This window comes from Arthrobacter sp. 10T44 (assembly GCF_056393885.1).
On record NZ_JBFTGT010000001.1, the window covers coordinates 787,480 to 842,847 of the forward strand.

Below are 55,368 nucleotides of genomic sequence, written 5' to 3' on the forward strand. Positions count from 1 at the left end.
TTGTGGCGCCAACTTCGTCCATTTCGAATTGAATGTGAAACGGAAGTCATTGCAATCTGTAGTCATTGGCAAAGGGAATAGAACCCGTTGCTCCATCACGGTTCCAAAACATAAATAGTGAAGAGGCTCTGTCCACTCTGGCGACCAGAGTTTCTTCATTTTTTGCCGGCGATCCACAAACGAAAGAGGACATGATGACAATCCACAACAACGGCCACCAACTGCACGTCAACGGCAGCTTTGAGATGGAATTCGTGGTTGCCGGCGAGGACGAACACGGTCTTCCGTTGCTCGAGGTAAACATGTATCCGGTCGTCGTTGCAGGGATGCTCGGTGACAACGTCGCCTTTGGGATGGACGGCAAGCACCTGGTGGCTGGACTGACGATTCCGCTTGAGGATACGGGGTTGAGCACCACGGACTTGGACTCGCTGCCGCTTCATGGCGGCTGGGCGACCATCTCCACCGCCCACGGCGAAGGCCTTCGCCCGCAGGATCTGGAGGAAACGTTCGGGCGTCGACCCGCCCTCGTTGTCCTCGAAGCGTTGGCAGACGCCCTGCTCTCCGAGAGTATCAACGTTGACATGAAGGGCAGTCCCTACCGATCGCTGGAACTGTCCGAAGACAACCGTTACGAGGAGGTTCTAGCCATGCACGGGAATTTGCGGAGCCGCATCGAAGCGGAAGAACAGGAACAGGTGACGCATGACGTCTTCAACGCCATGATGAGTCGAGAATTTTTCGCCTAGCGCGAAGCAGTCAAGGCAGCAGACCGCCCGCGTGCGGTCTTTTTTATGCCCGAATCGCATGGATATCGACATCACCGACACACGAAATCAGGAAGCGAATCAAATGAACCACCTTAGTGCCTCCAATATCCGCCCCAATCAGCAGTTTGAGGTACTGACCTCAGCGTCCAAAGCCTGCACCCCAACCCCTGCAGCCAGCTTCGAAGTTGCGGACGCGCGCCGCCCTTCGGCGACGGAGTCCGGTTGGCTGTCTCAAATTAGCGTGTGGCTGAGTACATTAAGGCCAGTCGAAGCCGCTGGCCTCTGTTGGTTCGGCCCCGGGCGATCTATCGCAACTGGACCGAGTCACCGCACCAGACGCAGTAGGCTCCGGTGCATGATTACTTTCGAACGAGCACGGCAGATCGCTCTCGAATCGATCGGTCCGACGTGGGTAACGGACGAATGCGGTGAATATGTCGTTGCCGACTACGGTTTCCAAGACGACCGCGCCTGGTGTCTCGTCGACGGTGGCCGCCGGCTCGTCTTTGACGGTGACTGCAGTTGCCAACTCATCGGCCGAGGCTCCACACTGGTCGACAAGCGAACTGGCGAAGTCACTTCCCTGAATTACCTCGAAGACCCGGAGCGGTTCGACGCCACGATTCAGGTCGGCCAGCATCCTCCCGAAGACTCTGTCGGCTAACAGAAGTCAGCGCCGTCGTCGCGGTGCGGAAAGGTGCTGGTGGGGCTGGCACGACGGCGTTGAAGCACAAGCTTCACGCCGCCGGTCCGCTTGCGGGTAAGCTACAGGACCCAAGATTCAACGCTTCCTAGGGACGTTCACGCGAACGTCATCGGCCTGGACCTCGTCGAGTTCCCACCTCTGGTACTTCGGGTGGTCGGGGTATTTCCAGCGAAGATAGTCCCTGACTACCTTTCCCGGTCGCTGCTCGTTGGTGTAGCCGAGTTCGCGAGCGAGTTCGGCAGGTTTATATGTAGCCACAGCATTGAGTGTAGGTTCTGAAGTGGCGGTCAAGATGGACGGCGAGTCGGCCAGCCTGAAGATTCCTTCGGAAGATCCCTCACCGGACATCGCCGGTGAACGCGTGGGAGCAGTTCCCTCTAAGCCTTGTCTTTGGCCCACCACAGGAACTCTGCAGCGTGCTGCTGGTGTCGGAATCCGTCGCCGAGCAGGGCAATCAGCAAGTCGTTGCTCCACAGGATGAGGCGTCCAATCGTCCAGTCCACCCTCTCGGGATCCGGCAGTTCGAGACCCCAGAGCGAGCGTGCAATCTCCCGCTTCCCGGCCACGCCGGTGTACATGAGAATCGTCAGGAACCGCTCTGGATCGACGACGCACAGCACCTTCGTCAGGAGCGACTCCTTGAAACCCTTCATCGCAGAGGGTGTGGTGCCCTTGATGAGAGCGGTGAGGCGGTCCTCCAGATCGACGGGCGATGTGCCACGAAGCAGATACTCGACTGCATTGCGGACCTGTGCCGCGCCGGCCTCAGCCCCCATATCGTTCCAGGCCTCATTGAAGACGGACATATTCCCTGGGTTGGCGCCCACGTTGGAGTTGGCGAACCCCTTGAGATCCAGAGGATCCGCTTTGGGCAGGCCCTGGGCGCTGAAGACCTGCTGGTACTTGGCCCAGTACGGGGCAACGTTGGGCTCCGGCTCGGGTTCCCTTTTCAGGAACTCCGCCTTGAGTTCGTTCGCCCGTGCGAACTTCTCGGGATCGACGTCCCCGGGCTTTGGGAAACGCTTCTTGATGTCCTCGAGGGTCGGCAGCGGGATCTTCTGCCGCTCCGGTTCCCCGCGGAGCCACTCGTGTCCGCAGTGTCCGCACTGGAGCTTGCGCTCGCTCCCAGTCAGCCGCTCGACCAGCACAACGTGTTCGTCGGTGTCGCAGATGGAACAATCGAGATCAATTGCCATGGGATCTACCTTCCGAACACTCTCAACATGGCCGCAGTTGGGCCACCCACACGGTAACAGCCCTAGCGGCCAAGCCGGCTCAGGACCCAAGCTGGTCCCGGCGGCGACGTAGGGTGGGGGCCTTGGCCGAGTTGCCCACCAGTTCGATGGCTTTCTCATACGCATCACGAGCCTCCCGGACGCGGCCAAGCCTCCGCAGCAGCTCGGCGCGGGTGGCCGGCGATGCCCGGCTCCAGCTCCCGCACGGGCGCTTGAGCTCAAAATTCGGTCCCCCGTAACGTCGTGTCGTGTGAGAGGCGTGACCTCTAGTGTCTGCCATAGTTGGGCCATGACAACACCAGAGCTCCCTGGGGCGGGCTCACAGCAGTCTTCGCCCCACCAGTCACAACAAACACTTCTTACGGAGCCCGGTGGGGCACCAGCGCAGATGCTCCCAGGTCAGCCGACGAAGCCGAAAAAGCCGTTGAACGTCGTCGGTCTCATCGCTCTTATTGCAGCCGTTATCGGCTTCATCTTCGCCTGCATCCCTGGCGCTCTCATCGTGGGATGGATCCTTCTGCCGATCGATGGGCATTGCCGCGTTGATCGCCTCGATCGTGGGAACCATCGTTGGGTTCGCTGTGTTCTTTTCTGTCGTAACCACTTCGGTCCACAACGCCATTGGCAGCGGGGACACCAAAGTCGTCACGCCGTCCAACCAAGCAGGCGCCAACAGTGGAGCAGCACAGGAGACGTCGGCTGCCGATACTGGAACCCGCGAGAATCCATACCCTATCGGCTCGGTTATCGAATCAAAAGACTGGCGCATCGTCATCAACTCGGTCACCCTTAACGCTTCTAAGGCCGTTATCGCGGCCAACCAATTCAATGACCCGCCGGCAAAGGGTTCGGAGTACATGATGGTGAACTACTCCGCGACTTATGTCGGCGACGACGCCGACGGGCAGATGCCTGCCTTCATCTCAGTCGATTACGTCACAGCTGATGGGACGACTGTGGACGGACTCCGCAGCATTGCCGTCCCGCCGAAACCCATCAACACCACGAGCACGCTCTACAAGAACGCCACCGCAACTGGCAACAAGGCCTTCGAAGTGCCGAGCGCAACGGCAGGCAAAGGTGTCCTCGCCGTCCGGCCCGGCATGCTCGCCGACAAGGTCTTCGTAGCCGTCAAATAGGACATTCAGAGGAAAAGTACAAAGCCCCCGGCGGTTCGCCGGGGGCTTTGTCGTGCCAGGGGACCGCATAGTCCCGTTTGCGATCATCGGTTCTTCGATCTAGAGATCACTTGGCCCGAGCACCAGGTTGCCCGTGCCATTCAGCAGCCGAAAGCCCTTCGGAGATCGAACTAGCGAAAACCGAGCGCCCCCGCTTGGTTCACGACCCCAGCTGGTCCCGGCGGCGCCGTAGTGTCGCAGCCTCGGCCGAGTTGCCGGCCAGTTCGATGGCTTTCTCGTACGCCGCCCGCGCCTCCAGGGCGCGGCCCAGCCTCCGCAGCAGCTCCGCGCGGGTGGCGTGGTATGCGTGATACCCGGCCAGGTCGGATTCAAGTCGGTCGACGGCGGCCAAGGCCACCTGCGGCCCGTCCAGTTCCCCCACCGCGACGGCGCGGTTGAGCGCGACGATCGGCGACGGGTCGATGGCCACCAGCTGGTCGTAGAGCGCGACGATCTGTGACCAGTCGGTGTCACGGAAGTCGCGGGCAGAGGTGTGAACGGCGTTGATCGCCGCGAGCAGCTGGTACGGCCCCGGCGCAGCCCCGGACGCCAGGCGCTCCCGCACCAGGCGGTGGCCTTCGGCGATCAGCGCCGCGTCCCAGGTTCCCCGGGCCTGCTCGTCAAGGGTCACCAGCTCGCCGCCTGCCGAGACCCGGGCAGCGCTGCGAGCCTCGGTCAGGAGCATCAGGGCCAGCAGCCCGGCCACCTCGCCGTCGTCGGGCATCAGGCCGCGGAGCAGGCGGGTGAGCCGGATGGCCTCGGCGGTCAGCTCGGAGCGGACGGGGTCGGTGTCGGGTCCCGTCGCCAGATAGCCCTCGTTGAAGACCAGGTAGAGCACGGCGAGCACGCCGGAGACACGCCCCGGCAGGTCCTCGGCGGCCGGCACGCGATACGGGATCCGCGCGGCCTTGATCTTGGCCTTGGCGCGGGTGATCCGCTGCCCCATGGCGCTCTCCTGCACCAGGAAGGCCCGGGCGATCTCCGGCACGGTAAGCCCGCCCACCATCCGCAGGGTCAGGGCCACGCGGGCCGGCAGGGCTAGGGCCGGGTGGCAGCAGGTGAAGATTAGCCGGAGCCGGTCGTCGTCGATGGCGGAGGGAGGTTCGGGAGGGTCGTCGTCGAACACCAACTGGGCCTCCTGGTGTTTGCCGTCGCGTTTGTTCTCGCGCCGGAGCCGGTCGATGGCCTTGCGCTTGGCCGTGGTGGTCAGCCAGGCGCCGGGGTTGGCGGGGACGCCGTCGGACGGCCACCGCTCAACGGCAGTGGCAAACGCCTCGGCCGCCGACTCCTCTGCGAGGTCGAGGTCGCCGAAGCGGCGGGTCAGGGCGGCTACCACCCGGGCCCAGTTCTCCCGGTAGGCCTGGCTGACGGCGCCGCCGATGTCGGCTCCGTTCACAGGAACGGCCGCACCTCGATTTTCCGGTTGCAGGCCTTCGATCCCTCGGCGGCGAGCTTCAGGGCGACGTCGAGATCGGGAGCCTCAATGATCCAGAACCCGGCGAGGTACTCCTTCGACTCCACGAAGGGCCCGTCGGTCATCACCGCGTCCCCGCTGCGGTTGTCTATGACGGTCGCCGTGTCCGGGAATCCGAGGCCGCCGGCGAAGACCCAGTGCCCGTCGGCCTGGAGCTGGTCGTTGAACTCGTCAATGGTCGCCATCTCCTCCGACGGCGCGAGCTCAAGCTTGTCGTTGATCACGGACAGCAAATACTGCATTTTGAGTCATCTCCTGCGGTTTGGGGCACCCCTTCTGGACGCCCGCTCACCCTTACTACGAACAACTCTGCCGCTATTCGACAGGAAATGGCAGCAGCCCGCACCGCGATTTCGCCCCGATCCAGGCGGCCCTAAACCCCACGGCCCGGATGCCGTAGCCTAGGACCCACCCACTCGAAGTGGAAGGACCGGCATTATGAGCTTTACCTCCTCCGGCCGCGCCCAAACCCCCGTCCTGGACATCGGCTACGAGTCCACCGGCGATCCGCGCGGGACGCCGGTGGTCCTGCTGCACGGATTCCCGTACGACGTCCGGGCCTACGACGACGTCGCCGCGATCCTCGCCGGTGAGGGCGCCTTTGTGCTGGCGCCGTACCTTCGCGGCTTCGGCCCGACGCGTTTCCTCGACCCCGCAACGATGCGCTCAGGACAGCAGGCGGCCCTGGCGCAGGATCTGCTCGACTTCCTGGATGCCCTCAACATTGAGAAGGCCGTCGTGGCCGGCTACGACTGGGGCGGCCGGGCGGCTTGCATCGTGGCGGCGCTGGAGCCCGACCGTGTCGCCGGCCTCGTCACCGTCAACGGCTACAACATGCACAACCTTGCCCGGTCCGGCGAGCCGGTGAACCCGGAGTGGGAGCGGAGCTACTGGTATCAGTACTACTTCCACTCGGAGCGCGGGCGCCGCGGGCTGGAACGGAACCGGGACGAACTGTGCGAGCTGCTGTGGCGCACATGGTCGCCGTCCTGGGTCGGGGCACGCGAGGCGTTTCCCGCCAGCGCCCCGAGTCTGCACAACCCCAACTTCGTCGACGTCGTTATCCACTCCTACCGCCACCGCTACGGACTGGCCGACGGCGACCCTCGGTATCAGCGGTTCGAGGACCTGATTGCCCAGGAGCCGAGCATCACCGTTCCCACGGTGGTGCTGGAGAGCGGGGACGACGGCGTCGGCGGCCCGGCGGCGAGCGAGGACCGGGACCATTTCACCGGCCCCTACAGCGAAATCCTGCTGCCGCGCATTGGACACAACGTCCCGCAGGAGGACCCGGGCGCGTTCGCGCAGGCCGTGGTGAGCCTGCTCGATTAGGGCGTATTGACGGGATTCATCAACGAGATCTGCCGTTTGATCTGTTCGAGCTCATCCTCGAGCCGGTCGACGGTGGCGCGGTACTTTCCGAACTCGGCCGCCCGGCGCCTGGCCATCGCGAAACTGATGCCGGCAGCGAGCACGGCCAGCGGGAACGACACCAGCAGGCCCCAGCCGGACACGGCCAGGAAGTCCAGCGCGACGGGAAGGGCGTGCTTGAAGGCCAGAAACTCATTCACCCCGCCCACCACGCTGTTCAGGGCCGAGTCCAGGGGAGCCAGAAATTCGCCCACGACGGGCGTCCCCGCGAACGACGGCGCGCTCAGCGGCTGCTCTCCCCCGGACCAGCGCGGATCACCGAAGTGGTTCAGGATGTAGATTCCGGCCCCCGCGTTGAGGGCCGCGAACAGCAGGACGGAGCCTAGCGCGGTCCAATGCAGCCGGCGCGGACGCCAGAGGCCCGCCGCGAGCGCGAAGACGGCAGCCGCAACCCAGGGGAAGATGCGCAGGTTGTCGAGGCTCATGCCGCCCAGTAAATCCAAGGAAATTGTCCGCCGCTCAAAGTTTGGTTCGCTGCTTGTTCCGATCGCAAGCGAGCTTATCCCAGTCATTGGCCGGCCTCCGACGGCGGGTGTGGCGGCAGCTGACCTACGTCGCCCAGTCGTCGTCCCCGTACGCCCGGCCGCGGAAGTGCGCACGGAGGTACTCCCCGACGACGGCGGCACCCAGGTCCCCGGTGTCAGGCGCCACCACCCGGCCGTCGACCCGCCGGGCCATCCGGGCGACGAAGCGTTCCAGGCCCGGATCATTGCCCAGCCGGAAGAACGTGGCCTGGACGCCGGCGCGGCCCAGCCGGTCCAGCTCGGCGACCGTGACCCGGATGGTCTCCGGGTCCGGCGGATACGAGAACCACGACTCGCCGTCGGACTCCAGGTGCGCGGTGGGTTCGCCGTCGGTCACCACCAGCAGGACCGGCTGCATCGACGGGTGCTGGCGGAAGAACCGGCCGGCCAGCAGCAGCCCGTGGTGCAGGTTGGTGCCCTGTTCCCGGAATGCAGGCAGGGCCGTGAGCTCGCCGATGTCCATGGTCTGCGCGTAGCGTCCGAACGTGATCAGCTGCAGCCGGTCGCCGCGGAACTTGGTGGACACGAGGTGGTGCAGGGCGAGCGCGGTGCGTTTCATCGGCACCCAGCGCCCCTCGGCGGCCATCGAGAAGGAGACGTCCACCAACAGCGCGACGGCGGCCTGCGTGCGTGCCTCCGTTTCGGTGACCTCGATGTCGTCCACGGCCAGGCGCAGGCCGTGGCGCGGGTCGCGGCCGTCGGCGATGGTGCGGCGGATGGCGTTGGTGATGGTGCGGGTGACGTCCCACGGTTCGGCGTTGCCGAACTCCCAGGGCCGGCTGGAGCCGGTCTGCTCGCCCGCCGCCCCGGCCACGCGCGTGTCCCGGCGGCCCTGACGGCCGGAGAGTTGCTTGGCGGTGTCGCGCAGCAGCGACCGGCCGAGCCGCCGCATGGCCTGCGGGGAGAGCTTCAGGTCGCCGTCGGCGCCGCGCTGCAGGAAGCCGCCGTCGTGCATGGCCCGCTCGATCTCCGCCAAAGTGCGGGCGGACACCGCCGCGTCCGGACCGAGCTGGCGGGCCAGGGCGTCCAGGTCCAGGTCGTCCAGGCGGGAGCCGTTGTAGGACTGCGAGAGCTGTTCCGCCAGCTCATCCAGCTCGGCAAGGTCCTGCAGCACGCCGGTGCCGTCGCCGAGGCCCAGCCCTTCCTCGCCCTCGAAGCGTTCGGAGCCGGACCAGTCCTCCCCGGGGCGCAGCGCCTGCAGGTTGGCATCGAGTTGACCCAGCTGTGCCATAAGCTCCGGCGATCCGAACGCCTGGGCGGAAAGCCGCATCAGTTCCTCGCGCTGCTCGGCGGACATGGACTGCATGAGCCGCTGCGCGGCGGCCGCGCGCTGGGCAAGCGCGTCGATTAGCTCCTCGACCGACTGCGGGTTCTCCGGGAAGTGCTGCCCATGGTTGGCCATGAACTCCTGGAAGTCCGCGTCGGTGTCCTCGCCGCGGCGATGCTTGTCGAGAAGTTCGTTGAGGTCGGCCAGCATCTCGGCGACGGCCGCGCGGTCTTCCTCCGTGGCGCCCTCCAGCGCCTCCTTCATCCCGGCGAACCGCTGGTCCAGGATTTCGCGGCCCAGCAGGTCCTTGATCTGCTCGTAGGCCTCGCGGGCGGTGCTGGACTGCCAATCGTAGGAGGCGAGCTCGTTGACCGCCGCCGCCGTGGATTTGGGCAGGTTCTGCAGCTGCATCTCGCGGAAGGCGCGGTCCGTGTCGTCCATCCGCACGTCGCGGGCCAGCTGTTTGCGCTCCTCCAGCACCGCGGTCTCCAGCAGTTTCTGGACCTCGTTGAGGGTGCCGTCCAGCCGGTGCTGGCCCAACAGGTCCCTGCGCCGCTGCTGGACGCGGCCGGCGAGCTCGTCGAGACCTTCCCGGTTCCGGCCGCCGCGGCGCAGGTACTCCTGCAGGGCGTGCCGGGGCGAGTAGCCGGCCATCACGTCCTCGGCGACGGCGTCCAGCGCCTCCGCGAGGTCCACCGGCGGCGCGAGCGGATCGGGCCCGCCCGCGTAGCGGCTGTAGCGGGACCGGTGGTGAGCGGTCATGGGCCCTCCTTAGGTGCCGTTACCCGTAGACGGTCGCCTCGTCGTCGGAGTCCTTGGAGATCCGGCGAGCGAGGTAGAGGCCTTCCAGGGCCAGTTCGACGGCGGCCGCGCGCTGCCCGTCGTTTTCCGCGCCGAGGCGCGCGCCGATGTCGTCGTAGAGGCTGGATCCGTTCAGCGGCGGGAGGTTGTCCAGGAACTCCCGCGCGGTGACCAGTTCCCCGGTGGTCACCGTGGTGTGGCCGTCCAGGGCGGCGACGAGGTCGCCCATGTCGAGGCCGTGGAAGTGCGCCCGGACGGCTTCGGCGGTGGCCATCCGCAGCAGGTGGTCCAGGATGTCCTGTTCCCGGCCTTCCTCCCCGGCTTCAAATTCGATCTTCCCGGCGAGGACTTCCACGGCGGCGTCCAGGTCGATGATCCGGGCGATGGCCTGGTCCTCGCCGCGCACGCTGGCGCGGCGCAGGGCGGCCGCGGCGACGGTTTCGGCGCCGGCGATCGCGAACCGGGCGGACACGCCGGAGGTCTGGTTGATCGCCGGTGACTGCCGCAGCGCCCGGGTGTAGCGGGCCAGGATTTCGAGGATGACGGGCGGGACGCCGGCCACCAGGTGGCCCTCCTGCCGGATGACGGCCACCTCGTCGTCGAGCTCGATCGGGTAGTGGGTGCGGATTTCGGCGCCGAAGCGGTCCCGCAGCGGCGTGATGATCCTGCCGCGGTTCGTGTAGTCCTCCGGGTTGGCGGACGCGACCACCAGGACGTCCAGCGGCAGCCGCAGCACGTAGCCGCGGATCTGGATGTCGCGTTCCTCCATCACGTTGAGCATGGAAACCTGGATCCGCTCGGCGAGGTCCGGGAGTTCGTTGATGGCGATGATGCCGCGGTTGGAGCGCGGCACCAGACCGTAGTGGATGGTTTCCGGGTCGCCCAGACGGCGGCCCTCGGCCACCCGCATCGGGTCGACGTCGCCGATCAGGTCCGCGACGGAGGTGTCCGGCGTCGCGAGCTTCTCGACGTACCGTTCGGAGCGGTGCCGCCATGCCACCCGCAGCCGGTCCCCCTCGGTGAGGACGCGGGCGCGGGAGTGCTCGGTGAGGGGTTCGTAGGGGTGTTCGTTCAGTTCCGAGTCCTCGATCACCGGCGACCACTCGTCCAGCAGCCCGGCCAGGGTCCGCAGCAGCCGGGTCTTGCCCTGGCCGCGTTCGCCGAGCAGGACGACGTCGTGCCCGGCGAGCAGGGCGCGTTCGAGCTGGGGCAGGACGGTGCGGCTGAAGCCGTACATCCCGGGCCACGGGTCGCGGCCGGCGGCGAGCGCGGCGAGCAGGTTGTCGCGGATTTCGCGGCGCAGGTCCTTGTGAACGTGGCCGGAGGCGCGCAGTTCACCAACAGTGAAGATTTCGGGGCGATCACTCACTCCTCCACCGTAGACCTGTACCCGGCGGGGAATCGAGGGATTTGGTGAGATTCCTGCGCACTGGGCGTCTGGGCGGCCTAGGCTGGATCTTGATGACTGCACCCACGTCCGGACCTTCAGCGCAGCCCCCGCCGCAGGGCACGCTTCTGCTTCTGGTGCGCCACGGGGAGACCCCGACGACGGGCATGGTGCTGCCGGGCAGGGCGCCGGGACTGCACCTGTCCGACCGCGGCCGGGCCCAGGCCGAGCGGGTGTCTGAACGGCTCTCCGGCCTGCCGGTGGACGCCCTCTATTCCTCGCCGCTGGAGCGGGCCTGCGAGACGGCGGAGCCGACGGCGGTGCGCACGGGTCTGGCAGTGAAGCACGACAACGGGCTGCTCGAGTGTGATTTCGGCCAGTGGACCGGCGCCGCAATCGCGGACCTGGCGGTCCTGCCGGAGTGGCAGACCGTGCAGCACAGCCCGTCTGCCTTCCGCTTCCCGAATGGTGAGAGCTTTCCGGAGATGCAGGCGCGGATTGTCGGGGCGATGGAGGCGCTGCGGGAGGCCCATGCCGGGGGCGTGGTGGTGTGCTTTTCGCACGCCGATCCGATCAAGGCCGCCGTCGCCCACGCCTTGGGCACGCCGCTGGATCTGTTCCAGCGGATTGTGATCAGCCCGGGCTCGGTCTCGGCCATCACGTTTGTGGACGGCCAGGATCCCGCGGTGCACATGGTGAACTCGACGTCGGAACCGCTCAGCGGCCTGAGGGCGTCATGAATAGGGGCAGTCGGTGTCCGGCCGGGAGCTGAGACTGCTCACCGAGGGCAGCATCGAACTGCTGGGCCTCATCCCGCGCAGCAGCAACCAGACGTTCCTAGTCCAGGTCACCTGCGGCGAGGACATCGGGTACGCGGTCTACAAACCGGAAGCCGGAGAAAGGCCGTTGTCCGACTTCGAACCTGGCCTCTATAAGCGCGAACTTGCCGCCTACCTGCTCAGCGAATCGCTGGGCTGGGGCTTAGTGCCCTTCACCGTCATTCGGGAGGACGCACCCCTGGGCGTCGGGTCGCTGCAGTGGTTCATCGACTGCGACTTCCAGGAGCACTACTTCACCCTGTTCGAAGGCGCCCCCGAGACCCACCGCGAGCTGGCCCGCATCGCGCTGTTCGACTACGTCGCCAACAACACGGACCGCAAAAGCGGCCACGTGCTGCGCGGCGACGATGGCCGAATCTGGGGCATCGACCACGGGCTCTGCTTCTCGGCAGCGTTCAAGCTGCGCACCGTGATCTGGGACTTCGCCGGCGACCCTATCCCCGGTGCCCTGCTGGAGGACATCGCCCCGCTCGCCGAGTTCGTCCCCGCCGAACTGGCGGAACTGCTCGACGACGATGAGGTCACCGCCCTGCAGCGCCGCGTCCAGCGCTTGCTAGTCGCGGGGGTGCTGCCAGTGGACCGCACGGGAATGCGCTACCCGTGGCCGCTCGTGTAAGCACGGCGCCCACGATTTTGCGATGTGCGCTCGGAGACCATGACGTTCTGAAGCCCAGCCGCTCGACCGGACGCTGCCTACAACTTCGTCAGAAAAACTTCAGAACGCACCTGACGACATTGGTCATGGTTCGCGACCCACAGCCAGCGTTGAAGACACAACGGCGGGGCGAGGCGCATGAGAGCGGCGGCGCGACCCGGACGATACATAGCTGACGTCCGTCGCTAGTCGCTCTTCGCCCCCTCGGTTTCAATTCGAAGCTCGACCGCCCGAGCAATGATTTGACGATTTGTCGTGCTTGCACCGAGGATCGCTATCCGGTTGGCGAACTCAGTCTCCCCGAGTTGCACGGCAAGTCTGCCCAGAACCTCATCCGCGAAACTTGAGGAAATCGTGTCGAGATGCGTCATGTTCAGAACAATCTGGGGGACACCTGCACTTAAGTAGTTCATGATTCGTGTCCGGATTTCGCTGCCCTCTTTCCTCGAGCCGATAGAGCTCTCAAGCTCGGCGGCATCGAGTTCGTAGTAACCGTCAACCGTCTCGATGGATTCAAGAAGGTCACTGGATGAAAATCGAGAACCCAAAACCTCACCGATACTTACTTTGGTTTCGCAGTTAAGCTGCCAATCCACAGTTGTGCCGTGGTGAGATTCCAAGTCCAAAAGCGGCCGATGAGCGTCGGAGACAGCCGTGGCAACGGCATGCTCCCTGAAGGTCCAAGTGCCTTTGCCAGAGTGGATACTGAGCGAACCACCATTGAGGTCGACAGACCGGCTGAGACCGAATAGTCCGTTTCCTTGGTTTTGACTGCCCTTACTCGTGATTCCCTGCTGGACTGCCAGCCCAATTGCCTGATCTGCGGTCTTGATGGAGTCGTAGGAAAATCTACCTGCTTTTGCCCCCATTCCCATGGCGCGGTGTATACCGATTCCCGAATCACTCACTGAAATCACGCACTGCCTGGTGACTGTATGGAGCTGCATCATCACGTAACCGCACGAAGCTTGGCTATGTTGAAATACATTGTCGAGAACTTCATAAATACACCAGTTCAAAGTGTCGAATACGCCCTCTTCGCAGGGCATTCGATCCAGGAGGGAACCCATGAAACGCCGGGTGAGCTCGCCCGCTTCCTTCTCATTCCGGTATTTCCAAACAACGTCCGTGAGTTGCGCTGTGTGGTCGGGGTCATCAGCAACGTTCATAGGGTTGAGAACGTGCGCAAGAGAACGTTCATGCCCCACTTTGCCAATGTGGAAGGTATGTCCTCGTTCCTTAAGAAAATCTAGCGCACAAGCAAAAGGAACAGCCCCGTTGGGATAGACCTTGTCTGTATGCTCGAAGTCCAAGCCTATTGATTGCTCGAGTGGCGTAGAAGCTACCCAGGACAGTAGCCTTCTAGCTGAAGCGGGGCCGGACAGGTCCCTAACCGCGAAATCGCGAACCTCCCTAGAGGACCGTCGTTCTGTTGTTTCCGTCAAGTGCGATCCCTCTTGGGTAGTTAGAAATACATATGTGTGTATTGAGAAACTGAGTGTATCCCGAGGCCTACCTCGGCAGCCGGGGAAATTTTGCTCCTTCGCCCGCCCTTTTATGTATAGGCGAACGCTCCAACTGCAGGATCGTCACGGCCGCCAGATGCACTTTCCAGCTGCAAAGGTAAATAATCCGAGCATCCGAGTAACTCCGTCCGATGCGTCGGCGGACAGACTCGGCCTATTCCGCGTGGCCCGACGACTCAGGGCGCAGTCCGAGTCCTGCGATTTCCTAAACACTGGCGGCGGCGAGCTCTCTAGCACCGCGCAAGTCTTTAGAAGCGGTGAACTCCTCGGCCGGGGCGTTTTCCTGATATTCGACGAGTTCGACGTGATGCTCCACTAGGGCTTCCTTGACCGCCGCCGGAGTCGCGTAGAAGTACTCGCGACGCAAGTTGACTAGGTTCACCCGCCGGCCAGAGAAGTGCTGGTGGAGCATGGTTTCGATGCCCACCGCGTCCTTTGAGAAGAAGAGTGCGTGCACGTCAAAGAGGAACGGAACGGAAGCATCTCCGAGTTCGCGCACACGATCCATGGGGTTGAGACGGCGCGTCATGCCGATCTTCACCACTCCGTCCCCGAAGGCTCCCAGGTTGGAGATAACGTACACGTACCCGGCACGGGTGTTCAGAGCGTTGTCTTCGGCGTCGGCAAGCTTCGCCTCGGCTTCGTCCAGCTGTTCCTGTACGCGCTGTACGCCCTCAAGGTCTCCGGATGCCTGGAGCTGGAGAAGCACATTGGCGTAGTGATCGACTTCCTTCTTCTGTTTGGCCTTAAGCGCTTCCCATTCGCGCTGGGCTTTGACCGCCTCACGTGCTTCAGCTCGGGCTTCCGCCTCGAGTTGCTTCTGAATGGCTACGGCCTCCAAGTGCCGGGCAGCGAGCTCGAGCTCCTTCTCGCGGAGAGCGTGGAAGGCGTTAGTGATTTGAAGGCCGATCATGGTGCCACGCTTAGCGATCTGCTCACGTGCCTTCTCAAGACGGGCCGAGGCGGTATGTAGGTTCCCGGCTTTCACCGTCTTAACGCAGTTCTCGGCCTCGGCGTTGTAGGCGCGCAGCAACAGCGCGGAAAGGTCTCGGACGAACTTGGATCCTTCCTTCGTGGAACCGTTGAAGGTGAACCCGGAGACTGTGGTGACCGCGGTCTTCTCACGCAGCTTGTCTTTGATGCGGGCGCGGACAGCCGCCAGCTCATCGGCGAGCTTCACCGAGGTCTCAGCGGGATGCTCGTAGTCGTAGAACCCGATGTTGTGCCGGTCGGCGACCTGCCGGACATCAAGGACTTCGCTTCGGACCGCCACGAGCTCGGCTTTCGCCGCAGCAAGCTCCCGCTCCGCCGTGGCAATGTTGCCCGCCAATTCGGCGACATGGCGTTCCTTGTCCAACGTATCCATGTCCCCAAACCTCTGCAGATCGGCGAGCATCTGAACATTGGCCAGGTACACCTCATCCGCGTACTGCTTCAGTCCGTTCGCTGGCAGTGGCGGGGCGCCGATGCCCGTTCGGTAAGTTTTCTCGGCACTTATCCCGAACCCTTCAGCTGGAGCTCCGAAGGATTTCTTGTACTGCTTCAAGATGTCAAGCAAGACCCACAGCACACCACCCGCCAGGATCAGACTGGCTAGGAACGCCTGAGTCGGAAGGATGGCCATGACGATGAGGCAAGTGGAGGCTAAAGCGATATGCCTCGCGAAGCCGACGGGCTTCTTCTTCGGTTTCTCAGGTTCTTGCGCAGGGCCGGATGACAAGTCAGACATGGTTCCCCCAATAGTCACGTGATTGTTTCTCGTACGGTAGCAGCACACGCAGACAGAAACGCCTTCAACGGCGGTGCGGTTGCTCCGCCCGATGTAACCGCGGCCAGCCGCCGTCGGACGCGAGAATGGCGCCGTTGTCGCCGTCGCGGAGCAGGCATGTCACGGAGGCAGCGACCTGAGCGGTGGTGGCTAGCGAAGAGACTGTGGCGTGCAAGATCGGGCCGGTTTCTTCACCGCGGTTCGGGATCCCTAGTTGGCCTCGATGTTGGTAGGAGAGGCCGAGGGTGACTGCGTTGAAACGCAGAACCCTCGGGCCGGGATCGGGATGCGATGTATGCGGCGCCCCACCGGGCCGTCGCAGCCGAGCCACTCTGGAAGCTGACTAGAGGTATGGGTCCCATCCTTGCAGCTTGCTGTTGAGCAACAGCGCGGCGGTGTCGAACATTCCAGGGTCGTCTACTTCTGATGCAGACGCGACGGTCCTCAAGCGCTCGGTGGTTTGCTGAGTGAGCGACTCTATCTCGCTTGGCCATGGCTTCAGAGATTCGAGCGTGATGTTGAGGGCCTTCGCATAGGAACCAAGGGCGATTTTGCTACTCACGCACGTAGCAGCGTCTATTCCCGCCTGCCTGCTGCTGAGCACGCCAGAGCATCGGTTTGTCCGGAAGTCATCGAAGTTCTCCGTGAGCTGAGGACGGATTTCAGCTACGGCGCTGGCCACTTCTGAGACAGTGCTGGTGGTCTCCGTCGGGGTAGGTGCCTCGGAGGGGGCGCTCGACACCGAAGGCTCCGCTGCCTGGGTGCTTGAGCTGCACCCGGCTAGGGCCAGTGTCAGCATGAGGGTAAGTCCGAGCGATCTTTTCAACAGAATCTTTCTGGCAGGAGAGCGGATAGGGACCGCTTCGAATATTGGATGCCCCTTGATGCAGCACCTGAGATCCAGTTGCTTTGAGCGGCACATGGCAGATTATCGGGGCCCGAGGTTTGACGGATAGCAGACACGCTGACTTTGGAAGCGTTGGCCGTCACACATTACGCCGAGAATCGGCTCCTAAACGGCCGCGAGGCTGAACCTTAGGACGCGGGCCCGTATTGAAGCACGCGGGTTGTCCGCTCGTGGGCTCCGCCTAGCGGCCAAGGGAGAGCGCCCCCTCAAACCTCAGCCACCGGAGCCGCGAACTGCGCCGCGTACAGCGCGGCGTACGCCCCGCCGGCCTCCAGCAGTGACGCGTGTGTCCCCTGTTCCACGATCTGGCCGGCTTCCATCACCAGGATGAGGTCGGCGTCGCGGATGGTGGAGAGCCGGTGCGCGATGACGAACGAGGTCCGGTCGGACCGCAGCGCGCTCATGGCCTTCTGCACCAGTACCTCGGTGCGGGTGTCCACGGAGGACGTCGCCTCGTCCAGGATCAGCACCGAGGGCCGGGCCAGGAACGCCCGGGCAATCGTCAGGAGCTGCTTCTCCCCCGCCGAGACGTTGGCGCCCTCGTCGTCGAGCACGGTGTCGTAGCCCTGCGGCAGGGACTTCACAAACCGGTCCACGTACGTCGCCTTCGCCGCCTCCAGGATCTCCGCCTCCGAAGCATCCGGCCGGCCGTAGGCGATGTTGTCCCGGATGGTCCCGCCGAACAGCCACGTATCCTGCAGCACCATCCCCATCCGCGAGCGCAGCGCGTGCCGGGACATCGCGGCGACGTCCACGCCGTCCAGCGTGATCCGCCCGGCGTCGAGTTCGTAGAAGCGCATCATCAGGTTCACCAGCGTGGTCTTGCCCGCCCCGGTCGGGCCCACAATCGCCACCGTCTGCCCCGGCTCCGCCACCAGGCTCAGCTTGGAAATCAGCGGCTTGTCCGGCGAGTAGGCAAAGGACACGTCCTCGAACACCAGCCGCCCCCGGCCCCCAGAAGGAGCCACGGACGGCACCGGGTCAGGCGACTGCTCCTCGGTGTCCAGCAGCTCGAACACCCGCTCCGCCGACGCCACGCCGGACTGCAGCAGGTTCGCCATCGAGCCCAGCTGGGCCAGCGGCTGGGTGAACTGCCGCGAGTACTGGATGAACGCCTGCACATCGCCCAGCTGCATCGCCCCGGACGCCACCTGCAGCCCGCCCACCACGGCGATCCCCACATAGACCAGGTTCCCGATGAACGTCATGGCCGGCATGATCAGCCCGGAAATGAACTGGGCGCCGAAGCTGGCCTGGTACAGCTCCACGTTCTTCTGCCGGAACGTCTCCTCCACCTCGCGCTGCCGGCCGAACACCTTCACCAGTGCGTGCCCGGTGTAGGTCTCCTCGATCTGGCCGTTCAGTTCGCCGGTGTTCTTCCACTGCGCCACAAACAGCTTCTGCGAGCGCTTGGCGATCACCGTCGTCGTCACCAGGGTCAGCGGAATGGTCACCAGGGCGATGATGGCCAGCGTGGGCGAGAGGATCACCATCATCACCAGCACCCCGGCCACGGTCAGCACCGAGGTCACCGCCTGGCTGATGGACTGCTGCAGGCTCTGGGAGATGTTGTCCACATCGTTGGTCACCCGACTGAGCAGCTCGCCGCGCTGCACGGTGTCGAAATAGCGCAGCGGCAGCCGGTTGATTTTCGCCTCGATCCGCTCGCGCAGCCGGTACACGGTGCGCTGCACCACGCCGTTGAGGATATATGCCTGCATCCACATAAACGCCGAGGCGAGCACATAGAGCACCAGCGCCCACAGCAGCACCGAGGACAGCGCGGCGAAGTCGATCCCGGTCCCGGGCGTCAGCGCCATGGCGCTGAGCATGTCCGCCTTTTGGTTCTCCCCCGCGGCCCGCAGCTGCGCGATCAGCTGGGCCTTGCTCACCCCGGCGGGCAGCTGTTTGGACACGACGCCGGCGAAGATCAGGTTGGTGCCCTCGCCCAGCAGCCGCGGCCCGATCACGGACAGCGTCACGCTGACGACGGCGAGGGCCAGTACCAGCGTCAGCCAGATCCGCTCGGGGCGGAGTTCGCCCAGCAGCCGCTTCGCGGACGGGCCGAAGTTCATCGCCTTCTCCGCCGGGATGTTCATCCCGGCGAACGGGCCGCCGTGGCCGGGGCCGCCGCGCGGGCGCGGGATCCGCAGCGGGGCCTCCTGGGCGGCGCCGGCTCCGCTCCCAGCGCCGGAAGCGGGTGTCCGGGACTCGACCTTGCTCATACCGCCTCCTCCGCCGCGAGCTGGGAATTCACGATCTCGTTGTACGTCGGCGAGGTCTCCAACAGCTCCTCGTGCGTGCCGTGCGCGACGATCCGGCCGTCGTCGAGCACCAAAATCTGGTCCGCGTCCACGATGCTGGAGACCCGCTGGGCGATGATCACCAGCGTCGCGCCGGCAGTGTGCTGCCGGAGCGCCTGGCGGAGCCGGGCGTCCGTGGCGGTGTCCAGCGAGGAGAACGAGTCGTCAAAGATATAGAGCTCGGGGCGTTTCACCAGCGCCCGGGCAATCGCGATCCGCTGCCGCTGCCCGCCAGAGACGTTGGTGCCGCCCTGCGAGATGGGCGCGTCCAGGCCGCCCTCCATCTCCCGGACAAAGTCCTCCGCCTGCGCGATGGACAGCGCCCGCCAGAGCTCGTCCTCGGTGGCGTCGGGCTTGCCGTAGAGCAGGTTGCTGCGGACCGTGCCGGAGAACAGGTAGGGCTTCTGCGGGACCAGGCCGATGTGCCCCCAGAGCAGGTCCGGGTGCAGTTCCCGGACGTCCACGCCATCGATCCGCACCGAGCCGGAGGTGGCGTCGAAGAGCCGCGGCATCAGGTTCACCAGGGTGGTCTTCCCGGACCCCGTGGAGCCGATGATCGCCGTCGTCTGCCCGGCGCGGGCGGTGAAGTCCACGTCCGAGAGGACCGGCGCCTCGGCACCCGGGTAGGCGAACCCGACGTCGCGCATCTCCAGCTCGCCGCGGGCTGCACCGGCGAGGCTGACCGGGTGCTCCGGCGGCCGGACGCTGGATTCGGTGCCCAGCACCGCGCCGATCCGGTCCGCGGAGACGGCGGCGCGCGGGATCATGATCGCCATGAAGGTGGCCATCATGACGGACATCAGGATCTGCATCAGGTAGCTCAGGAACGCGATCATGGTGCCCACCTGCATGGAGCCGTCCTCGATCCGGAACGCGCCGAACCAGATCACGGCCACGGAGGAGACGTTGAGCACCAGCATTACGGTGGGGAACGCGAGCGCCATCAGCCGGCCGGCGCGCAGCGCGGTGTCCGTGACGTCCTCGTTGGCCCGGCCGAAGCGGGCGGTCTCGATGTCCTCGCGGACGAAAGCGCGGACCACGCGGATGCCGGTGAGCTGTTCGCGCAGCACCCGGTTGACCGTGTCGATCCGGGTTTGCATCAGCCGGAACAGCGGCACCATCCGGGTGACGATCAGGCCCACGGCGATGAGCAGCACCGGCACGCTGACCGCGATCAGCCAGGACAGCTGCACGTCCTGCCGCACCGCCATGATGACGCCGCCGATGCTCAGCATGGGCGCGGTGACCATCAGCGTGGCGGACATCAGCACCAGCTGCTGGACCTGCTGGACGTCGTTGGTGGAGCGGGTGATCAGGCTGGGCGCACCGAACCGGGTCACCTCCTGCTCGGAGAACTCCGCCACTCGGGTGAAGATCGCCCCGCGCACGTCCCGGCCCAGCGCCATCGCGGCCTTCGCGCCGAAGTAGACGGCGGCGATGGTGCAGGCGATCTGCAGCAGGGTGACCATCAGCATCACGCCGCCGACGCGCAGGATGTAGTCCGTGTCCCCGCGCGCCACACCCTGGTCGATGATGTCCGCGTTCAGGGTGGGCAGGTACAGCGAGGCGATGGACGCCGCCAGCTGGAAGACGACGACGGCGAGCAGCAGCCGGCGCTGCGGCCTCAGGTATTCGACGAGCAGTTTCCAGAGCATCCGGTCTCCTCGGTCCCTAGTTCACGCACGGTTCGCGCACGGTGATTCGAACGCCAGTTTACGTCCGGAGGCTGGGAGCGGAACCGGTTCCTCTCAGGGCGAATTGGGGGCGTGTCTCAGCCGTCGACGGCGGCGCGGACGTCGTCGTCCGTGTGTCCGCTTTCCTTCTTGCCGAACGGCAGCACCTTGAGCAGCGGGTGCAGGACCGCCATCACGACGAGGCCCCAGACGAGCCCCAGGACGGCCGAGCACAGGGTGTTCACGAGCCAGGCAAGGAAGCCGCCCGCCACCGGGATCCCAGCTACAGGGTGCTCGAGGGCGTGGACCAGATCATAGGGCAGGTGCCAGCCGAGGTCGTGGGCGCCCTGCAGCATGATGTGGCCGCCCACCCACAGCATGGCGCCCGTCCCGACGACGGTGATCGTGGTCAGCACGGCCGGCATCCCCTTGACGAGCAGCTCTCCGAAGCGCTGGGAGCCCGCCGACTCCTTGGTGGTCAGGTGCAGGCCGATGTCGTCCATCTTGACGATGAGCGCGACGGCGCCGTACACGGCGGCCGTGATCGCGATCGCCACGGCGACCAGGATGGAGGCCCGAACCCACAGGGATTCGGCCGCCACCTCGTTCATCGCGATGACCATGATCTCGCAGGAAAGGATGAAGTCGGTGGTGATGGCGCCCTTGGTGACCTTGGCCTCCGCCTCCGGCCCGCGGTCGACCGCCGGGGTGTCTTCCTCGGCGTCGTGCTGTCCGCGGAGCTTGTGCCAGACCTTCTCGGCACCCTCGTAGCAGAGGTAGGTGCCGCCCGCCATGAGGATGAACGGGATGACGCCCGGGATGAAGGCGCTGATGAGCAGCAGCGCCGGCAGGATGATCAGGAGTTTGTTCCGCAGCGAGCCCCAGAAGATCTTCTTGATCATCGGCAGTTCGCGGGACGGGTCCGCCCCGGACACGTACTGAGGGGTGACGGCGGCGTCGTCAATGACCACGCCCGCGGCCTTGGCCCCCGCTTTGGCTGCTCCGGCGGCGACGTCGTCCACCGAGGCGGCCGCAATCTTGGCCAGGGCTGCGATGTCGTCCAGCAGGGCGACCAGGCCGCCGCTCACAGCCCGCGTCCGTACTGTTTGGGGGCGGACGGCTGGACGGGGGTGCCCTGGTCTGGGTGCGTGATCGGCATGCTCAATTATATGAGGGATAGCCCGTCGGCTCTGGATCTCTGCCGGGGCGGCTCGGTAGCGTGATGAGCATGAACATCAGACTTGAGAACGTCGGCATCGCCGTGCGCAGCCTCGACGAGGCGATCGCGTTCTTCACCGACCTCGGTCTGGCGGTCGTTGGGCGGGACACCGTCAGCGGCGAATGGACCGACACCGCCGTCGGGCTTGACGGCAATCACGCCAACATTGCCATGCTCGAAACGACGGACGGCCGTGGCCGCCTCGAGCTCTTTGAATACATCCACCCGGAGGCGATCGAGACGGCGCCCACCCGTCCCAACCAGATCGGCATGCACCGGGTCGCGTTCTCCGTCCCGGACATCGACCAAGCCCTGGAGATCGCCGCGCGGCACGGCTGCTATCCGCTCCGCGGTGTGGCGACCTACAAGGACGTCTACAAACTCACGTACCTCCGCGGCCCCAGCGGCATCCTCGTGATGCTCGCCGAGGAGCTGAAGAAAAGCTGAGGGCCGGGCCAGTGCGCCCGTTCGCCGGACGGGCGCGCAGTCTGGTTCGATGAGCGGATGGAACATTCGCAGTTGAACTTGCCCACTCCGAAGCTCACCGCGGGCGATCGGGTCGCGGTCCTCTCGCCGTCCTTTGCCGCGCCTGGATTCGCCCCTGCCGTGCATGAGCAGGCCATGCGGCGCCTCATTGCGGCCACTGGCCTGGTACCGGCGGAGTTCCCAACGACCCGCAAACTCGGGTCCAGTCCAGAGGAACGGGCGGCGGACATCAATGCGGCGTTCGCCGATCCCGGCATCCGTGCGATTCTCGCGACCATCGGCGGCGACGACCAGATCACGGTCGTGCCGCATCTGGACGCCGCGGCGGCGGAAGCGGATCCGAAGATCTTCATCGGCTACAGCGACAACACCAATCTGCTCAACTGGCTGTGGCCCCTTGGGATACCCGCATATTACGGCGGTTCCACCCAGGTTCACCTCGGCGCCGGGCCGGGTGCGGACGACGTCCACCTCGCTTCCCTGCGCGCGGCGCTGCTCACCGGAGGCGAACTTGAGGTCACCGATCCGGGGGAATCAGAGGACTTCGGGCCGGATTGGCTCGAGCCACGGGCGCTCGTCGAATACGGCGACCGCGAACCCACCGAACCCTGGACGTGGACGGGTCCGGCACGCACCGTCTCCGGTCCCACATGGGGCGGCTGTATCGAAGTCCTCGACCAGCTGGCCATCGCCGACAGGCTGCCCGCCCTCGACGCACTCCGGGGCAGCATCCTGCTCCTCGAAACCAGCGAACTGCTGGCTCCCGCAGACTGGGTTAAGCGGTGGATTCGAGCGCTCGGCGAGCGTGGTGTCTTGGAGGCAGTCGACGGCGTGATGGTCGCCAGGCCACCCGTCAGCAGCCACGGGCAGATCCCGCCCGCCGTCGAACGGGCTCAGTTGCGCGCGGCACAGCGGGATGTGGCCGCCGCCGAAATCGCACGATACAACCCGGACGCCGTCGTCTGCATCGGGGTCCCGTTCGGGCATACCCGGCCACAGTGGATCATCCCCTACGGCGGTCAGATCCAACTCAACGGCGAAGCAAAGACGATCACCGCGAACTATTCCTAAGCGTCGCGGAGCTCGAAAGTCAGCGACCAAGTTGGCTAAACGGCGAAGCCCGCGGTCCGGGCGTTGGATCGCGTTCATCCTCGCCGGAGCGCCGATCCTGACCGTTCTGCTCTGTAGTCCTTGCGCTCCACTCCCGCCCGGAATACCGTCTCGAGAAGCAGGAGCTACCACGAGCGGAAGGCATGCCGTGTTGAAGCAAGTCGCCGAGGGCGTTTGGGTTCACCAGAGCGAGTTCCTGCAGAGCAACTCCGTCATCGTTCAGGGCCGGGCCGGGGTGCTGCTCATCGACCCCGGGATAACGCGCGGCGAAATGGCGGACCTCGCGAACGACCTTCGCGCGTTGGACCAGCCCGTCGTGGCAGGCTTTTCGACGCATCCGCATTGGGACCACGTGCTCTGGCACCCGGACTTCGGCGACGTGCCACGGTACGCCTCGGCCCGCTGCGCGGCACCGATCCAGGAGCTGCTGTCGCAGCCGGGCTGGAAGGACCGCGTAGCCGGCGTGCTGCCGCCGGAGTTCGCCGGGGAGATCCCAATGGAACTTCTGGGCCTTGTCACCGGCCTGCCTGCCGACGCCGCGCAGCTTCCCTGGGACGGCCCCAAAGTCCGGATCATCGAGCATCGGGCCCACGCCGCGGGCCACGCCGCGCTGCTGATCGAGGATCGCGGCCTCCTTGTCGCCGGGGACATGCTTTCCGACATCCAGATGCCGTTCCTCGATCTGAGGGCCGCGGATCCGATCGGTGACTACCTCGCCGCCCTGACGCTCTTCGAGGGCATCGCCGGCGACGTCGCCGCCGTCGTCCCCGGCCACGGCTCAGTCGGGGGAGCCGAGCAGCTGCGGGCGCGACTCCGGCAGGACCGGGCGTATGTGGCGGCGTTGCGGGACGGCGAAGAGCCCGATGACCCGCGGCTCGGTCCGTCGGCTCCCTTGGAATGGCTGGCCGAAGTGCATCAAGGGCAGGTACAACAGCTCGCCCAAAGAACCGGGAAGCCCGAATAGCGGCCCCGCGCTGAGCTACCCGCCGATCACCACGTTCGCCGGCGGTTCGTCCGCGAGCATGAGCTCGATCTGGCGCTGCAGGAGCTTGCCCATCCGCGGGCGCATGGCCGAGGTGGCGCCGCCGATGTGCGGGCTGATGATGACGCCGGGAGTCGCCCACAGCGGGTGGTCCTGCGGCAGCGGTTCGGGGTCGGTGACGTCCAGGGCGGCGCGGATCCGGCCGGAGGCGGTGTGCTTCACCAGGGCTTCGGTGTCCGCGACCGGCCCGCGGGCGACGTTGACCAGCAGCGCGCCGTCGGGCATGGCGGCGAGGAAGGCGTCGTCGATCAGGTGGCGGGTGGAGTCGCTGAGCGGAACCACCACCACCACGATGTCGTGCTCCGGCAGCAGGCTGTGCAGTTCGTCGATGCCGTGGATCTGGCCGCGCGCATCGGACCGCGCCTTGCTGGCCACCCGGGTCACGGTGGTTTCGAAGGCCAGCAGCCGGTCCTCGATCGCCTTGCCGACGCCGCCGTAGCCGACAATCATCACGCGCCGGTCCGCAAGGCTTGCGGTGGGACGGCTCTCCCAGCGGCCCTCCTGCTGGTTTTTCAGCATTCGGGGGAATTCACGCTGGCTGGCCAGAATCAGGGCCAGGGTCAGTTCGGCGGTGGACGCCTCGTGGACGCCCGCGGCATTCGCGAAAACGCGGCCCGCGGGCAGCACCTCTTCGACGCCGTCGTAGCCGATCGACTGGCTCTGCACCAGCCCGGTCTCCACGCCCTCCAGCCCGCGCAGCGCGGACCAGCCGCCCATGTAGGGCGGTACGACGATGTCGATGCTCGGCTGCGGTGCTTCGCCGGACAGGTCCCACTCGAGGACGGTGACATCCGGGTGGGGCTGGAGATATTCACGCAGTGTTGCGTCCGGCAGGCTGACAGTAATTTTCTTCGGCATAGTTGCCAGCCTAGTAGGCCGGCGCGGACGACGGCGGCAGGTGACGGCCGCCGTCGTCGTCCGCGCCCGTGGTGAGTCACGGGCGCTGAGTGTGGACAGCGCCTAGTTCGAGCCAGCTCTGTTCAGCGCCGCTTCCAGCAACTCGATGTCGATCCGGGCATGCGCTAACCCTATGGCTGCCGCCTCGGCTTGGCGCTGCGCGCAAATAGCCTCAACGAGCCGCTCATGATCGGCTAACGCGCGGAGCTCCATTTCGCGCATGCCCTCAGGGAAACCCCAGAGATGGGCTGGCGCCGCGAGCCCGATCTGCGCTTCGAGCTCTAGGAGAATGCGTTTGAGAGTCAGGTTGTGTGACGCTTCCGCGATAGCCGTGTGGAGCCTCGCGTCGGCCTTTTGGGAGGCGGTGCCCGATTCGGCCCCCCGGTAGGCTTCCAGCCGCTCCCTGAGCACAGCAGCGTCAGCGTCGGTCCGGTTCTCTGCCGCGGCCCGGGCGATCGTGCCGTGAAGGTGGACCATGGCCTCGCAGGTGTCGCGCAGCGATTCCCAGCGGGACGAGAGAGTCCTTTGCACTGACGCGTTGGACGCCGCTGTCCATTGTTCCCGGACGAACGAGCCACCTGCACGGCCCCGCTGTGTCGATAGCAAGCCTTGGTCGACGAGACGGCCAATGGCGGCTCGGACCGTCATCCGTCCCACATGCAAGGACTTTGCCAGGTCGCGTTCCGACGGCAAGCGGGCGCCCGGCAAATATTCGCCTACCGCAATCGCCGTGATTAGCCGGTCGGTGATTTCATCGGCCCGGGACATCGCGGCCAGAGGCATGTCCAGCGACCCTTCGGGCCCGTCATCTTTGCTCTTGCCCATGGCACCAACTTATACATATTTGTAAAAGGTCTTGGAATTGGACCATTAGTGCGCAAGGATGATGCTCACGCCCGACCAAAGGATTTTGCGTGACAACCCTCACAACACATAGAGTCCCCTTCCGCCAGTGGGAGACCTGGGTGGCGATCTTCACCCCGGATCTCCCCCTAGCTGGAGCTCTCCCCCTTATCGTGCTTCACGGCGGACCGGGCATGGCTCATAACTACCTGCAGAACCTGGCGGCCCTGACGGAAACCGGCCGCACTGTCATCCTTTACGACCAGTTGGGCTGTGGAAACAGCTCGCATTTACCCGATGCCCCGGCGGATTTCTGGGTTCCGCAGCTGTTTGTCGATGAGTTCCTCAGCCTCCTTGCGCACTTCCAGATCGAGGACTTCCATCTTCTCGGGCAGTCCTGGGGTGGCATGCTGGGCGCGGAAATCGCCGTGCGACAGCCGCCAGGTTTGGCGAGCCTATCCATCTGCAACTCCCCCGCTTCAATGGGGCTGTGGGCGGACGCCGCCACAGATCTCAGGGAGCGGCTGCCCCGAGATGTCCAAGATGCGCTGACGTTCCACGAGAACGCGGGCACGGTAACTTCCCCTGCGTACGCTGCTGCCACCATGGCCTTCTACGAGCGCCATGTTTGCCGCACCACGCCTTTCCCAGCAGATTTCGAGGAGAGCGTGGCTCAGATGGAAGCCGAACCGACGGTCTACCACACAATGAACGGCCCCAACGAGTTCCACGTCATCGGAACACTGCGCAACTGGAGCATCGTCGACCGGTTGGAGCGGGTCACCGCCCCGACGCTGGTGGTAGCCGGTGAACATGACGAAGCAACCCCTGCTACCTGGGCACCTTTCATCGCCAATATTCCAGATGTCACCAGCCACGTCTTCGCCGGGGCAAGCCACTGCTCACACCTCGAACAACCCGAGGCTTTCCGGGCCGTCATCGCAGCCCACCTAGCCCGCCACGACCACCACACCCTTGTCTAGGACCACCACAACCACCTCACTCCCAGAAAGAACTCGATGGCAAACTCATCAAGCCCCCCTGAACTCAGCGCCCAACAGCAGCTCGAAGCCTTCGGCTACAAACAGGAACTCAAACGATCGGTTTCCACCACGGATCTACTGGTCTACGGACTCGTCTTCATGGTGCCGATCGCTCCGTGGGCGATCTTCGGCGTCGTCTACAACGCGGCGGGAGGGATGGTCCCGCTCGTATACGTGATCGGCCTTGTCGCTATGATCTTTACCGCCCTCGCTTATCAGCAAATGGCAAAGTCCATCCCGCTCGCCGGCTCTGTGTTCTCTTACGTAGGACGCGGAATCCATCCCACGGCCGGGTTCTTCGCGGGCTGGGCAATCCTGCTGGACTATCTTCTGGTCCCGACGCTGCTGTACGTATTCGCCGCCGAGTCGATGGTGGGGATCTTCCCCGATTCGCCGCGCTGGCTGTGGGCGCTGATCTTTGTGGCGGTCAACACCGTAGTCAACCTGCTTGGCATCAGCTCCATCAAGCGGATGAACCGCATCTTCCTTGCGATCGAACTCATCTTTGTCGTGATCTTCATCGTCATCGCGGTCAATGCCCTGGCCGGACACACCGTCCCCGGGGCCGAGCTGACAATGAACCCGATCTGGGACGCGAGTAAGGTCACGGGCCCGCTGATCGCCTCGGCACTGTCTATCGCAGTGTTGAGCTTCCTCGGATTTGACGGCATCTCGACCATGTCGGAGGAGGCTACCGGCGGCCGCAATGCGGCTGGCCGCGCAATGGTTCTGGCACTGTTCCTCGTGGCATTCCTGTTCATCGTGCAGACTTGGCTGGCCAGCGCCCTGGCGGCAGGCCGCCCCTCATTCAACGACGACGAGGTGGGCAACGCCTTCTTCACCATCGTTGAGGCTGCCTCCAACAGCGGCTGGATGACGGCCTTCTTTGTCGTCAACGTGCTCGCGATCGGCGTCGCAAACGCCATGGCGGCGCAGGCCGCCACCTCGCGGCTTCTCTACTCAATGAGCCGAGACCGTCAGCTGCCCAAGTTCCTGTCCCGGATCGATTCCCGCCAGGTACCCCGGAACGCCATCATTATGGTGTCCGCCATCTCGGCGATCCTAGTCCTGTTCTTCGTAGGACAGATCGACGTCATTTCCGCTCTTGTGAACTTCGGGGCATTGTTTGGGTTCCTGCTTCTGCACCTCTCAGTCATCGTTCACTACGTCGTGCGCAAAAAGTCGAAGAACTACCTCCTGCATCTTGCGGTGCCCATCCTGGGCTTCCTGATCATTGGCTATGTCCTGCTCAACGCGGCTCCCGAGGCCAAAATCGGTAATACTGGAACAGTCCTTGAGCCGGCGTGACCCAGCCAAAAATTGACGTACCAGGCGGCACTGTCTTCCCGACGATCTGTCCGCCGGCTCAAGGTCCGTTAAAAGGGGTGTCGGGCCAGGCGGACATGACCTCATAGGAGCCTGATACGACCAGTCCCATTACCGTTTTGTCTGCCCACCTGGCCCGCGCCCGATCAATCAGCATTCGACGCGACTGAGGGGCAATTTCCATCTTGGCAAGCGAACCAATAAAAGTCATCGCGGGTATCGACACCCACGCCGACACACACCACGTAGCCGTGATCAACGAACACGGCAAACCCCTTGCAGACAGGGAATTCCTGGCCGTGGGATCCGGATACCGGAAAATCATCGACTTCATCACTTCCTACGGCACAGTCGTAGCCGTCGGGGTCGAAGGAACAGGCTCCTACGGTGCCGAACTCGCCCGAACTCTTCGGGGTGAAGGGCTCACCGTGCTGGAGGTAAACCGCCCGAACCGGGCCGCCCGTCGCCTCAAAGGGAAGTCAGACCCGTTGGATGCCTACCAGGCCGCCAAGTCCGTGCTCGAGGGGCGGACCAAGGCGATCCCTAAGGCCAAAGACGGCCCCGTCGAATGCCTGCGGATCGTACGTTCCGGGCGCGCATCAGCCATCAAGGCCCGCACTGCGGCCATCAACCAGATCAAGGCGCTCCTCGTTTCAGCCCCGGACAAGATCCGGGCGAAATACCGGGCGCTGGCCACCTCAGCGCTGATTCCTGCCCTGCAGCGCACGAGACCTTCCGGGCATATGGCTGACCCCGAGTACGTGACTCTGCTGACGCTCAAGGCGTTGGCAGCCCGATGCCAAGCGCTGGGAACGGAAATCGCGGCTGCTGACGCTGCACTCAAGGAAATCCTGGACGGCTATGCTCCGATGCTTTGTGATCTCCCAGGAGTCGGAACCGAAGTGGCCAGCCAGTTGTTGATCACCGTCGGGGACAATCCGGACCGTCTGGGGAACGAGGCCCAGTTCGCTTCGCTCGTCGGCGTCGCCCCGGTGCCAGCCTCATCGGGCAAGACAACCCGCCACCGGCTCAGCAGGGGCGGCGACCGCAGCGCCAATAATGCCTTGCACCAGGTTGTTCTGGTGCGCATGGGCTCGTGCCAACGGACCAAGGAGTACGTGGCTAAACGCACGTCAGAGGGAAAGAGCAAACGCGAAATCATGCGCTGCCTCAAACGCTACGCAGCCAGGGAAATCTACCGTCAGATCACCAATCCCCGGCCCGCACCCGACAACTCCGACCTCCGCCGCAGGCGGACAGACCTCGGCATGACCTTAACGACCGTCGCCGGCGAACTTGGTCAATGGGTTTCCATCATTTCGCGTCTGGAACGCGGACATATCCGCAACGATGCCCTGGCCGGCGCCTACCGGAAATGGCTCATCGACCAGGCCGAAATGCCACGCCGCACACCTCCGACGACAGCTGCAGCAAGGACAAATGCGTTACCGGGCGCCGTTAGCTGAGACTCAAGGCTTGACGCTTTACTCAAACCAGACTTACTCTAAAACCACAAGGTTATATAACGACAAGGTTATGGTTTTGATGGTTGATGAATTGAGTGCAGTGTTCGCGGCGTTGGCCGATCCGACTCGGCGGGCTATTCTGCAGCGGCTCGCTGACGGTGACGCGCAGGTGTCCGACCTCGCGGCGCCTTTCAGGATCAGCCAACCGGCGATTTCGAGGCATTTGAAGGTATTGGAAAATGCTGGCCTGATCTCCCGGAACCGGGTAGCGACTGCCCGGTTCAGTCATCTGGAGCCCGACCGGCTTAAGGAAGCGAGCGAGTACATGGAGCGGTACAAGAAGTTTTGGGGTGAGTCCTTCGACAAACTCGACGGCGCGCTGGCCTCGTTTCAGCGCGACACCCCACCTACGGGAAAGGGCCGAGATGTCTGAGGGGCGCCAGCAGGAAGTCACAGAACACGATGTTTTCATTTCCCGCTCTTTCGCCGCCCCCAGGGACACGGTCTGGCGGTTCTGGACCGAACCCCAACTCCTCGCCTCATGGTTCGGGCCTGAAGGAGTTCACGTACCCGTGGACAGCATCATCGTGGAGCTCGTGGAGCAGGGCCGGTGGGAGTTGACCATGGTCGACAACGCTACCGGGGCCAGCCACCCCATCCGGGGGCGCATCACCGCCTTTCAGGCACCGGAATCCCTCGAGATTCAACTGACAGCGCTGACCGAGGCTGGGCCCGTGGACGACGTCGTGCTGCGGCTTCAGTTCCACGATCACGGCGACCGGACGCGCATGACCCTCCATCAAGGCCCGTTCACCGACGAGATCCGGGACATGACCCACGCCGGATGGATACTGTCCTTCACCAAACTCGACACCCTCCTCGAAAGGCCCACAGCATGAAAACCAGCGCCGCCCAAAGCCAGGTCACCCAGATCACCTCAGCGGACGGAACCCCCATCTCCGTCGAACACATCGGCTCCGGCCCCTCCCTGGTCCTGGTTGACGGCGCCTTCTGCGGCCGGTCCTTCGGCCCGGCGCGGGCCCTGGCCACCACGCTGGCCGACTCCTTCACCGTGTACTTCTACGACCGTCGCGGCCGCGGCGACAGCGGTGATACACGGCCCTACTCCGTGGAACGCGAAATCGAAGACCTAGCCGCCGTCATCACCCATGCGGGCGGAGACCCCTACGTCTGTGGCATCTCCTCCGGTGCGGCCCTCGCCCTCGAAGCAGCAGCGGCGGGTATCCCGATGCGCAAGCTCGCCACCTACGAGGCCCCCTACACGGGAATCGGGAACGTCGACGGAACGCCCGTCGACCACGCCGGGCACCTGAACTCACTGCTCGCCCAAAACAAGCGCGGCGCGATGGTCTCCTACTTCTTGGTCAAGATGATCGGCGTCCCTGCATTTGTGCCCCTCATGCTGCGCCTCATGCCAAAGATCTGGAAGAGCCAAAAGGACGCCGCCAACACCCTCCCCAATGAAATTGCCGTTACCAACAACTTCACCGCACCCACCGGCCGGTTCGCCAAAATCACGGTGCCGACCCTTGTCATGGTCGGTGGAAAAGCCGCCCCGGTCATGACCTCAGCTCAAGCAACAACAGCCGCCGCGATCCCCCAGGCCCTTCACCGCACCCTCGAGGGCCAAACACACCAAGTCTCAGACGCAGCAATGGCAGCCGAACTCCGCGGGTTCTTCACCAACTGACCCGTTGACCACTCTCACCAAATTCATTTCGCCCACAGACCGGAATAGACCATGCCCAAAATCAGCTATCAGACCGAACATCAGGGATCCCAACGACGCCCGCCCGCCTCCTCTGCCACGCGGGTATTGCTGGCCTGTGGCATCACCGCCGGCCCCCTATACCTTCTGGTCAGCTATGCCCAGGCGTTTCTTCGCCCGGGCTTCGACGCGGCACATAACGACCTCAGCGTCCTAGCCAACGGCGACCTAGGCTGGATGCAAACCACAAACCTGATCCTCACCGGCGCCCTAACCCTCCTGACCGCCGTCGGATTCCGTCGCGCACTCAACCCCGGACGAGGAGCCACCTGGGGGCCGGTTCTCGTCGGAATCTACGGTGCCGGATTAGTGGGTGCGGGGATTTTCACCGCCGATCCCATGAACGGATTCCCTCAAGGCGCACCTCCCGGACCCCCTATCTCCGGGTCCCTCCACGGGTTTCTTCACTTCGTTACCGCAGGGATTGGCTTTGCCGCCTTCATCGCTGCCTGCTGCGTTATGGCCCGCCGGTTCTACACATCCGAAAACCGGAGGCTCGGAGCATTCTCCCTTGCTACCGGAATCCTCTTTCTCGCCGCCTTCGTCGGCATTGCCAGCGGGTCAACGTCAGCCGTCATCGTTCTTAGCTTCACAGCAGCCGTAGTCCTCGCTTGGACCTGGCTGGCAATAACGGCCGCCCACCTACGACGCAGCCAACCCCTGCCTCCCACCGTCCGCACCAGCTGAGCGAGCCAACCACTAAAAAGCACGATCAACAGCAATTTGACGACTATAGGAGCATCGGCGGCGCTATCTGGCTCGTGGTGGGCGCTGCTGTCTTCTCCTACTACAAATTCACCGGCCGGACGCCGGACTTGTCGGACGGCAGCAGCGATGATCCAGAGCTCGTCATGAGCGGAAAGGAATCCCAGCCGTGACCGTAACCGCTGATCATTTCCTCGACAAATCCAACGGGAAATTCTCTTTCTCCGCACACGAGGAGCCCGCGCTTCGGATCGCTCCAGGGACCGGCGAGCGGATCGCCTTCGAGACGAACGACGCCGTGTACGCGGAATTGCACGAGCATCACGACCTGGACCAACTTTCCGTGGGCATCAACCCGGTCACGGGACCGGTTTTCGTGGACGGAGCCGAGCCTGGCGATGCCCTGGTCGTCACGATTCACGAGATCCTGCTCAAAGAATTCGGCTGGTCCGTTAGCCTGCCGGGAACGGGAGCGCTGCGCCACGTGATGGGCGAGGAGATGTTCACCCGCCGGATCCCTATCGATGCAGACGGCGTGCACGTGACCGACCGCCACATCTTCGATGCCCAGCCCATGATCGGCTGTATCGGCACGGCACCGGCCGAGGGGGAGAATTCAACTGTCATGCCGAGCTTCGCGGGGGGCGGCAATATGGACCTGACTGGCTGCCGGCCGGGCTCGAAGGTCTACCTTCCCGTCATGGTGGAGGGCGCTTACCTCTCTATCGGAGATATTCATGCCCTGATGGCGGAGGGGGAGTCTTCCTTCGTGGCAATTGAGGCTGAGGGAACAGCCGTCGTGAGCATCGAACTCGCCAAGGCGATGAATCTTCGGGCGCCCAGAATTGAAACCGGCGAGCACTGGATCTTCGTTGGCCTAGGGGACCCTGTGCAGGAAAGCATCACCCGCGGCTACGAGGATATGTTCCACTTCCTCGTCCAAGACCATGGCTGGCAACGGGAAGACGCTTACGCCGTTCTGAGCGCCGTCGGGGACTCCCGGCTAGGCGGTCCGACCGGGTCCTCGACACCGGATCCGCTCCATCCTTTCAGTCCGGTGGGAGCAGTCACCGTCCACCGCCTGCCCAAGAGTGTGCTGAAAGCCCATTCCTGAGTCCAAACCCCGAGAGGCTGAGCCCGGCGCGATACCGCGGCGGGCTCAGCCTCTTAGTCGAAGGGCCGGCGCGGACGACGGCGGCAGGTGCCGGCCGCCGTCGTCGTCCGCGTCCCGGAGTGCCTAGCGGCCGAAGAGCTTGGCGAAGAAGCCGGTCTTGGGCTCGTCTGCGTGGCCCTTGCAGCGGTCGGCGCTCTTGACGCCGCGCATGACCTGGTCCACGTGCTGGCCGCAGCCGGCCCACGTGGTCTTGCCGCACTTCTTGCATGCAACCTGTCGGCACATCTGGTGTCTCCCTTTGTCGGTATGGGTCTACCCCTCCACTATACCCCGGGGGGTATGTTGCGCAAGTTCATGGAACACCATTCCGCCCAAGGGCGTTAGTTTCCTACAGTGGGACCCGTCGACGGGACGCACGCACTGACTTCAGACCGTACCGAGAGGATCGCTTCATGGCATACATCAAGGTTGGAACCGAGAACAGCACCGACGTCGAGCTCTACTACGAGGACCACGGCGCCGGGCAGCCGGTGGTCCTGATCCACGGCTACCCGCTGGACGGCTCGTCCTGGGAGAAACAGACCGCCGCGCTCCTGGCCGCCGGCTACCGCGTGATCACCTACGACCGGCGCGGCTTCGGCCAGTCCAGCAAGCCCACCGACGGCTACGACTACGACACCTTCGCCGCCGACCTGAACACCCTGATGACCGGCTTGGACCTCAACGACGCCGTGCTGGTGGGCTTCTCGATGGGCACCGGCGAAGTGGGCCGCTACCTCGGCAGCTACGGCTCGGCGCGCGTGGCCAAGGCCGTCTTCCTCGGCTCACTGGAACCATACGTGCTGCAGACCGAGGACAACCCCGACGGCGTCCCGCAGTCCGTGTTCGACGGCCTGATGGAAGCGGTCACGGCCGACCGCTACGCCTTCTTCACCGACTTCTTCAAGAACTTCTACAACAGCGACACCTTCCTGGGCACACCGCGGCTCAGCGAGGAAGTCATGCGGGCTGGCTGGAACCTCGCCACTGCGGGCGGCCCGACGGCGTCCGCTGCCGCGCAGCCCACCTGGCTCACCGACTTCCGCGGCGACATCCCCAAGATCGACGTCCCGGCCCTGATCGTCCACGGCACCGCGGACCGGATCCTGCCGATCGACGTCACCGGCCGCCGCTTCACCAAGGCCCTGCCGGACGCGGAGTACGTGGAGATCGACGGCGCCCCGCACGGGATGCTCTGGACCCACGCCGCCGAGGTCAACAAGGTGCTGCTGGGGTTCCTGGCCAAGTAGGCCGCAGCGGCGGTTTCCGCGCCGGTTCAGGACGGGCGCACCTCGGGTCCGGGGTGCGCCCGTCCGCGTCCGTAGCGGTTTTCCGGAAGCGTCGGAGGGGCTGGCGCATGCGGGTCCACAGGCGCACGATTAACGTACCGGGAATGCCCTGGCGCAGACCCCCGGCCGACGCCCTATTTAGCACGGGCGAGCTAATCGAAACTGGACGGACGTGCCACCGCGACTGCGGTGCCACCGCGGCGTGATCGTGACGGGCACACGCCGTCCGACCCTCTTGAACCGCATCCTCCAGTAGGAGCACCAAAGAAATGTCCATCACCACATCACCAACCACGTCCCACCCCCGGGCGGCCAAGTTCACCTTGGTCTCGGCCATCACCCTGGGGCTCATCGGCGGCCCCGTCGCCTTGGCCGCACCGGCTGACGCGTCGACCCGCCAGGGTGGCTGCACCGTCGACCCGTTGAGGCCCACCGACCGCAGCCACTGGGTCGATTTCCGCATCAAGGTGGACTGCCGGGACAACAGGACCGTGCAGATAAGGCAGTTGCGCTATGAAGACGAGCGCGGCCGCAGGCACGACGATTTCCTGGGCGGCTCAACGTTCTGGGAGTCCTTCAACCGGCGCCACGAGTCGACGACCGTCCACAGCTACCGCTTCGTCCCTGACCGCCGCGGCGAGGAAAAGGTTTACCAGCTCGTCTCGTTCCGCGTCCGCGTGGGCAACCACTGGTCCAACTGGACCCGTTGGGAGAAGAGCGAGGTGGCAACGCTCCGGCACTGAACGTCTTCCACGAAAGTGCCATTACACCGGAAAGCCAAGGGGTTCCCTTGGCTTTCCGGTGTGCTGCGCGCTAGACCTCGTCGTCCCACCCGCCGGCGCCGACGGCGTCTTCCGGCTTGTCGTCCGACGTCGGGTCGCCGGACCCGATGTACGCCGCGGGCACCGTTCCGGCGGCCTGGGTCTGCTGTTCCTCGCGGATGTTGCCGGCGCGGCCCGGCTCGGTGTGGCCCGGCTCGGCGTGCGGCTGGCGGGCCTCGACGTCGTCGGAGTCGCCCTGCTGCTGGCGCTCCTTCGCGGCCTCGGGGTCGCCGGGACCGCGCAGGCCGGCGGGGTCGTTGCTTGGCTCATTCGGATCACTCATTGCACTGCCTTTCATCCGCGGATGGACTTCTCCCACACTAACTTGGAGCCTTACCGGGCGGCGCCGGACGCGATCAGTTCTTCCAGCCCGCGCTTGAACCCGGACCGGCCGCCGTGGGCGGGATGCCTGATTTTCGGCACGTCCAGCCCGCTGCGCTGCAGGCTGCGGTGCGCCACGTTGCCGACGGCCACCACCGTCTCGATCGCAAATTCCTGCTTCAGCGCCTGCCAAAAGGGGGTTCCCAGCGCCGCTTCGGACGCCGTGGGGGTGCGGTTGGACAGGGGCCGCCCGGGCACGTGGGTGTGCCACGGGCAGGCGCTCCAGAGCAGCGGAAGGAACTCCAGCTCGGCCAGCACCTCCCACATCACCGTCGCGGTCGGCTCGGCGGCAATGCCCGCAGCGTCCGGCGGCAGAACGTAGCCCTTGCCCGGTCCGAACAGGCCAAAAGCGTTGGCTGGCCCCTCCAAAATGGGGCGGTTGGTGAACGGAACCCCGGTGATCCGCATGCCCCTGAAACCCGGGGCCTCCCCCACCAGCAGCACCTTGGGCGAACGGTCCCGCAGTTCCTGCAGGTAGATCGCCAGATTGCGCCGGCGCTGCTCATTCGCGGGCTCGCTGTGGTCGAAAAAGTTGGCGCACCCCGGCCCGGTTTCCACGGACGCGAGCCGGTGCACAAAGTCCTCGATGGAGGGTGCAATCATTCCGGACCTGCCCTCCTGGCGGCTCGTGGGTCACCCAGGCTATCCGCGGAACTTCCGCACGGGCGCCGGCGCCGCCCTAGCATGGGGACATGACGGACACGACCATCTTTACGGTGGGGCACTCCACTCACCCCATCGACGAATTCATCGGCATCCTCAAGGCCCACGGCATTAAGAAGCTGATCGACGTCCGCACCGTCCCGAAGTCGCGGCACAACCCGCAGTTCAACGCGGACGCACTCGCAGCGAGCGTGCGGGCCAACGGCATCACCTACCGGCGGATGGAATCCCTCGGCGGTTTGCGGCACACCAGCAAGGACAGTGCCAATGGCGCCTGGCGCAACGCCTCGTTCCGGGGCTACGCGGATTACATGCAGACCGAGGAGTTTTCCGCCGCCGTCGGCCAGCTGCTGGAGCACGGGCGGAGCAACGATGCGGCGATCATGTGCGCGGAAGCCGTCCCGTGGCGCTGCCACCGTTCGCTGATCGGTGACGCGCTCCTGGTCCGCAATGCCGAGGTGCTGGACATCATGAGTGAAAAGTCCGCCAAACCCCACACCCTGACCTCGTTCGCCCGCGTCGACGGCCACCGGGTCTGGTACCCGGCGGAGTGACAGCCGGGGCGCCAACCGGACCGCCCCCTACCAGCGCGGGTGGACGGATTCGCGGAAGTAGCGGTCGTAGATTTCGTGGACGCCGACGTCGAAAGTTGAGTCAATGCCGCTGACCGACGCCGCCTCCGCGTTCGCGCGGGCCTGCTCGACGTTCCGGGCCCCCGGGATCACCGTGCTGACGCCCTCCTGCGCCGCGATCCAGGCGAGGGCCGCCTGGGCGGTGCTGACGCCGTCGGGCACCAGTTCCTGGAACTCGGCCACCGCCTTGAGGCCCTCCCCGAAGTCCACGCCGGAGAAGGTCTCCCCCACGTCGAACGCCGCGCCGGCGCGGTTGTAGTTCCGGTGGTCGTCCGCCGCGAAGGACGTGTCCGCCGTGTACTTGCCGGAAAGCAGCCCCGAGGCGAGCGGCACGCGGGCGATGATGCCGACGCCGGCGGCCACCGCCGCGGGCAGCACCTCGTCCAGCGGCTTGAGCCGGAAGGCGTTGAGGATGATCTGCACGGTGGCGGTGCCGTCGTGGCGCATGGCCTCGAGGGCTTCGTCAGCCCGTTCCACGCTGACGCCGTAGTTCCGGATGGCACCCTCGGCCACCAGGGTGTCCAGCGCGTCGTACACCTCGGCGTTGCTGTAGACGGCGGTGGGCGGGCAGTGCAGCTGGACCAGGTCGAGCTGCTCGACGCCGAGGTTCCGCCGGGACCGGTCCGTCCATTCGCGGAAGTTGGCGAGGTTGTAGTTTTCCGGCCGCTGCTCCATCCGGCGGCCCATTTTGGTGGCCACCGTGATATCCAGGCCGGGGTTGTCCGCCAGGAAGGCGCCGATGGCCTGCTCGCTGCGGCCGTCGCCGTAGACGTCGGCGGTGTCGAAGAACGTGACGCCGGCTTCCGCGGAGGCGGCCAGGATGGCCTGCGCCTGCGCCGGGTCCACGTTGCCCCAGTCCGCTCCGAGCTGCCAGGTGCCCAGCCCGATGATGGAAACGTTCCGACCGGTCTTGCCCAAGATTCTTTGTTCCATGATCCGACTATAGGGTGTTGCCTTGCTAGCCTGAGGCTGTGAAGTACGAGAGGCTGTGGATCGGAATGCTGGTTGGCGCTGCCCTCGGCTTTGCCATCGGCGTGGCCACGGCCGACAAGCCTTTTACCGGGCTCCTGATCGGGGTGGCCGTCGGGGCGCTGATCGGCCTGGCTGCCCGCAAGGACCCCACGAAGCGGTAGGGCCGCTCCTGCATCTGAAGGAACCCTCATGACCTTTTCGGTGAACTGCTCCATCATGCTCGCCGAGCTGCCGCTCCTGGAGCGCCCGGCCGCGGTGAAGGCTGCCGGTTTTGACGCCGTCGAGTTCTGGTGGCCGTTCGCCAGCTCCGTCCCGGGCGACGCCGAGCTCAGCCGCTTCGAGCACGCGATCACGGACGCGGGGGTCCAGCTGGTCGGCCTGAACTTCAACGCCGGCGACATGCCCGCCGGCGACCGCGGCCTGGTGTCCTGGCTGGGCCGGTCCGACGAGTTCCGGGACAACATCGATGTGGTGGCCGGCATCGGCGGACGGCTCGGCTGCACGTCCTTCAACGCTCTCTACGGCAACCGGCAGGCGAGGCACGCCCCCAAGGCCCAGGACGAACTGGCAGTCCGGAACCTGGCCGCGGCGGCCGCGGCGGTGGCCCGCATCGGCGGCACCGTGCTGCTTGAACCCGTCAGCGGCGCCCCGGACTACCCGCTCCGCACCGCCGACGACGCCCTCCGGGTCATCGCCAGGGTCAAGGAGGAAACCGGTGCCGGGAACATCAGGCTGCTCGCCGACTTCTATCACCTCTCGGTCAACGGTGACGACGTCGACGCCGTGATCGAAGCCCACGCCAAAGACTTTGGCCACATCCAGATCGCTGACGCCCCCGGCCGAGGAGCCCCCGGGACCGGTCAGTTGCCTCTGGCGGCATGGACCGCCCGCAGCCGCGAACTCGGTTACGCGGGCCGCATCGGCCTGGAATACCAGGCGCCCGCGGCCACGGCGTTCGACTGGGCCCGCCGGCAACCCGCGGCCCGCTGAGGGACCGACGTCGGGCAAGCCGGCACCGCGACGGCGCGCCGCCCTTAGCGCGTTCCGGCCCGCTTGCGCCGGTCCTTGCCGCCGCGGAGGTCGCGGTTGAGGCGGCGGTCGCCGTAATAGAGGATTCCCTCCCAGTTGACCTCTTCGGGCGTCTTGGGAACGATGCTGGGAGCCGCGGGGGCGGCCTGTTTTGGCTTGATGTAGAGCCAGTTGAGGACTCCGAGCCAGATGTCCACAACCGAGTTCCGCAGCCCGATGTAGGCGCGGATGGCGTACGCGGCCATAACGGCGTTGAAGGCAGCGAAGGCGGCATTGGTCCAGTTTTGCTGCATGGCATCGCGCCAGACCGTGAAGAGGGAGAACGCGACAATGGCGTACGGCGCCAAAACGTAGATCGCCGGGGCGGCCGTCCGGTCCTTGACCTTGGGGGTCCGCGCAAACGGGATCTTGTCACCCGTGACGGCCTGCTGCAGTGATTTCATGACGCCGGCGAGGTTCACCGGCATCAGCACCAGATTGAACCCGTAGATCCGGAAGATGTCGCTGAAGCGGTGGCCGGATTCACGCAGGTCGCTGCCCATGGCCAGGAAGTATGGCAGGGCCGCCGCAAAGACCAGCGGGCTCAGTAGCCTGCTGTCGTAGGGGTAAGCCAGCAGGAACAGCAGCCCGAAGCTCGCCCAGGTGATCGACGCCATGTAGTTGACGCGGAGCATGATTTCCCGGCTACGCATGGCCTGGTCGGTGCCCCGGCGGTGCCGGATCGTGTCCCAGAGTTTCGGCAGGATCAGGAGGCCGCCGTTGGCCCACCGACGACGCTGGACCACGAGGGAACCAAAATCCGGGGGCGTTGCGCTGTAGCTCAACCGTTCCGGATAGTTGACGAGTTCCCAGCCCTCGCGGCCCAGGTCCACACTCGATTCGGTGTCTTCGATCACGGTCCGGTCCTGGATATAGGTCCGCACTTCGAACCCGCCTTCGGCGGAGACTTCCACGATGTCTTCCAGCGCGACCTTGCGGATGACGGCGTTGGCGCCGACCCAGAACGTGGACCCGTACCGCGTCATGCCCTGGTGCTGGACGTGCTGGAGGTCGGTGGTGGCGCCGGCGACACGTTCGATCCGGGTGGGCGCGCCCCTGAAGGACGAATATGGCGTCTGGGTCACGGCCACCCGCTCGTTTCCGGGCGACTCCAGGAAGTGGACCAGGCGCAGGCAGTAGTCCCGCAGCAGCAGCGAATCGGCGTCCAGGGTCAGGACGTAGGTGCTGTCCTCGACGATGAGGTCATCGCCAGCCGGCACGGTGGACGGCCGGAGCACGGTGCCGTCGGCGGTGTGTTCGCTCCGCCAGCGGTGTCCCATCAGGCTCAAGTAAGCGTTCAGGTTCATGGCCTTGTTCGCCTCGTGCGACAGGCTGGCGTACTTCTTGCGCTCGAACGTGGAGACGCGGGCGTTGAAGATCCAGGTCAGCCGGGCGTACAACTCCCGCATGCGGGGCACCTCCGGCTCCGTGCCCTGCGCCTGTGCCGCGTGGAGGGCCGTCAGGACGAGCCGCAGTTCACGGGCGAGGCCCATGAGGACGAGGTCCACGAAGAACTCATCGACGTGGTCATCCACCCGTTCCGTCTCGGCCATGCCCTCGATCCAGTCCGCGGCGTACTCGTACTCAGCGATGAGCGCCGGCAGCCCGCCCGCGGCCTTGCCCTTGCTGGCGCGGAGGTTGAACGCGTCGCTCGCGGCGTTTAGGCGGCCGGCCGGCTCGTGGAGGGCCCGGTTAATACCGGCGGCGAGCTCCCGTGTCGCCTGCAGCCGCTCCTGGTCCTGCGGGTCCGCGGGGAACGGCGGGTCGTCGAGCAAGAGGACGACGGACAGGTCCGGGAATTCCTGCAGCGCGGCGGACCACAGCGTGGCCCGGACAACCTGCGGCTCCTCGGCATACGAGGGCACAAGCACGGTGACGGCCTTGTCGTAATCGACGAAATGGCGGTCCAGCTCGCCGCGGGGAACCCTGCGGTGCTCACGGAACCGGTTCAGCGCACCCTGCCGGGCCAGGAGGTACATCAGGGCAGAAAACGTCAGGAATGTTACGACGACGACATACGACACCGCTTCTGCCCGGAATCTGAATCCCGCCGTCGGGTCATTGACCAGCGCCCTGAGCACTGTGGTCACCACATAGCCGACCCAGGCCAGCACCGTAACAAGAATGCCGACCCTGCCGAGAATAATTTTCCGGCGCGAGGGTTCGGGGTGCACGATTGCCAACGGCTCCGAGCGCCGTTCCGCACCCCATTGGCGCTTACGGCTCTTTGCACTCTCGTCATCGGCCGTAATTTCATCCGGCCGCGAATTGGCCAAAAGGTTAGACATGCATCCCCATCCACGTCATGCGTGCCCCCAGCGGACACACAGGAGGTCATCCTCCCGTCAAATCGGGTCCTGACCTGCCCTTATACTAAGCGCACGACCCCTAACTATTTACCAGTGATCATCAGATGGCTGGAAAGTACTTCGATGGGCCGCGATCCACGCGGCCGGGGCAGTAAAAACGTTGACAAGTAGTGGGGTATACCTGTGTCGAACCGCTTTCCCGGGCGCCGCCTTTCCAAATTGCGGCTCGGAATTCTGCTGCTTGTTGTCGCTGCCCTTACGGGTGGCTCTATTTTGGGACTTCGCTCATTCCAGGACGCAAACGCGGCCTCCTCAATTCCTTCGGTCTTCTCCGGCTATGTGGATGTGACGGCCACGCCGCGGTACTCGTTTGAGTCCGCGGCCACTCCCGAGGCCAAGAGCGTGGTCCTGTCGTTCATTGTTTCTGACAAGGGTGACCCCTGCGCGCCGTCGTGGGGCGCCGCCTACAGCCTTACTGCGGCCGAAGCAGAGCTGGATCTGGATCGGCGGATCGCCCGGCTTCGGCAGTCCGGCGGAGCCGTGTCCATTTCCTTCGGCGGCGCCATCAACACCGAGCTGGCCGTTGGGTGCACCGATCCGGCCCGTCTCACCGGCGCCTACCGCGATGTTGTGGAGCGCTACGACGTGAGCTCCATCGACCTCGACATCGAGGGCACCGCCCTTGCCGACACAGCCTCAGTCGACCGCCGGGCCCAGGCCGTGGCGGCGCTCCAGGCGGACCGGAAGAAGATGGGAAAGACTCTCGATGTGTGGCTGACCCTCCCGGCCGATCCGGCCGGGCTGACCCAGACAGGGCGCGACGTCGTCGCACGGACGCTTCGCGCCGGCGTCGACGTCACCGGCGTCAACATCATGACCATGGACTTTGGCGGCAGCAAGCCGGCCGGCCAGTCCATGTATGACGCGTCCGCGTCCGCAGCGGAGGCGGCGCACGCCCAGCTGCAGACCCTGTACCGCGCGAACGGCCAGGACATCGGATCGGACACGGCCTGGCGCCGGCTCGGGATCACCCCGATGATCGGACAAAACGATGTTGCGGGAGAAGTCTTTACGCTCGACGACGCGTCCGCGCTCAACGCCTATGCCAAGTCCAAGGGCGTGGGCCGGGTGTCCATGTGGTCGCTCAACCGCGACCGTACCTGCGGGAGCAACTACCCGAACGTGGCTAAAGTCTCCGACAGCTGCAGCGGCATCAACCAGGGCGACGCGCTGTTCTCCACCGTCCTGGGTGCGGACGTGATCCCCACGGGTTTCGCCGCCGCCCAGACCGCGCCGCCGTCCGCCAGCCCCAGCCCCACCGTCACGGATGACCCCTCCACCAGCCCGTATCCGGTCTGGAACGAGTCGGCCCGCTACGTTGGTGGCGACCGGATCGTGTGGCACGGCAATGTCTACGAGGCCAAGTGGTGGACCCAGGGCGACAGCCCGGACAACCCCGTGGACCAGGGCGCCACGGTTCCCTGGAAACTCATCGGCCCCGTGCTTCCCGGCGACCGCCCCAGCCCTCGGACCACTGTCGCCGCCGGCACGTTCCCGGAATGGTCCTCGACGACGGTCTACAAACGCGGCTCGCGGATCCTGTTCGACGGCTACGCCTTCGAAGCCAAGTGGTGGACACAGTCGGACAGCCCTCAGGCCATGCTCGAAGGCGCGCCAGACTCGCCCTGGATGAAGCTGACACCAGCCCAAATCCAGTCCCCCGCGGCAAAGTAGCCGGGGTGGTCGGCCGGCGCGCAATGTCCGCGGCGGCCCAGCGGAATACCGGATCCGCCCGGAATGTTGTGCATCACAGACCAACTTCCAGCCGCCCTCCAAGCGAAGGACTCTCCCATGAGCCAGAACCTCACCGTCAAGCTTCAGCCCGGAACCCCGGCCCCCGATTTCACGCTGCCCGACGCCGAGGGCAAGCCGGTTTCCCTGGCCGACTACCGCGGCAAGAACGTCATCGTGTACTTCTACCCGCAGGCCGCCACCCCGGGCTGCACCACCGAGGCCTGCGATTTCCGCGACAGCCTGGCCTCCCTGCAGGGCTCCGGCTATGAAGTCCTGGGCATCTCCCCGGACGCTCCCGAGGCACTGGCGCACTTCACCGGCGACTTCGCCCTGACCTTCCCGCTGCTGGCCGACGAGGACCACGCCGTGGCCCTCGCCTACGGCGCCTGGGGCGAGAAACTGGTCCGCGGCGAGATCACCGAGGGCATCGTCCGCTCCACCGTCGTCCTCGATCCCGAGGGCAAGGTGAAGCTGGCGCAGTACCAGGTCAAGGCCGAGGGCCACGTCGCCGCGCTCAAGGACGAACTCGGCGTCTAGGAATTCCGCCGCGGCCCAGGAAATCCGCACCGGTTTCGGACAGGCGCGCACCTAATCCGGCCTGCCTGCGTCCGAAAGCGCAGCGAAAATCCGCAGCCACAGCCGGACTTGTCCACATCCGCCGTCGTGCCCGTTGCCGACGACCGGGCGGCCGGAGAGCATCGGGGCATGGAACTTCCCCGACTCATTCTCAGCAGCGACTCGGCACGGCTCGGCCGGGACGCGCGCGAGCTGTGCCGCCGGGCCGCGGCGGGCGAGCTGCGCCGCATCAGGCGGGGCGTCTACGTTCAGTCGGTGGCATGGGACGCGCTGCCGAGCTGGAACCGGTACACGCTCCTCATCCAGGCGGCCGCGTCGACGCTGCAAAGCCGTACCGTGTTCTGCCGGAAGTCCTCGGCCGCGCTGTGGGACCTTCCGGTGCTGGGGCGCCCCACGCTGGTGCATGCCTGCACGTCCGACGACGGCGGCGGCCGCTCGCGGGCGGGTGTCCGGCGGCATTACACCGATCCGCTGACCCTGCAGGTCGAAGAGCGCCGGGGGCTGCTGGTCACGGGGCGGCTCCGGACCGTCCTGGATCTGGCGGCGTTCGAGTCATTTGAACAGGCCGCCGCTGCGCTGGACCACGTGCTGCGTCCGCAGCCGGGGCTGCCCGCTCTGAGCAAGGAGGAGCTCGACGGCGGCATCGGAGCCGATTACAGCGCGGCAGCGGTGCGCAGAATCCGGGCCGCGATCGACTTCGCAGACCCGGCATCGGGATCACCCGGCGAATCGGTGAGCCGTGCCCTAATGTATCGGCTGGGCTTCGAGCCCCCTCGGCTGCAAACCCCCATCCGCGATGCCCGCGGACTGGCCGCCTACACGGACTTCGAATGGCCGGAGCAGGGGCTGTGCGGGGAATTCGACGGCCTGGTCAAGTACCAGAAAGCCGAATACCTGCAGGGACGGACCACCTCCGAAGTCGTCATCGACGAGAAGGCCCGCGAGGACCGGATACGCGCCACCGGCCGGCGGGTTATCCGTTGGACCTGGACCGAGATCTCCGGGCCGGCGAAATTCGCCGCGTTTCTCACTTCCCACGGGGTCCCGAGGCTGACCAAGCCGGCCTGCCGCCGGTGATGGCGCGCCGGCATCGGAAATCCGCGCCGGTTCCGGTCAGCCGCTCCCCGGATCCGGGGCGCACCAGTCCGAAACCGGCGCGGAAACGCCGCGGCCCAGGGCCTACGCCTTGGTGCCCCCCACGATCGTCGCCGCTGACCGGAGCCTGAGCGCGCCCTGGTGCTCGTAGCGTCCCAGCAGCTGGAATACATCGGAGCGGATCAGCGCCCGCGCTTCCTTGTCCGCCTTCGCCAGTCCCGTGGCCACCGTGGCCGCGATATCAGTGATGAATTCCCAGTAGCTGTCCGGGGAGTCGTGCACCAGGTCCGTGCTGACCTTGTGCTCGGCCACGTCCACTAAGCCGGCATCCCGGAACAGCCGGGTCATGAAGCCGGGCGCGGAGCAACGGAACAGCCCCGGCATGACATCGGGCCGCCGCGGCAGCTCCGCATGCTGAGCGAGTGAGCCAAGGACGAGGGCGGCCCATGGGTTTTCCGCGGTCCGGCCCCAGACGGCCGCGCTGATCCTCGCCCCGGGCTTGGCCGCCCGCACCATTTCCCGCACGGCGCCCCGCATGTCGGGAAAGTAGTTGAAGCCGAAACGGCACAGGACGGCGTCGAACGTCGCGTCCTCGAAGGGCAGCTCCGCGGCATCACATACGTTGAAGCTCACATTGGCCAGCCCTTGGGCGGAGGCCTTCTCCTCGGCCACGTGCAGCATGCCGGCCGAGATGTCGGTGAGCACCACCTCGCCGTCGGGCACCAGGGCGGCCGCCGTGAGCCCGGGCTCGCCGGTGCCCGACGCAACATCGAGCACAATCGAGTCCGGTCGGAGCCGTGCGTCCTTGATCACGGCGTCGCCGAAAGGGCGTTGCCAGCCGAGCAGTTCCGCGTCCCACTTTTTCCAGCCTGCCGCGAACTGGTCCCAGATGATGCGCTGCCGGTCCCGGATACTGTCCGCTGCAACTGCCATGGTGCGTCCTTAATAGTCCGGACCGCACCCTCCCCCACCCCCTAGTGTGCTCCGCCGCCCGAGTTCCCGCTAGGGTCCCGAATTTCCGCCACGGAATCGGTCCTCCGCGCCGCGGATCCCCACAGCGGCGGTCCGCAAACGGCGCGAAAATGCCCGGCGAAAAAGCAGCGCCCGCGCGGGCAGTAGGCTTAACGGCATGGCTCCTGAAGACACCCCCGTTGCGCCCGAACGCCGCTCCGTCACCGTCCGCCGCGCTCCGAGATACGTCCCGTTCCTGATCCTGGGCGGCCTGCTGGGCGTCGTAGTGGCCGCCGTTATCGCTTACGGCCTGCCGGCCGACGAGGGCTACGACGCCAACTCCGTCTTCGGCTTCTTCCTGACCTTCTGCATCGCGGGCGGGGCCATACTGGGCGCCGCCGTCGCACTGGTGCTTGACCGGCTGAGCGTCCGCCGCGCCGAGCGCGCCGTCGTCGAGTCCGTCCCGGACTCTGTTCCGGACACCGACGGCGAGGACCGCGCCTAAGCAGGCGAAGGCCGGCCGGCAGGTCATAAACCGGCCTCCGGAAAAGTCCTAGCGCACAACGTGAGATAATCGACCAGTGGCACGCGGCGATGGAAAACTTTCTCATGACCTTCTCTCTGGCGAAAAAGGCCCGCAGGACGCATGTGGCGTCTTCGGGGTCTGGGCTCCCGGCGAAGAGGTAGCAAAACTCACCTATTACGGGCTGTACGCGCTGCAGCACCGCGGTCAGGAGTCGGCTGGTATTGCCACCAGCGACGGCAAGCGGATCAACGTCTACAAGGACATGGGGCTCGTGTCCCAGGTCTTCGACGAGACCACGCTGAACACCCTGACCGGGCACCTGGCCGTCGGCCACTGCCGCTACTCCACCACCGGCGCCAGCCACTGGGCCAACGCCCAGCCCACCCTCGGCGCCACCGCCACCGGCACGGTCGCCCTGGCGCACAACGGCAACCTCACCAACACCGCCGAGCTCAAGGCCATGATCGTGGACCGCAACGGCGGCCAGCTCACCGGCGAAATGAAGCAGGGCAACACCTCGGACACCGCCTTGGTCACGGCCCTGTTGGAGGGCGAGGAGGGCAAGTCCCTCGAACAGACCTCGCTGGAACTGCTGCCCAAGATCAAGGGCGGCTTCTGCTTCGTCTACATGGACGAAGGCACCCTCTACGCTGCCCGCGACACCTACGGCATCCGCCCGCTGGTCCTGGGCCGGCTGGAGCGCGGCTGGGTGGTGGCGTCCGAGCAGTCCGCCCTCGCCACGGTCGGCGCGAGCTTCATCCGCGAGATCGAACCGGGCGAATTCATCGCCATCGACGAACAGGGCGTCCGCTCCCAGCGCTTCGCCGAGCCGACGCCGGCCGGCTGCGTCTTCGAGTACGTCTACCTCGCCCGCCCGGACGCCGCGATTGCCGGCCGCTCGGTGTACGAATCCCGCGTGGAAATGGGCCGCCAACTGGCCCGCGAGAACACCCAGGAAGCGGACATCGTCATCCCCGTGCCGGAATCCGGCACCCCGGCCGCCGTCGGCTACGCCGAGGAATCCGGCATCCCGTTCGCGCACGGCTTCGTCAAGAACGCCTACGTGGGCCGCACCTTCATCCAGCCCTCGCAGACGCTCCGCCAGCTCGGCATCCGGCTCAAGCTCAACGCCCTGGAGTCTGTAATCCGCGGCAAGCGCGTGGTGGTGGTGGACGACTCGATCGTCCGCGGCAACACCCAGCGCGCCATCGTGCGGATGCTCCGGGAAGCCGGCGCCGCGGCCGTGCACATCAAAATTTCCTCCCCGCCGGTGAAGTGGCCCTGCTTCTACGGCATCGACTTCGCCTCCCGCGCTGAGCTGATCGCCAACGGCGCCACGATCGACGAGATCTCCCAGGCCATCGGCGCGGATTCGCTCGCGTACATCTCCGAGGACGGCATGATCGGCGCCACCCGGCAGCCGCGCGAACGCCTGTGCACGGCCTGCTTCACCGGGCAGTACCCGATCGAGCTGCCCGGCGCCGACAAGCTCGGCAAGAACCTGCTGGAGCGCCCCGACTCTGTCGGACAGCCTGTCGGCCTGCCCGCCACGGTGGCCCCCGCAGCGTCCGGAAGCGCGGCCGCCGGGATTCCCGCGGCCGACGCTGCCGCCAACGCGGCGTCCGACGCCGCCATCCCGGCCGACGAGGATCCGGCTGAGAAGGCCGGCGCCACGGGTTGCGACCCGGGGCCCGACGCCGAGTTCGAAGAACTGCTCACCGACGCCGACCGCGTACCCGCCGACAAGCTTGATGCCGACAAGAAAGAGCCAGTATGACTTCCGCCTCCACGGCCGCTGACATGAACGACGCCCAGAACACCGGCATCACCTACGCCTCCGCCGGCGTCGACGTCGAAGCGGGCGACCGCGCCGTCGAACTCATGAAGGACGCCGTCAAGGCGACCCACAACTCCTCGGTGATCGGCGGCGTTGGCGGCTTCGCCGGCCTGTACGACGTCTCCAAGCTGCTCACCTACAAGCGGCCGCTGCTGGCCACCTCCACCGACGGCGTCGGCACCAAGGTCGCCATCGCCCAGGCCATGGACATCCACGACACCATCGGTTTCGACCTCGTGGGCATGGTGGTGGACGACATCGTGGTGGTGGGCGCCGAGCCGCTCTACATGACCGACTACATCGCCTGCGGCAAGGTGGTCCCGGAGCGGATCGCCGACATTGTCCGCGGCATCGCGGCCGCCTGCTCGGTCGCCGGTACCGCCCTGGTGGGCGGCGAAACCGCCGAGCACCCGGGCCTGCTCGGTGAACACGAGTACGACGTCGCCGGTGCCGCCACCGGCGTGGTCGAGGCCGACTCGCTGCTGGGTCCGGAGCGCGTACGCGCCGGCGACGTGGTGATCGGCATGGCCTCCTCCGGCCTGCACTCCAACGGCTACTCGCTGGTCCGCCGCGTCGTCAATCACGCCGGCTGGGCCTTGGACCGCCACGTCTCCGAATTCGAGCGCACCCTGGGCGAGGAACTCCTTGAGCCCACCCGGGTGTACGCCGCGGACTGCCTGGACCTGGCCCGCACGTTCCCGGTGGACGGCTCCGCAGCCGGCCGGGCCGTGCACGGCTTCAGCCACGTCACCGGCGGCGGACTGGCCGCCAACCTGGCCCGCGTCCTGCCGCAGGGCCTGCTGGCCACCGTGGACCGCGCCACCTGGGAGCTTCCGCCCATCTTCAAGTTGGTCTCCGAGCTGGGCAACGTTCCGCTGGCCGACCTTGAGCGCACCCTCAACGTGGGCGTGGGCATGGTGGCGATCGTCTCGCCGGAAGCCGCCGACGCCGCGGTGAACCACCTGAACGCCCGCGGCCTGCCCTCGTGGATCATGGGCACCGTCGGGGAAAACTCCGACTCGGTTCTCAAGTCCGGCCCGGACTACGTCCAGGGCGCCAAGGGCGTCGACGGCGGCGCCGTCCGGATGGTCAACGCCTACGCCTAGCCTTACTGCTGCGTCGGCAGCGTAAGGATTTCGGCGCCGTCGTCGGTAATCGCGATGGTGTGTTCGCTGTGCGCGGTCCGGCAGCCGGTCGCGCTTCGGAGGGTCCACCCGTCGGCGTCGGTGACGAGCTTGGCGGTGTCCGCCATGACCCATGGTTCCAGCGCGAGCAGTAGCCCGGGGCGCAGGGTGTAACCCCTGCCTGGCCGGCCGGTGTTGGGAACATGCGGGTCCTGGTGCATCGTCGATCCGATGCCGTGCCCGCCGAACTCCGTGTTGATCGGATACCCGGCCTCGCTGAGGACCGCGCCGATGGCATGGGAGATGTCCCCGATGCGGGCTCCCGGTCCGGCCGCGGCTATCCCGGCGCTCAGTGCGCGTTCGGTGGCGTCGATCATGGCGACACTCCCGGCCGGCCGCGTCCCACCCACGATGAAGCTGATGGCGGAGTCCGAGGCCACCCCGTCCTTGGCGACGGCGAGGTCCAGAGTCAGCAGGTCCCCGTCGGCCAACGCGTAGTCGTGGGGGCGTCCGTGGAGGACGGCGTCGTTGACGCCCGTGCAGATGTAGTGGCCGAACGGCCCGCGCCCGAACGACGGCGCGTAATCGACGTAGCAGGACTCCGCCGCGGCGTCGGCGATCAATTCCGACGTCCACCGGTCGATGTCCAGCAGGTTGGTGCCGATGGAGCTCCGCAATTTCAGCGTCTGCAGGATGTCTGCGACCAGGCGGCCCGTCACTTTCGCACGCGCCAACTCGGTGTGGTTCAGGAACTCGATCATGTGACGCCCTTTCGTCCAAAACCAATAACTATACCGGTCATATTATCCCGGTATTAGAATTGGATCCATGGTCAGATTGCCGCTCACATCCGCTGAAGTCGAGCGCGGACAGCGCCTCGGTGTCCTGCTGCGCCGCGCGAGGGGTGACCGCTCCATGCTTGAAGTTGCCCTCGATGCGCGCGTCTCGCCCGAAACCCTTCGAAAGATCGAGTCTGGCCGCGTGGCCACGCCGGCCTTTCCGACCATAGCCGCGATCGCCGGCGTCCTGGGCCTCTCCCTCGATGCCGTGTGGGCCGAGGTGAGCCCGCCCGGGTCCGGCGATGAAGCTGCGGGCCCTGGCAGCACCGCACGCGCGCGGCTTGCCTCGTAGGCGTTCCGGCTCTCTTTCGGGGGCCCGGCTAAACCTCCAGCACGCTGAACACGCCGCCCTGCGGGTCCCGGAGCGTCGCAATGGCACCGGCTTCATCGTCCGCCGGTTCAATGAGGACGACGCCGCCCGCAGCGCGCGCCGTCGCCACGGCTTCGGCGACGCTGGGAACCCCGAAATACACCTGCCAGCCCGGCTCAAGGTTGCGCTCGGCCGCGGGCACGGTGGCGATCCCGGCGACCTCTGTGCCGTCCACCATCAGGGTCGTGTACGTTCCTCCGTCGTCCTGCGGGTACTCGGTCACCTCGTGGCGGAAAAGCTGCTGGAAGAACCCGACGGCGGCCTGCGGCTCGGGCGTGAGCAACTCGACCCAGGCCAGGGCGCCCGCTTCCTCGCTCCGCGCCGTGCCGAAGTGCGTGCCGGCCTGCCAGGCGCCCGTGGTCCCACCGCCGGGCGGGGCGAAGAAGACCATCACGCCGGTTCCGTCCACAGCTTCCGGCCCAAACTCGAGCACCCCGCCGGTGTGCGGCAGTTCGGCGGCGAGCCCGGCGGCGTCGTCGACGGCGAAGTAGACGTTCCACTGTCCCGGGGCCGCCGCCCGCTGCTGCTGCGGGTTCTGCGGCGCGATGACGGTAACCAGTTCCTGGCCCAGAAACGCCTGGGCGAAGCTGCGTCCGTCGGGGGTGGGCTGGTCCTCGTACCGCCAGCCGAAGATGGCGGCGTAAAACTCCTTGGCCGCAGCCACATCGGACGTCTGGAGATCGGCCCAGCAGACCTCGCCTTCGGCATACCCCGAACGAATCGCCATGGAAAGTCCTTCCCAGAGAAATGCCGGACAGCCCGGCAAGTCCAAACTAGCCCGGGGCGCGTGGCCCAGCAACCGATCCTCGCCCGCCGTTTCGATGGTTCCCTGCCTACAAGTCGTTTAGAAGCATCGACTGGGCGCGGAACCGTCTAAACGGCGGTTCAGCGGCGGGGCAGCGGGGCCGGCACCGGAGGGAGGGCGGCAGGGGCGGGTGGTTGTTGGACGCAAAAAACCCGCCGGGCACGCCCCGAAGAGGGTGTGGCCGGCGGGCCTGTAAAACTTGGTCGGCACCCTCGCTTGGCAAGGGGTGACCGGAAGAAGTGTCGACTAACCTATCCGACGGGAATCTACCTCGTCGTCGTCCTCTTCCACATCGTCCGCGTACTTATCCACATAAGCCGAATAATCCGGCTCAACGGGCTCACTCGAGAAGCGGCTCGGCGCACGACCCTCCGAGCTCTTAAGCTCACGCTGAAGCGCAGAGTAGTCAGTGTTCGGGGAATAGTACTTAATATCCCGAGCCTGCTTGGTAGCTTTTGCCTTTTGACGGCCGCGCCCCATGGCGTGACCCCCTTTTGTACTCGGACCGGAGGTGGTCACCATTGGCGTTCGGTGAGGCCCCGGAATGTTTGGTCAATTTGTCGTACACCTAGATTACATGCTTTCGGCGGTCACTGCTCGCCGCCCGAGCGCCTCCGCATGCGGCCCGGCAGCCTTCTTCGATAGAGTCTCTTGATGGGCTCCCGGAAACGCGGCCCGGAGCCGGGCATCCAGCCCCGGCAAAGACGCACGGAAGAGGTGAATTCCCGAGTGACCGAAAAGCCTGCCAGCGACGAGAACGCCAGGCGCGGCGATGCCGGAATGCCTGACGTTCCCCCTGCGGACAGCCCCGGAGAGCGGCCGGTTCCGGCCCCGCCGGCACGCATGCCCTCTTCCGTCCGCATCCCGCCCCGGCCTTCCGCGCCGCCGACGTCCGCCGTCCCGCTTGTCCCGCGCAGCATCGCCTCAAGCACCCCTCCCTCAAGCACCACTCCCCTAAGCAGCACCGCGCCGGGCGCCACTGCCCCTGCACCTACCGCACCCGCCGCGCCGTCCTACCGGCGGGCCGCCGCGCGGTCCGAAAGCCGGGCGGGAGCCGAAACCTTGGCGGCAGCCGAAACCCGGTCCACGACGCCGGCCGCAGGCGGCGGACGCGCCGGCGTCGAGGCCCCGAAGCGGAAGACCGGGAACCGGAAGACCACCTCCGGCGCCTCCCAATTCGGCAAGCTGCTCTCCGCCCAGGTGGCGCAACTCAGGACCTCAGACCTGGGGCCCCGCGCCCGGCAGCTGGGCGGCAGGCTGGGCGCGAGCGCCCGACGCGCGGGCCGGACCCTCTGGGCCGCCGCCCAACGGCTGGACCTGGCGAAGGTCGGCGCCGCCCTGGCCGCCGTCGTCGTGCTGGGGCTGGTGATCTGGTGGCTGACCTCGCTGGGTGCCGCCACCCAACAACCCACGGCCGGCACCTCGCCCGCTCCGGCCGGGTCCTCGTCCGCGGCCCCCGCGGCCCGGGGCCCGCTGCCGCTGGAAGGCGTCAACCCGATGGACTTCCGGCTCGGCGACTGCTTCAAGGACTTCGACGCAAACGCCCCCACCTCCACTGTCGTGGCCTGTGACACCGGACATTCGGCCCAGTTGGTGGCGGTGGACAGTTACGCCGCCGCCGACGCCTACCCGGGCCGTGACCCGCTGAAGCAGAAGGCGCTGGACACCTGCAAGGCGGCCCAGCTCACCGACAAGTCCGGGAACTACCAGTTCAGCTACAAACTGGCCTACCCGAGCTCCTCCAGCTGGGGCACCGGCGACCGGCGGGTGGACTGCTACTTCGTGGCCGACGGCGGAAACGTCATCAAGGAATCCCTGATCCCGCGGCTCTAGGGCTCCGTCAGCGTATTCTTCACGCCCGGCGGCGGGTTTTTCATGGACACCAGCGGAACCAACGGTACCTTTGAGGTGTTGCTGAATCTCTCGGCTGCCCATTCAGGAGGAGACATGGTCGTGGCACCGGATTCTGTCGACGATGGTAAGGGGAGCGTCAAACTCCTCGCTGACGGCTACATCCACCTGCAGTGGCTGCCCGGGATCAGCATTGAGGTCGCGGATGCCCGGGCGGCGATGGCGAAAGTGAACGAGGCCTGCCAGGGCGTCCCCCATCCGATGCTTGTCGACATGGCGGCGGTGGCTTCCGTCAGCCGTGAAGCCCGAAGCATCTGGTCCATCCCGTGCAGCGCCTCCCGCATCGCCCTGCTGGGACGGTCGCCCGTGGACCGGGTCCTGGCGAACTTCTTCCTGGGGGTTCATATACCGCCTTGCCCAACACGGTTTTTCACCTCGCGCAACGACGCCATGGAATGGCTCAGTGCCGACCGGTGAAAGGGGTCGGCAACGACAAGACAGCATCGCAACTGTCGACGTTCCTGAGACTCTTCCCTACACGGCTCCGGCCGACGGGGCTGTAGACGGCCGCCTGCAACTGCTGGTCGACGGCATCGTCCGGCTTGCTGCCGGCGAGCTGAGTGCGCGGATCGAACCCTCGGACCAACGCGATGAGATTGATGCCGTCATTACCGGCGTCAATCTCCTCGCCGAAGAACTCGGCCATATCCATTCGGACCTGGAAGAACGGGTGGCTGCCCGCACCGCCATGTTGCGGCGCACCCAGGTCGAGCTGGAGCAGATGGCCAAAACCGATGCTTTGACGGGCCTGGCCAATCGGACCCTGCTCAGCGAGCGAATCCAGGACGCGATCGGCGCCAGCGCACAGGGCGGCAGCGCCGCGGCCGTTCTCGTGTTGGATCTGGATTCCTTCAAAGCAATCAACGACACCATGGGGCACAGCGCCGGAGATGCCGTGCTTGTGGAGGTCTCCAGCCGTCTGCGCTCCGTGGTCCGGACCTCGGACACCGTGGCGCGCCTCGGCGGGGATGAATTCGCCGTCCTCATCGCAGGGGCGACCGAAGAGGAAGTCGTCCACATTGCGCAGCGGGCGCGGGAAGCCCTGCAGGAGTGCATACACGTGGGATCCGAAACGGTCTGGACCACGGCGAGCATCGGGATCTGCCTTCGCAATCCCGGACATAGCTCGGAGGAACTCATGCGCGATGCCGACCTCGCCATGTATCAAGCCAAGGCCCAGGGCCGGAACAGAATCGAGCGCTTCCACCCGGATATGCTCGACGCCGTCAGGGAGCGATCGCGGATAACAGCCGAGTTGCGCACGGCGGCTTCCGAGGGACAGCTGGCACTTCTCTACCAGCCGGTCATTGAACTCGCCTCCGGGCGAGTCGCCGGCGTGGAGGCCCTCGTCCGGTGGCACCACCCGGTCCACGGAACCATCATGCCGGACAACTTCATCGGCATCGCGGAAGAAACCGGCCTCATCGTCGAGCTGGGGCGATGGATCCTGCACGAAGGAATCTCTCAGCTGAGCCGGTGGAAAAGGGAGGCACCGGATCTCACCGATTTCCGGCTGCACATCAATCTCTCGGCCGCCGAGCTCCTCAGAGGCGACCTGCTGCAGGACATCCGGGACACGTTGGAAAAGAACGACGTGCAACCGGGCCGGCTGGTGCTTGAGATCACCGAAACCGTCCTGATGTCCCCCGGAGCGGGAGAGGAACAGGTGCTGAGAGCCCTCCGCGCCATGGGTGTGGGACTGCAGATTGACGACTTCGGCACCGGGTACTCGTCCATCAGCTACCTCCGGACGCTTCCCGCAGACACAGTCAAGGTGGACCACTCCCTCATCAAGGACCTTGAGTCCGACCCCCGGCAGCAGAAATTCGTTTCTGCCATCCTCCAGCTGATCTCAGCGGCCGAGCTCGAGGCGATTGTGGAG

Annotated in this window: 55 protein-coding genes (1 of these 55 only partly in view); 32 read left to right on the forward strand and 23 right to left on the reverse strand. The window is 65.8% G+C overall.

What is annotated here, in order from left to right:
* Positions 1 to 191 precede the first annotated feature (191 nt).
* Positions 192 to 749, forward strand: coding sequence for a hypothetical protein (locus AC1DBL_RS03715; protein ID WP_476925494.1), 558 nt, complete (start codon positions 192 to 194; stop codon positions 747 to 749).
* Between the two features lie 376 nt (positions 750 to 1,125).
* Positions 1,126 to 1,434, forward strand: coding sequence for a hypothetical protein (locus tag AC1DBL_RS03720; protein WP_441416693.1), 309 nt, complete (start codon positions 1,126 to 1,128; stop codon positions 1,432 to 1,434).
* 419 nt (positions 1,435 to 1,853) lie between these two features.
* Here AC1DBL_RS03720 and AC1DBL_RS03725 read toward each other — a convergent pair whose 3' ends face one another.
* Positions 1,854 to 2,672, reverse strand: a complete 819-nt coding sequence (locus AC1DBL_RS03725; protein WP_441416691.1) for a hypothetical protein — start codon at positions 2,670 to 2,672, stop codon at positions 1,854 to 1,856.
* A gap of 566 nt (positions 2,673 to 3,238) precedes the next feature.
* On the opposite strand from AC1DBL_RS03725, the gene AC1DBL_RS03730 reads away from it, so the two are divergent.
* The gene (locus tag AC1DBL_RS03730) at positions 3,239 to 3,850 is read left to right on the forward strand and encodes a hypothetical protein (RefSeq protein WP_476925495.1); all 612 of its coding nucleotides are present in this window, start codon (positions 3,239 to 3,241) and stop codon (positions 3,848 to 3,850) included.
* Positions 3,851 to 4,049: 199 nt separating this feature from the next.
* Here AC1DBL_RS03730 and AC1DBL_RS03735 read toward each other — a convergent pair whose 3' ends face one another.
* Complete coding sequence (locus AC1DBL_RS03735) at positions 4,050 to 5,285, reverse strand: RNA polymerase sigma factor (protein WP_476925496.1); 1,236 nt, start codon at positions 5,283 to 5,285, stop codon at positions 4,050 to 4,052.
* Positions 5,282 to 5,605 (reverse strand): YciI family protein, encoded by a 324-nt coding sequence (locus AC1DBL_RS03740; RefSeq protein ID WP_441416688.1) that lies wholly within the window; start codon positions 5,603 to 5,605, stop codon positions 5,282 to 5,284. The genes AC1DBL_RS03735 and AC1DBL_RS03740 overlap by 4 nt, the downstream gene beginning before the upstream one ends.
* 196 nt (positions 5,606 to 5,801) lie before the next feature.
* Between AC1DBL_RS03740 and AC1DBL_RS03745 the strand changes: the two genes are divergently transcribed.
* Positions 5,802 to 6,695: an alpha/beta fold hydrolase gene (locus AC1DBL_RS03745; protein WP_441416687.1), complete on the forward strand. Its 894-nt coding sequence runs from the start codon at positions 5,802 to 5,804 to the stop codon at positions 6,693 to 6,695.
* Here AC1DBL_RS03745 and AC1DBL_RS03750 read toward each other — a convergent pair.
* The 3 genes from AC1DBL_RS03750 to AC1DBL_RS03760 all read right to left on the reverse strand — a co-directional run bounded on the left by AC1DBL_RS03750 (position 6,692) and on the right by AC1DBL_RS03760 (position 10,755).
* Positions 6,692 to 7,219, reverse strand: coding sequence for a hypothetical protein (locus AC1DBL_RS03750; protein WP_441416686.1), 528 nt, complete (start codon positions 7,217 to 7,219; stop codon positions 6,692 to 6,694). The two genes, AC1DBL_RS03745 and AC1DBL_RS03750, sit on opposite strands and share 4 nt — an antisense overlap.
* A gap of 124 nt (positions 7,220 to 7,343) precedes the next feature.
* Entirely contained in the window at positions 7,344 to 9,347 is a 2,004-nt protein-coding gene (locus AC1DBL_RS03755; protein ID WP_441416685.1) for a vWA domain-containing protein, read from the reverse strand.
* Between the two features lie 19 nt (positions 9,348 to 9,366).
* The gene (locus AC1DBL_RS03760; protein ID WP_441416684.1) at positions 9,367 to 10,755 is read right to left on the reverse strand and encodes a sigma 54-interacting transcriptional regulator; all 1,389 of its coding nucleotides are present in this window, start codon (positions 10,753 to 10,755) and stop codon (positions 9,367 to 9,369) included.
* A gap of 92 nt (positions 10,756 to 10,847) precedes the next feature.
* Between AC1DBL_RS03760 and AC1DBL_RS03765 the strand changes: the two genes are divergently transcribed.
* A complete protein-coding gene (locus AC1DBL_RS03765; protein ID WP_476925497.1) occupies positions 10,848 to 11,513 on the forward strand; it encodes an MSMEG_4193 family putative phosphomutase in 666 nt (221 codons plus the stop codon).
* A 13-nt stretch (positions 11,514 to 11,526) separates the two neighbouring features.
* Positions 11,527 to 12,228 carry an SCO1664 family protein gene (locus AC1DBL_RS03770; RefSeq protein ID WP_441416682.1) on the forward strand — a complete coding sequence of 234 codons (702 nt, stop codon included), beginning with the start codon at positions 11,527 to 11,529 and terminating at the stop codon, positions 12,226 to 12,228.
* A gap of 224 nt (positions 12,229 to 12,452) precedes the next feature.
* Here AC1DBL_RS03770 and AC1DBL_RS03775 read toward each other — a convergent pair whose 3' ends face one another.
* The 6 genes from AC1DBL_RS03775 to AC1DBL_RS03800 form a co-directional block, all read right to left on the reverse strand.
* Positions 12,453 to 13,580, reverse strand: coding sequence for an ATP-binding protein (locus tag AC1DBL_RS03775; protein ID WP_476891951.1), 1,128 nt, complete (start codon positions 13,578 to 13,580; stop codon positions 12,453 to 12,455).
* A 418-nt stretch (positions 13,581 to 13,998) separates the two neighbouring features.
* Positions 13,999 to 15,522, reverse strand: coding sequence for an SNIPE associated domain-containing protein (locus AC1DBL_RS03780; protein WP_441416680.1), 1,524 nt, complete (start codon positions 15,520 to 15,522; stop codon positions 13,999 to 14,001).
* Between the two features lie 382 nt (positions 15,523 to 15,904).
* On the reverse strand, positions 15,905 to 16,123 hold the full coding sequence (locus AC1DBL_RS03785) for a hypothetical protein (protein ID WP_441416679.1): 219 nt from the start codon (positions 16,121 to 16,123) through the stop codon (positions 15,905 to 15,907).
* Between the two features lie 551 nt (positions 16,124 to 16,674).
* On the reverse strand, positions 16,675 to 18,693 hold the full coding sequence (locus tag AC1DBL_RS03790; protein ID WP_441416678.1) for an ABC transporter ATP-binding protein: 2,019 nt from the start codon (positions 18,691 to 18,693) through the stop codon (positions 16,675 to 16,677).
* Complete coding sequence (locus tag AC1DBL_RS03795) at positions 18,690 to 20,426, reverse strand: ABC transporter ATP-binding protein (protein WP_476916955.1); 1,737 nt, start codon at positions 20,424 to 20,426, stop codon at positions 18,690 to 18,692. Before AC1DBL_RS03795 ends, AC1DBL_RS03790 begins: the two co-directional genes overlap by 4 nt.
* A 116-nt stretch (positions 20,427 to 20,542) precedes the next feature.
* Positions 20,543 to 21,532 carry a DUF808 domain-containing protein gene (locus AC1DBL_RS03800; protein WP_476916954.1) on the reverse strand — a complete coding sequence of 330 codons (990 nt, stop codon included), beginning with the start codon at positions 21,530 to 21,532 and terminating at the stop codon, positions 20,543 to 20,545.
* A 140-nt stretch (positions 21,533 to 21,672) separates the two neighbouring features.
* On the opposite strand from AC1DBL_RS03800, the gene AC1DBL_RS03805 reads away from it, so the two are divergent.
* From AC1DBL_RS03805 to AC1DBL_RS03815, 3 genes are all read left to right on the forward strand, one after another.
* A complete protein-coding gene (locus AC1DBL_RS03805) occupies positions 21,673 to 22,110 on the forward strand; it encodes a VOC family protein (RefSeq protein WP_476916953.1) in 438 nt (145 codons plus the stop codon).
* 57 nt (positions 22,111 to 22,167) lie between these two features.
* The gene (locus tag AC1DBL_RS03810) at positions 22,168 to 23,220 is read left to right on the forward strand and encodes a S66 family peptidase (RefSeq protein WP_476925498.1); all 1,053 of its coding nucleotides are present in this window, start codon (positions 22,168 to 22,170) and stop codon (positions 23,218 to 23,220) included.
* Positions 23,221 to 23,407: 187 nt separating this feature from the next.
* Positions 23,408 to 24,223 carry an MBL fold metallo-hydrolase gene (locus AC1DBL_RS03815; RefSeq protein ID WP_476925499.1) on the forward strand — a complete coding sequence of 272 codons (816 nt, stop codon included), beginning with the start codon at positions 23,408 to 23,410 and terminating at the stop codon, positions 24,221 to 24,223.
* A 15-nt stretch (positions 24,224 to 24,238) separates the two neighbouring features.
* Here the strand turns inward: AC1DBL_RS03815 and AC1DBL_RS03820 are convergent, their stop codons facing one another.
* Both AC1DBL_RS03820 and AC1DBL_RS03825 read right to left on the reverse strand, forming a co-directional pair.
* Positions 24,239 to 25,159, reverse strand: a complete 921-nt coding sequence (locus AC1DBL_RS03820; protein WP_476916950.1) for a 2-hydroxyacid dehydrogenase — start codon at positions 25,157 to 25,159, stop codon at positions 24,239 to 24,241.
* A 102-nt stretch (positions 25,160 to 25,261) separates the two neighbouring features.
* Positions 25,262 to 26,023 (reverse strand): FadR/GntR family transcriptional regulator, encoded by a 762-nt coding sequence (locus tag AC1DBL_RS03825; protein ID WP_476891945.1) that lies wholly within the window; start codon positions 26,021 to 26,023, stop codon positions 25,262 to 25,264.
* Between the two features lie 140 nt (positions 26,024 to 26,163).
* Here AC1DBL_RS03825 and AC1DBL_RS03830 point away from each other — a divergent pair, with 140 nt between their 5' ends.
* The 8 genes from AC1DBL_RS03830 to AC1DBL_RS03865 all read left to right on the forward strand — a co-directional run bounded on the left by AC1DBL_RS03830 (position 26,164) and on the right by AC1DBL_RS03865 (position 33,484).
* Positions 26,164 to 27,024, forward strand: a complete 861-nt coding sequence (locus tag AC1DBL_RS03830) for a proline iminopeptidase-family hydrolase (RefSeq protein ID WP_476891944.1) — start codon at positions 26,164 to 26,166, stop codon at positions 27,022 to 27,024.
* A gap of 36 nt (positions 27,025 to 27,060) precedes the next feature.
* Positions 27,061 to 28,392 (forward strand): APC family permease, encoded by a 1,332-nt coding sequence (locus AC1DBL_RS03835; protein WP_476925500.1) that lies wholly within the window; start codon positions 27,061 to 27,063, stop codon positions 28,390 to 28,392.
* Between the two features lie 203 nt (positions 28,393 to 28,595).
* Positions 28,596 to 29,876: an IS110 family RNA-guided transposase gene (locus AC1DBL_RS03840; RefSeq protein ID WP_441410707.1), complete on the forward strand. Its 1,281-nt coding sequence runs from the start codon at positions 28,596 to 28,598 to the stop codon at positions 29,874 to 29,876.
* 79 nt (positions 29,877 to 29,955) lie between these two features.
* Positions 29,956 to 30,309, forward strand: coding sequence for an ArsR/SmtB family transcription factor (locus AC1DBL_RS03845; RefSeq protein ID WP_476874431.1), 354 nt, complete (start codon positions 29,956 to 29,958; stop codon positions 30,307 to 30,309).
* Entirely contained in the window at positions 30,302 to 30,775 is a 474-nt protein-coding gene (locus AC1DBL_RS03850; protein ID WP_441410705.1) for an SRPBCC family protein, read from the forward strand. The genes AC1DBL_RS03845 and AC1DBL_RS03850 overlap by 8 nt, the downstream gene beginning before the upstream one ends.
* On the forward strand, positions 30,772 to 31,587 hold the full coding sequence (locus tag AC1DBL_RS03855) for an alpha/beta fold hydrolase (RefSeq protein WP_476925501.1): 816 nt from the start codon (positions 30,772 to 30,774) through the stop codon (positions 31,585 to 31,587). Before AC1DBL_RS03850 ends, AC1DBL_RS03855 begins: the two co-directional genes overlap by 4 nt.
* 51 nt (positions 31,588 to 31,638) lie before the next feature.
* Positions 31,639 to 32,352 carry a DUF998 domain-containing protein gene (locus tag AC1DBL_RS03860; RefSeq protein WP_285242556.1) on the forward strand — a complete coding sequence of 238 codons (714 nt, stop codon included), beginning with the start codon at positions 31,639 to 31,641 and terminating at the stop codon, positions 32,350 to 32,352.
* Between the two features lie 187 nt (positions 32,353 to 32,539).
* Positions 32,540 to 33,484 (forward strand): acetamidase/formamidase family protein, encoded by a 945-nt coding sequence (locus AC1DBL_RS03865; protein ID WP_476891942.1) that lies wholly within the window; start codon positions 32,540 to 32,542, stop codon positions 33,482 to 33,484.
* Between the two features lie 123 nt (positions 33,485 to 33,607).
* Here AC1DBL_RS03865 and AC1DBL_RS03870 read toward each other — a convergent pair whose 3' ends face one another.
* Positions 33,608 to 33,769: a hypothetical protein gene (locus tag AC1DBL_RS03870; protein WP_175322402.1), complete on the reverse strand. Its 162-nt coding sequence runs from the start codon at positions 33,767 to 33,769 to the stop codon at positions 33,608 to 33,610.
* A gap of 167 nt (positions 33,770 to 33,936) precedes the next feature.
* On the opposite strand from AC1DBL_RS03870, the gene AC1DBL_RS03875 reads away from it, so the two are divergent.
* On the forward strand, positions 33,937 to 34,773 hold the full coding sequence (locus AC1DBL_RS03875; protein WP_476916947.1) for an alpha/beta fold hydrolase: 837 nt from the start codon (positions 33,937 to 33,939) through the stop codon (positions 34,771 to 34,773).
* 308 nt (positions 34,774 to 35,081) lie between these two features.
* Positions 35,082 to 35,555, forward strand: coding sequence for a hypothetical protein (locus AC1DBL_RS03880; protein ID WP_476891940.1), 474 nt, complete (start codon positions 35,082 to 35,084; stop codon positions 35,553 to 35,555).
* Positions 35,556 to 35,625: 70 nt separating this feature from the next.
* On the opposite strand, the gene AC1DBL_RS03885 is transcribed toward AC1DBL_RS03880, so the two are convergent.
* Positions 35,626 to 35,916: a hypothetical protein gene (locus tag AC1DBL_RS03885; RefSeq protein WP_476891939.1), complete on the reverse strand. Its 291-nt coding sequence runs from the start codon at positions 35,914 to 35,916 to the stop codon at positions 35,626 to 35,628.
* A 50-nt stretch (positions 35,917 to 35,966) separates the two neighbouring features.
* A complete protein-coding gene (locus AC1DBL_RS03890; protein WP_476891938.1) occupies positions 35,967 to 36,617 on the reverse strand; it encodes a uracil-DNA glycosylase in 651 nt (216 codons plus the stop codon).
* Between the two features lie 89 nt (positions 36,618 to 36,706).
* Between AC1DBL_RS03890 and AC1DBL_RS03895 the strand changes: the two genes are divergently transcribed.
* A complete protein-coding gene (locus AC1DBL_RS03895; protein WP_476891937.1) occupies positions 36,707 to 37,231 on the forward strand; it encodes a DUF488 domain-containing protein in 525 nt (174 codons plus the stop codon).
* A 27-nt stretch (positions 37,232 to 37,258) separates the two neighbouring features.
* Here AC1DBL_RS03895 and AC1DBL_RS03900 read toward each other — a convergent pair whose 3' ends face one another.
* The gene (locus AC1DBL_RS03900; protein ID WP_476891936.1) at positions 37,259 to 38,242 is read right to left on the reverse strand and encodes an aldo/keto reductase; all 984 of its coding nucleotides are present in this window, start codon (positions 38,240 to 38,242) and stop codon (positions 37,259 to 37,261) included.
* Positions 38,243 to 38,280: 38 nt separating this feature from the next.
* Here AC1DBL_RS03900 and AC1DBL_RS03905 point away from each other — a divergent pair, with 38 nt between their 5' ends.
* Together AC1DBL_RS03905 and AC1DBL_RS03910 are read left to right on the forward strand one after the other, a co-directional pair.
* Positions 38,281 to 38,442: a hypothetical protein gene (locus AC1DBL_RS03905; RefSeq protein ID WP_441416662.1), complete on the forward strand. Its 162-nt coding sequence runs from the start codon at positions 38,281 to 38,283 to the stop codon at positions 38,440 to 38,442.
* A 28-nt stretch (positions 38,443 to 38,470) separates the two neighbouring features.
* A complete protein-coding gene (locus tag AC1DBL_RS03910; RefSeq protein ID WP_476925502.1) occupies positions 38,471 to 39,271 on the forward strand; it encodes a hydroxypyruvate isomerase family protein in 801 nt (266 codons plus the stop codon).
* Positions 39,272 to 39,315: 44 nt separating this feature from the next.
* Here the strand turns inward: AC1DBL_RS03910 and AC1DBL_RS03915 are convergent, their stop codons facing one another.
* Positions 39,316 to 41,637 carry a glycosyltransferase family 2 protein gene (locus AC1DBL_RS03915; protein ID WP_476909251.1) on the reverse strand — a complete coding sequence of 774 codons (2,322 nt, stop codon included), beginning with the start codon at positions 41,635 to 41,637 and terminating at the stop codon, positions 39,316 to 39,318.
* 294 nt (positions 41,638 to 41,931) lie between these two features.
* Between AC1DBL_RS03915 and AC1DBL_RS03920 the strand changes: the two genes are divergently transcribed.
* The 3 genes from AC1DBL_RS03920 to AC1DBL_RS03930 all read left to right on the forward strand — a co-directional run bounded on the left by AC1DBL_RS03920 (position 41,932) and on the right by AC1DBL_RS03930 (position 45,105).
* A complete protein-coding gene (locus AC1DBL_RS03920) occupies positions 41,932 to 43,392 on the forward strand; it encodes a chitinase (protein WP_476909250.1) in 1,461 nt (486 codons plus the stop codon).
* A 117-nt stretch (positions 43,393 to 43,509) separates the two neighbouring features.
* On the forward strand, positions 43,510 to 43,989 hold the full coding sequence (bcp, locus tag AC1DBL_RS03925; protein WP_175322394.1) for a thioredoxin-dependent thiol peroxidase: 480 nt from the start codon (positions 43,510 to 43,512) through the stop codon (positions 43,987 to 43,989).
* A gap of 168 nt (positions 43,990 to 44,157) precedes the next feature.
* Positions 44,158 to 45,105, forward strand: a complete 948-nt coding sequence (locus tag AC1DBL_RS03930) for a hypothetical protein (RefSeq protein WP_476891934.1) — start codon at positions 44,158 to 44,160, stop codon at positions 45,103 to 45,105.
* Positions 45,106 to 45,207: 102 nt separating this feature from the next.
* On the opposite strand, the gene AC1DBL_RS03935 is transcribed toward AC1DBL_RS03930, so the two are convergent.
* The gene (locus tag AC1DBL_RS03935; protein ID WP_441416657.1) at positions 45,208 to 46,056 is read right to left on the reverse strand and encodes a class I SAM-dependent methyltransferase; all 849 of its coding nucleotides are present in this window, start codon (positions 46,054 to 46,056) and stop codon (positions 45,208 to 45,210) included.
* Between the two features lie 196 nt (positions 46,057 to 46,252).
* Here AC1DBL_RS03935 and AC1DBL_RS03940 point away from each other — a divergent pair, with 196 nt between their 5' ends.
* The 3 genes from AC1DBL_RS03940 to purM all read left to right on the forward strand — a co-directional run bounded on the left by AC1DBL_RS03940 (position 46,253) and on the right by purM (position 49,543).
* Entirely contained in the window at positions 46,253 to 46,579 is a 327-nt protein-coding gene (locus AC1DBL_RS03940; protein WP_441416656.1) for a hypothetical protein, read from the forward strand.
* Positions 46,580 to 46,655: 76 nt separating this feature from the next.
* A complete protein-coding gene (gene purF, locus AC1DBL_RS03945) occupies positions 46,656 to 48,377 on the forward strand; it encodes an amidophosphoribosyltransferase (RefSeq protein WP_476925503.1) in 1,722 nt (573 codons plus the stop codon).
* Positions 48,374 to 49,543 carry a phosphoribosylformylglycinamidine cyclo-ligase gene (gene purM, locus AC1DBL_RS03950; protein ID WP_441416654.1) on the forward strand — a complete coding sequence of 390 codons (1,170 nt, stop codon included), beginning with the start codon at positions 48,374 to 48,376 and terminating at the stop codon, positions 49,541 to 49,543. The genes purF and purM overlap by 4 nt, the downstream gene beginning before the upstream one ends.
* Before the next feature lie 2 nt (positions 49,544 to 49,545).
* Here the strand turns inward: purM and map are convergent, their stop codons facing one another.
* On the reverse strand, positions 49,546 to 50,322 hold the full coding sequence (map, locus tag AC1DBL_RS03955) for a type I methionyl aminopeptidase (RefSeq protein WP_476891933.1): 777 nt from the start codon (positions 50,320 to 50,322) through the stop codon (positions 49,546 to 49,548).
* Positions 50,323 to 50,389: 67 nt separating this feature from the next.
* Between map and AC1DBL_RS03960 the strand changes: the two genes are divergently transcribed.
* Entirely contained in the window at positions 50,390 to 50,692 is a 303-nt protein-coding gene (locus AC1DBL_RS03960; protein WP_441416652.1) for a helix-turn-helix domain-containing protein, read from the forward strand.
* Between the two features lie 28 nt (positions 50,693 to 50,720).
* Here AC1DBL_RS03960 and AC1DBL_RS03965 read toward each other — a convergent pair whose 3' ends face one another.
* Together AC1DBL_RS03965 and AC1DBL_RS03970 are read right to left on the reverse strand one after the other, a co-directional pair.
* Positions 50,721 to 51,497 (reverse strand): VOC family protein, encoded by a 777-nt coding sequence (locus AC1DBL_RS03965; RefSeq protein ID WP_476891932.1) that lies wholly within the window; start codon positions 51,495 to 51,497, stop codon positions 50,721 to 50,723.
* A gap of 324 nt (positions 51,498 to 51,821) precedes the next feature.
* Entirely contained in the window at positions 51,822 to 52,055 is a 234-nt protein-coding gene (locus tag AC1DBL_RS03970; protein WP_082492711.1) for a DUF3073 domain-containing protein, read from the reverse strand.
* Between the two features lie 582 nt (positions 52,056 to 52,637).
* Here AC1DBL_RS03970 and AC1DBL_RS03975 point away from each other — a divergent pair.
* The 3 genes from AC1DBL_RS03975 to AC1DBL_RS03985 form a co-directional block, all read left to right on the forward strand.
* Complete coding sequence (locus AC1DBL_RS03975; RefSeq protein ID WP_476925504.1) at positions 52,638 to 53,408, forward strand: septum formation family protein; 771 nt, start codon at positions 52,638 to 52,640, stop codon at positions 53,406 to 53,408.
* Positions 53,409 to 53,522: 114 nt separating this feature from the next.
* On the forward strand, positions 53,523 to 53,903 hold the full coding sequence (locus tag AC1DBL_RS03980; RefSeq protein ID WP_476925505.1) for a DUF7793 family protein: 381 nt from the start codon (positions 53,523 to 53,525) through the stop codon (positions 53,901 to 53,903).
* Positions 53,890 to 55,368 carry the 5' portion of a putative bifunctional diguanylate cyclase/phosphodiesterase gene (locus tag AC1DBL_RS03985; RefSeq protein ID WP_476925506.1) on the forward strand. 135 nt of this gene lie beyond the right edge of the window, so only the first 1,479 of its 1,614 coding nucleotides appear in the window; its start codon is at positions 53,890 to 53,892; the stop codon falls past the right edge of the window. The genes AC1DBL_RS03980 and AC1DBL_RS03985 overlap by 14 nt, the downstream gene beginning before the upstream one ends.

Bases quoted from the DNA above. Each gene is read 5' to 3' on its own strand.
- AC1DBL_RS03740 (WP_441416688.1), bottom strand. From the start codon at position 5,605: ATGCAGTATTTGCTGTCCGTGATCAACGACAAGCTTGAGCTCGCGCCG.
- AC1DBL_RS03820 (WP_476916950.1), bottom strand. From the start codon at position 25,159: ATGCCGAAGAAAATTACTGTCAGCCTGCCGGACGCAACACTGCGTGAA.
- AC1DBL_RS03765 (WP_476925497.1), top strand. From the start codon at position 10,848: ATGACTGCACCCACGTCCGGACCTTCAGCGCAGCCCCCGCCGCAGGGC.
- AC1DBL_RS03980 (WP_476925505.1), top strand. From the start codon at position 53,523: ATGGTCGTGGCACCGGATTCTGTCGACGATGGTAAGGGGAGCGTCAAA.
- map (WP_476891933.1), bottom strand. From the start codon at position 50,322: ATGATCGAGTTCCTGAACCACACCGAGTTGGCGCGTGCGAAAGTGACG.
- AC1DBL_RS03970 (WP_082492711.1), bottom strand. From the start codon at position 52,055: ATGGGGCGCGGCCGTCAAAAGGCAAAAGCTACCAAGCAGGCTCGGGAT.
- AC1DBL_RS03730 (WP_476925495.1), top strand. From the start codon at position 3,239: ATGGGCATTGCCGCGTTGATCGCCTCGATCGTGGGAACCATCGTTGGG.
- AC1DBL_RS03810 (WP_476925498.1), top strand. From the start codon at position 22,168: ATGGAACATTCGCAGTTGAACTTGCCCACTCCGAAGCTCACCGCGGGC.
- AC1DBL_RS03935 (WP_441416657.1), bottom strand. From the start codon at position 46,056: ATGGCAGTTGCAGCGGACAGTATCCGGGACCGGCAGCGCATCATCTGG.
- AC1DBL_RS03900 (WP_476891936.1), bottom strand. From the start codon at position 38,242: ATGGAACAAAGAATCTTGGGCAAGACCGGTCGGAACGTTTCCATCATC.
- AC1DBL_RS03930 (WP_476891934.1), top strand. From the start codon at position 44,158: ATGGAACTTCCCCGACTCATTCTCAGCAGCGACTCGGCACGGCTCGGC.
- AC1DBL_RS03835 (WP_476925500.1), top strand. From the start codon at position 27,061: ATGGCAAACTCATCAAGCCCCCCTGAACTCAGCGCCCAACAGCAGCTC.
- bcp (WP_175322394.1), top strand. From the start codon at position 43,510: ATGAGCCAGAACCTCACCGTCAAGCTTCAGCCCGGAACCCCGGCCCCC.
- AC1DBL_RS03890 (WP_476891938.1), bottom strand. From the start codon at position 36,617: ATGATTGCACCCTCCATCGAGGACTTTGTGCACCGGCTCGCGTCCGTG.
- AC1DBL_RS03875 (WP_476916947.1), top strand. From the start codon at position 33,937: ATGGCATACATCAAGGTTGGAACCGAGAACAGCACCGACGTCGAGCTC.
- AC1DBL_RS03895 (WP_476891937.1), top strand. From the start codon at position 36,707: ATGACGGACACGACCATCTTTACGGTGGGGCACTCCACTCACCCCATC.
- AC1DBL_RS03825 (WP_476891945.1), bottom strand. From the start codon at position 26,023: ATGGGCAAGAGCAAAGATGACGGGCCCGAAGGGTCGCTGGACATGCCT.
- purM (WP_441416654.1), top strand. From the start codon at position 48,374: ATGACTTCCGCCTCCACGGCCGCTGACATGAACGACGCCCAGAACACC.
- AC1DBL_RS03795 (WP_476916955.1), bottom strand. From the start codon at position 20,426: ATGCTCTGGAAACTGCTCGTCGAATACCTGAGGCCGCAGCGCCGGCTG.
- AC1DBL_RS03720 (WP_441416693.1), top strand. From the start codon at position 1,126: ATGATTACTTTCGAACGAGCACGGCAGATCGCTCTCGAATCGATCGGT.
- AC1DBL_RS03845 (WP_476874431.1), top strand. From the start codon at position 29,956: ATGGTTGATGAATTGAGTGCAGTGTTCGCGGCGTTGGCCGATCCGACT.
- AC1DBL_RS03855 (WP_476925501.1), top strand. From the start codon at position 30,772: ATGAAAACCAGCGCCGCCCAAAGCCAGGTCACCCAGATCACCTCAGCG.
- AC1DBL_RS03750 (WP_441416686.1), bottom strand. From the start codon at position 7,219: ATGAGCCTCGACAACCTGCGCATCTTCCCCTGGGTTGCGGCTGCCGTC.
- AC1DBL_RS03755 (WP_441416685.1), bottom strand. From the start codon at position 9,347: ATGACCGCTCACCACCGGTCCCGCTACAGCCGCTACGCGGGCGGGCCC.
- AC1DBL_RS03780 (WP_441416680.1), bottom strand. From the start codon at position 15,522: ATGTCTGACTTGTCATCCGGCCCTGCGCAAGAACCTGAGAAACCGAAG.
- AC1DBL_RS03960 (WP_441416652.1), top strand. From the start codon at position 50,390: ATGGTCAGATTGCCGCTCACATCCGCTGAAGTCGAGCGCGGACAGCGC.
- AC1DBL_RS03745 (WP_441416687.1), top strand. From the start codon at position 5,802: ATGAGCTTTACCTCCTCCGGCCGCGCCCAAACCCCCGTCCTGGACATC.
- AC1DBL_RS03790 (WP_441416678.1), bottom strand. From the start codon at position 18,693: ATGAGCAAGGTCGAGTCCCGGACACCCGCTTCCGGCGCTGGGAGCGGA.
- AC1DBL_RS03805 (WP_476916953.1), top strand. From the start codon at position 21,673: ATGAACATCAGACTTGAGAACGTCGGCATCGCCGTGCGCAGCCTCGAC.
- AC1DBL_RS03725 (WP_441416691.1), bottom strand. From the start codon at position 2,672: ATGGCAATTGATCTCGATTGTTCCATCTGCGACACCGACGAACACGTT.
- AC1DBL_RS03715 (WP_476925494.1), top strand. From the start codon at position 192: ATGATGACAATCCACAACAACGGCCACCAACTGCACGTCAACGGCAGC.
- AC1DBL_RS03860 (WP_285242556.1), top strand. From the start codon at position 31,639: ATGCCCAAAATCAGCTATCAGACCGAACATCAGGGATCCCAACGACGC.
- AC1DBL_RS03880 (WP_476891940.1), top strand. From the start codon at position 35,082: ATGTCCATCACCACATCACCAACCACGTCCCACCCCCGGGCGGCCAAG.
- AC1DBL_RS03910 (WP_476925502.1), top strand. From the start codon at position 38,471: ATGACCTTTTCGGTGAACTGCTCCATCATGCTCGCCGAGCTGCCGCTC.
- AC1DBL_RS03885 (WP_476891939.1), bottom strand. From the start codon at position 35,916: ATGAGTGATCCGAATGAGCCAAGCAACGACCCCGCCGGCCTGCGCGGT.
- AC1DBL_RS03870 (WP_175322402.1), bottom strand. From the start codon at position 33,769: ATGTGCCGACAGGTTGCATGCAAGAAGTGCGGCAAGACCACGTGGGCC.
- AC1DBL_RS03850 (WP_441410705.1), top strand. From the start codon at position 30,302: ATGTCTGAGGGGCGCCAGCAGGAAGTCACAGAACACGATGTTTTCATT.
- AC1DBL_RS03965 (WP_476891932.1), bottom strand. From the start codon at position 51,497: ATGGCGATTCGTTCGGGGTATGCCGAAGGCGAGGTCTGCTGGGCCGAT.
- AC1DBL_RS03915 (WP_476909251.1), bottom strand. From the start codon at position 41,637: ATGTCTAACCTTTTGGCCAATTCGCGGCCGGATGAAATTACGGCCGAT.
- AC1DBL_RS03940 (WP_441416656.1), top strand. From the start codon at position 46,253: ATGGCTCCTGAAGACACCCCCGTTGCGCCCGAACGCCGCTCCGTCACC.